The organism is Polaromonas potterensis, from assembly GCF_033446725.1.
GTDB lineage: Bacteria > Pseudomonadota > Gammaproteobacteria > Burkholderiales > Burkholderiaceae_C > Polaromonas.
Window position 1 is genome coordinate 1 of sequence record NZ_JAWQLX010000004.1, and the last position, 54,311, is coordinate 54,311.

Annotated in this window: 59 protein-coding genes and 4 tRNA genes; 26 read left to right on the top strand and 37 right to left on the bottom strand. The window is 60.5% G+C overall.

Translation table 11 applies throughout. The annotated features are described in order from the left end of the window. Positions 1–270 precede the first annotated feature (270 nt). The 7 genes from pth to R6254_RS08795 all read right to left on the bottom strand — a co-directional run bounded on the left by pth (position 271) and on the right by R6254_RS08795 (position 6,435). On the bottom strand, positions 271–900 hold the full coding sequence (gene pth / locus R6254_RS08765) for an aminoacyl-tRNA hydrolase (RefSeq protein WP_318406099.1): 630 nt from the start codon (positions 898–900) through the stop codon (positions 271–273). 158 nt (positions 901–1,058) lie between these two features. Continuing rightward, complete coding sequence (locus R6254_RS08770) at positions 1,059–1,739, bottom strand: 50S ribosomal protein L25/general stress protein Ctc (protein ID WP_318406100.1); 681 nt, start codon at positions 1,737–1,739, stop codon at positions 1,059–1,061. A gap of 88 nt (positions 1,740–1,827) precedes the next feature. After that, entirely contained in the window at positions 1,828–2,805 is a 978-nt protein-coding gene (locus R6254_RS08775) for a ribose-phosphate pyrophosphokinase (protein ID WP_318406101.1), read from the bottom strand. Between the two features lie 256 nt (positions 2,806–3,061). Further along, positions 3,062–3,138: transfer RNA gene (locus R6254_RS08780), tRNA-Gln, on the bottom strand. Positions 3,139–3,247: 109 nt separating this feature from the next. Continuing rightward, positions 3,248–4,102 carry a 4-(cytidine 5'-diphospho)-2-C-methyl-D-erythritol kinase gene (gene ispE, locus R6254_RS08785; RefSeq protein WP_318406666.1) on the bottom strand — a complete coding sequence of 285 codons (855 nt, stop codon included), beginning with the start codon at positions 4,100–4,102 and terminating at the stop codon, positions 3,248–3,250. Between the two features lie 35 nt (positions 4,103–4,137). Next, positions 4,138–4,656, bottom strand: a complete 519-nt coding sequence (locus tag R6254_RS08790; protein WP_318406102.1) for a lipoprotein insertase outer membrane protein LolB — start codon at positions 4,654–4,656, stop codon at positions 4,138–4,140. A 6-nt stretch (positions 4,657–4,662) separates the two neighbouring features. Further along, the gene (locus R6254_RS08795) at positions 4,663–6,435 is read right to left on the bottom strand and encodes a tetratricopeptide repeat protein (RefSeq protein ID WP_318406103.1); all 1,773 of its coding nucleotides are present in this window, start codon (positions 6,433–6,435) and stop codon (positions 4,663–4,665) included. Between the two features lie 61 nt (positions 6,436–6,496). Here R6254_RS08795 and mutM point away from each other — a divergent pair, with 61 nt between their 5' ends. The 3 genes from mutM to mutY all read left to right on the top strand — a co-directional run bounded on the left by mutM (position 6,497) and on the right by mutY (position 10,501). Continuing rightward, positions 6,497–7,312 (top strand): bifunctional DNA-formamidopyrimidine glycosylase/DNA-(apurinic or apyrimidinic site) lyase, encoded by an 816-nt coding sequence (gene mutM / locus R6254_RS08800; RefSeq protein ID WP_318406105.1) that lies wholly within the window; start codon positions 6,497–6,499, stop codon positions 7,310–7,312. 74 nt (positions 7,313–7,386) lie between these two features. Continuing rightward, the gene (locus R6254_RS08805) at positions 7,387–9,366 is read left to right on the top strand and encodes a dynamin family protein (RefSeq protein WP_318406107.1); all 1,980 of its coding nucleotides are present in this window, start codon (positions 7,387–7,389) and stop codon (positions 9,364–9,366) included. 7 nt (positions 9,367–9,373) lie between these two features. After that, a complete protein-coding gene (gene mutY, locus R6254_RS08810) occupies positions 9,374–10,501 on the top strand; it encodes an A/G-specific adenine glycosylase (protein WP_412103140.1) in 1,128 nt (375 codons plus the stop codon). Positions 10,502–10,581: 80 nt separating this feature from the next. Here mutY and rapZ read toward each other — a convergent pair whose 3' ends face one another. From rapZ to R6254_RS08825, 3 genes are read right to left on the bottom strand one after another with little or no spacing between them, the layout of a single operon-like run. Beyond that, positions 10,582–11,508 carry an RNase adapter RapZ gene (gene rapZ / locus R6254_RS08815; protein ID WP_318406109.1) on the bottom strand — a complete coding sequence of 309 codons (927 nt, stop codon included), beginning with the start codon at positions 11,506–11,508 and terminating at the stop codon, positions 10,582–10,584. Next, positions 11,505–13,148, bottom strand: a complete 1,644-nt coding sequence (gene recN, locus R6254_RS08820) for a DNA repair protein RecN (protein WP_318406111.1) — start codon at positions 13,146–13,148, stop codon at positions 11,505–11,507. The genes rapZ and recN overlap by 4 nt, the downstream gene beginning before the upstream one ends. Then, positions 13,145–14,020: an NAD kinase gene (locus R6254_RS08825; RefSeq protein ID WP_318406112.1), complete on the bottom strand. Its 876-nt coding sequence runs from the start codon at positions 14,018–14,020 to the stop codon at positions 13,145–13,147. Before R6254_RS08825 ends, recN begins: the two co-directional genes overlap by 4 nt. Before the next feature lie 48 nt (positions 14,021–14,068). On the opposite strand from R6254_RS08825, the gene hrcA reads away from it, so the two are divergent. Both hrcA and R6254_RS08835 read left to right on the top strand, forming a co-directional pair. Next, positions 14,069–15,088, top strand: a complete 1,020-nt coding sequence (hrcA, locus tag R6254_RS08830; RefSeq protein WP_318406114.1) for a heat-inducible transcriptional repressor HrcA — start codon at positions 14,069–14,071, stop codon at positions 15,086–15,088. A gap of 26 nt (positions 15,089–15,114) precedes the next feature. Beyond that, positions 15,115–15,191, top strand: a tRNA-Ile gene (locus R6254_RS08835). A 70-nt stretch (positions 15,192–15,261) separates the two neighbouring features. Here R6254_RS08835 and R6254_RS08840 read toward each other — a convergent pair. Further along, positions 15,262–15,486 (bottom strand): hypothetical protein, encoded by a 225-nt coding sequence (locus R6254_RS08840; protein WP_318406116.1) that lies wholly within the window; start codon positions 15,484–15,486, stop codon positions 15,262–15,264. A 46-nt stretch (positions 15,487–15,532) separates the two neighbouring features. Beyond that, positions 15,533–16,228: a FadR/GntR family transcriptional regulator gene (locus R6254_RS08845; protein ID WP_318406118.1), complete on the bottom strand. Its 696-nt coding sequence runs from the start codon at positions 16,226–16,228 to the stop codon at positions 15,533–15,535. Between the two features lie 212 nt (positions 16,229–16,440). Here R6254_RS08845 and R6254_RS08850 point away from each other — a divergent pair, with 212 nt between their 5' ends. Together R6254_RS08850 and R6254_RS08855 are read left to right on the top strand one after the other, a co-directional pair. After that, the gene (locus R6254_RS08850; RefSeq protein ID WP_318406120.1) at positions 16,441–17,322 is read left to right on the top strand and encodes a fumarylacetoacetate hydrolase family protein; all 882 of its coding nucleotides are present in this window, start codon (positions 16,441–16,443) and stop codon (positions 17,320–17,322) included. An 86-nt stretch (positions 17,323–17,408) separates the two neighbouring features. Beyond that, positions 17,409–18,392 carry a Bug family tripartite tricarboxylate transporter substrate binding protein gene (locus R6254_RS08855; RefSeq protein WP_318406121.1) on the top strand — a complete coding sequence of 328 codons (984 nt, stop codon included), beginning with the start codon at positions 17,409–17,411 and terminating at the stop codon, positions 18,390–18,392. A 429-nt stretch (positions 18,393–18,821) separates the two neighbouring features. On the opposite strand, the gene R6254_RS08860 is transcribed toward R6254_RS08855, so the two are convergent. Further along, on the bottom strand, positions 18,822–19,055 hold the full coding sequence (locus tag R6254_RS08860) for a M20/M25/M40 family metallo-hydrolase (RefSeq protein WP_318406122.1): 234 nt from the start codon (positions 19,053–19,055) through the stop codon (positions 18,822–18,824). 239 nt (positions 19,056–19,294) lie between these two features. Here R6254_RS08860 and R6254_RS08865 point away from each other — a divergent pair. Both R6254_RS08865 and greB read left to right on the top strand, forming a co-directional pair. Then, positions 19,295–19,371: transfer RNA gene (locus tag R6254_RS08865), tRNA-Arg, on the top strand. A gap of 74 nt (positions 19,372–19,445) precedes the next feature. Then, complete coding sequence (gene greB, locus R6254_RS08870) at positions 19,446–20,003, top strand: transcription elongation factor GreB (protein ID WP_318406124.1); 558 nt, start codon at positions 19,446–19,448, stop codon at positions 20,001–20,003. 91 nt (positions 20,004–20,094) lie between these two features. Here greB and R6254_RS08875 read toward each other — a convergent pair whose 3' ends face one another. The 4 genes from R6254_RS08875 to R6254_RS08890 form a co-directional block, all read right to left on the bottom strand. Then, complete coding sequence (locus R6254_RS08875) at positions 20,095–22,335, bottom strand: RelA/SpoT family protein (protein WP_318406126.1); 2,241 nt, start codon at positions 22,333–22,335, stop codon at positions 20,095–20,097. Positions 22,336–22,445: 110 nt separating this feature from the next. Beyond that, complete coding sequence (rpoZ, locus tag R6254_RS08880) at positions 22,446–22,649, bottom strand: DNA-directed RNA polymerase subunit omega (RefSeq protein WP_318406128.1); 204 nt, start codon at positions 22,647–22,649, stop codon at positions 22,446–22,448. A gap of 42 nt (positions 22,650–22,691) precedes the next feature. After that, positions 22,692–23,312, bottom strand: coding sequence for a guanylate kinase (gene gmk, locus R6254_RS08885; RefSeq protein WP_318406130.1), 621 nt, complete (start codon positions 23,310–23,312; stop codon positions 22,692–22,694). 45 nt (positions 23,313–23,357) lie between these two features. After that, complete coding sequence (locus R6254_RS08890) at positions 23,358–24,275, bottom strand: YicC/YloC family endoribonuclease (protein ID WP_318406132.1); 918 nt, start codon at positions 24,273–24,275, stop codon at positions 23,358–23,360. 68 nt (positions 24,276–24,343) lie between these two features. Here R6254_RS08890 and R6254_RS08895 point away from each other — a divergent pair, with 68 nt between their 5' ends. The 5 genes from R6254_RS08895 (at position 24,344) to hemW (ending at position 28,974) form a co-directional block, all read left to right on the top strand. Continuing rightward, positions 24,344–25,351: a serine/threonine protein kinase gene (locus tag R6254_RS08895; protein WP_318406134.1), complete on the top strand. Its 1,008-nt coding sequence runs from the start codon at positions 24,344–24,346 to the stop codon at positions 25,349–25,351. Continuing rightward, positions 25,348–26,250 carry a PP2C family protein-serine/threonine phosphatase gene (locus R6254_RS08900; RefSeq protein ID WP_318406135.1) on the top strand — a complete coding sequence of 301 codons (903 nt, stop codon included), beginning with the start codon at positions 25,348–25,350 and terminating at the stop codon, positions 26,248–26,250. Before R6254_RS08895 ends, R6254_RS08900 begins: the two co-directional genes overlap by 4 nt. Before the next feature lie 100 nt (positions 26,251–26,350). Continuing rightward, a complete protein-coding gene (gene rph / locus R6254_RS08905; protein WP_318406137.1) occupies positions 26,351–27,079 on the top strand; it encodes a ribonuclease PH in 729 nt (242 codons plus the stop codon). 46 nt (positions 27,080–27,125) lie between these two features. Continuing rightward, positions 27,126–27,725, top strand: coding sequence for an RdgB/HAM1 family non-canonical purine NTP pyrophosphatase (gene rdgB, locus R6254_RS08910; RefSeq protein WP_318406139.1), 600 nt, complete (start codon positions 27,126–27,128; stop codon positions 27,723–27,725). A gap of 7 nt (positions 27,726–27,732) precedes the next feature. Beyond that, positions 27,733–28,974 carry a radical SAM family heme chaperone HemW gene (hemW, locus tag R6254_RS08915; RefSeq protein ID WP_318406140.1) on the top strand — a complete coding sequence of 414 codons (1,242 nt, stop codon included), beginning with the start codon at positions 27,733–27,735 and terminating at the stop codon, positions 28,972–28,974. A gap of 16 nt (positions 28,975–28,990) precedes the next feature. Here the strand turns inward: hemW and R6254_RS08920 are convergent, their stop codons facing one another. Further along, positions 28,991–29,473 (bottom strand): tetratricopeptide repeat protein, encoded by a 483-nt coding sequence (locus tag R6254_RS08920; RefSeq protein WP_318406142.1) that lies wholly within the window; start codon positions 29,471–29,473, stop codon positions 28,991–28,993. A gap of 111 nt (positions 29,474–29,584) precedes the next feature. Then, a complete protein-coding gene (locus R6254_RS08925) occupies positions 29,585–29,956 on the bottom strand; it encodes a hypothetical protein (RefSeq protein ID WP_318406144.1) in 372 nt (123 codons plus the stop codon). A gap of 182 nt (positions 29,957–30,138) precedes the next feature. On the opposite strand from R6254_RS08925, the gene R6254_RS08930 reads away from it, so the two are divergent. Next, a tRNA-Ser gene (locus R6254_RS08930) sits at positions 30,139–30,226 on the top strand. Positions 30,227–30,265: 39 nt separating this feature from the next. Then, positions 30,266–30,787 carry a hypothetical protein gene (locus R6254_RS08935; RefSeq protein WP_318406146.1) on the top strand — a complete coding sequence of 174 codons (522 nt, stop codon included), beginning with the start codon at positions 30,266–30,268 and terminating at the stop codon, positions 30,785–30,787. Here R6254_RS08935 and ureG read toward each other — a convergent pair. The 8 genes from ureG to R6254_RS08980 form a co-directional block, all read right to left on the bottom strand. Further along, positions 30,784–31,452, bottom strand: a complete 669-nt coding sequence (gene ureG / locus R6254_RS08940; RefSeq protein WP_318406147.1) for an urease accessory protein UreG — start codon at positions 31,450–31,452, stop codon at positions 30,784–30,786. The two genes, R6254_RS08935 and ureG, sit on opposite strands and share 4 nt — an antisense overlap. Before the next feature lie 82 nt (positions 31,453–31,534). Further along, positions 31,535–32,233, bottom strand: coding sequence for an urease accessory protein UreF (locus R6254_RS08945; RefSeq protein ID WP_318406148.1), 699 nt, complete (start codon positions 32,231–32,233; stop codon positions 31,535–31,537). Then, entirely contained in the window at positions 32,230–32,832 is a 603-nt protein-coding gene (gene ureE / locus R6254_RS08950; RefSeq protein WP_318406150.1) for an urease accessory protein UreE, read from the bottom strand. The genes R6254_RS08945 and ureE overlap by 4 nt, the downstream gene beginning before the upstream one ends. Then, complete coding sequence (locus R6254_RS22000) at positions 32,826–33,380, bottom strand: hypothetical protein (protein ID WP_489685528.1); 555 nt, start codon at positions 33,378–33,380, stop codon at positions 32,826–32,828. The genes ureE and R6254_RS22000 overlap by 7 nt, the downstream gene beginning before the upstream one ends. Positions 33,381–33,391: 11 nt before the next feature. Then, complete coding sequence (gene ureC, locus R6254_RS08965) at positions 33,392–35,110, bottom strand: urease subunit alpha (protein WP_318406154.1); 1,719 nt, start codon at positions 35,108–35,110, stop codon at positions 33,392–33,394. Between the two features lie 85 nt (positions 35,111–35,195). Further along, a complete protein-coding gene (locus R6254_RS08970) occupies positions 35,196–35,501 on the bottom strand; it encodes an urease subunit beta (protein ID WP_318406156.1) in 306 nt (101 codons plus the stop codon). 245 nt (positions 35,502–35,746) lie between these two features. Continuing rightward, positions 35,747–36,367, bottom strand: a complete 621-nt coding sequence (locus R6254_RS08975) for a HupE/UreJ family protein (protein ID WP_318406158.1) — start codon at positions 36,365–36,367, stop codon at positions 35,747–35,749. Positions 36,368–36,387: 20 nt separating this feature from the next. Then, the gene (locus tag R6254_RS08980; protein ID WP_305562254.1) at positions 36,388–36,690 is read right to left on the bottom strand and encodes an urease subunit gamma; all 303 of its coding nucleotides are present in this window, start codon (positions 36,688–36,690) and stop codon (positions 36,388–36,390) included. Positions 36,691–36,877: 187 nt separating this feature from the next. On the opposite strand from R6254_RS08980, the gene R6254_RS08985 reads away from it, so the two are divergent. Then, a complete protein-coding gene (locus tag R6254_RS08985) occupies positions 36,878–40,348 on the top strand; it encodes a hybrid sensor histidine kinase/response regulator (protein ID WP_318406669.1) in 3,471 nt (1,156 codons plus the stop codon). Continuing rightward, on the top strand, positions 40,345–41,325 hold the full coding sequence (locus tag R6254_RS08990; protein ID WP_318406160.1) for a response regulator transcription factor: 981 nt from the start codon (positions 40,345–40,347) through the stop codon (positions 41,323–41,325). The genes R6254_RS08985 and R6254_RS08990 overlap by 4 nt, the downstream gene beginning before the upstream one ends. A 65-nt stretch (positions 41,326–41,390) precedes the next feature. Here R6254_RS08990 and R6254_RS08995 read toward each other — a convergent pair whose 3' ends face one another. Next, on the bottom strand, positions 41,391–41,768 hold the full coding sequence (locus R6254_RS08995) for an HPF/RaiA family ribosome-associated protein (protein WP_318406162.1): 378 nt from the start codon (positions 41,766–41,768) through the stop codon (positions 41,391–41,393). A gap of 500 nt (positions 41,769–42,268) precedes the next feature. Between R6254_RS08995 and R6254_RS09000 the strand changes: the two genes are divergently transcribed. Both R6254_RS09000 and infA read left to right on the top strand, forming a co-directional pair. Further along, entirely contained in the window at positions 42,269–42,511 is a 243-nt protein-coding gene (locus R6254_RS09000) for a hypothetical protein (RefSeq protein ID WP_318406164.1), read from the top strand. A 53-nt stretch (positions 42,512–42,564) separates the two neighbouring features. Next, positions 42,565–42,819: a translation initiation factor IF-1 gene (infA, locus tag R6254_RS09005; protein ID WP_296923772.1), complete on the top strand. Its 255-nt coding sequence runs from the start codon at positions 42,565–42,567 to the stop codon at positions 42,817–42,819. A 15-nt stretch (positions 42,820–42,834) separates the two neighbouring features. Here the strand turns inward: infA and R6254_RS09010 are convergent, their stop codons facing one another. Both R6254_RS09010 and R6254_RS09015 read right to left on the bottom strand, forming a co-directional pair. After that, positions 42,835–43,404, bottom strand: a complete 570-nt coding sequence (locus R6254_RS09010; protein WP_318406166.1) for a glutathione S-transferase family protein — start codon at positions 43,402–43,404, stop codon at positions 42,835–42,837. A 27-nt stretch (positions 43,405–43,431) separates the two neighbouring features. Continuing rightward, positions 43,432–44,055 carry a DUF502 domain-containing protein gene (locus R6254_RS09015; protein ID WP_318406168.1) on the bottom strand — a complete coding sequence of 208 codons (624 nt, stop codon included), beginning with the start codon at positions 44,053–44,055 and terminating at the stop codon, positions 43,432–43,434. Between the two features lie 298 nt (positions 44,056–44,353). Between R6254_RS09015 and R6254_RS09020 the strand changes: the two genes are divergently transcribed. Further along, on the top strand, positions 44,354–44,512 hold the full coding sequence (locus tag R6254_RS09020; RefSeq protein WP_318406169.1) for a hypothetical protein: 159 nt from the start codon (positions 44,354–44,356) through the stop codon (positions 44,510–44,512). An 18-nt stretch (positions 44,513–44,530) separates the two neighbouring features. Here the strand turns inward: R6254_RS09020 and R6254_RS09025 are convergent, their stop codons facing one another. Together R6254_RS09025 and R6254_RS09030 are read right to left on the bottom strand one after the other, a co-directional pair. Beyond that, positions 44,531–44,731, bottom strand: coding sequence for a hypothetical protein (locus R6254_RS09025; RefSeq protein WP_318406171.1), 201 nt, complete (start codon positions 44,729–44,731; stop codon positions 44,531–44,533). A 29-nt stretch (positions 44,732–44,760) separates the two neighbouring features. Then, positions 44,761–45,198, bottom strand: a complete 438-nt coding sequence (locus tag R6254_RS09030; RefSeq protein WP_318406173.1) for a hypothetical protein — start codon at positions 45,196–45,198, stop codon at positions 44,761–44,763. 297 nt (positions 45,199–45,495) lie between these two features. Between R6254_RS09030 and R6254_RS09035 the strand changes: the two genes are divergently transcribed. Together R6254_RS09035 and R6254_RS09040 are read left to right on the top strand one after the other, a co-directional pair. Further along, complete coding sequence (locus R6254_RS09035) at positions 45,496–45,705, top strand: hypothetical protein (protein WP_318406175.1); 210 nt, start codon at positions 45,496–45,498, stop codon at positions 45,703–45,705. 74 nt (positions 45,706–45,779) lie between these two features. Then, entirely contained in the window at positions 45,780–46,253 is a 474-nt protein-coding gene (locus R6254_RS09040) for a CreA family protein (protein ID WP_318406177.1), read from the top strand. Positions 46,254–46,386: 133 nt separating this feature from the next. Here R6254_RS09040 and R6254_RS09045 read toward each other — a convergent pair whose 3' ends face one another. The 3 genes from R6254_RS09045 to R6254_RS09055 form a co-directional block, all read right to left on the bottom strand. Next, positions 46,387–46,836, bottom strand: coding sequence for a VOC family protein (locus R6254_RS09045; protein WP_318406178.1), 450 nt, complete (start codon positions 46,834–46,836; stop codon positions 46,387–46,389). Positions 46,837–46,935: 99 nt separating this feature from the next. Continuing rightward, positions 46,936–47,790 carry a DUF6597 domain-containing transcriptional factor gene (locus R6254_RS09050; RefSeq protein WP_318406180.1) on the bottom strand — a complete coding sequence of 285 codons (855 nt, stop codon included), beginning with the start codon at positions 47,788–47,790 and terminating at the stop codon, positions 46,936–46,938. 52 nt (positions 47,791–47,842) lie between these two features. Beyond that, positions 47,843–48,349 (bottom strand): hypothetical protein, encoded by a 507-nt coding sequence (locus tag R6254_RS09055; RefSeq protein WP_318406182.1) that lies wholly within the window; start codon positions 48,347–48,349, stop codon positions 47,843–47,845. Between the two features lie 184 nt (positions 48,350–48,533). On the opposite strand from R6254_RS09055, the gene R6254_RS09060 reads away from it, so the two are divergent. After that, complete coding sequence (locus tag R6254_RS09060; protein ID WP_318406184.1) at positions 48,534–48,998, top strand: ArsR/SmtB family transcription factor; 465 nt, start codon at positions 48,534–48,536, stop codon at positions 48,996–48,998. Positions 48,999–49,274: 276 nt separating this feature from the next. Here R6254_RS09060 and R6254_RS09065 read toward each other — a convergent pair whose 3' ends face one another. Continuing rightward, on the bottom strand, positions 49,275–49,664 hold the full coding sequence (locus tag R6254_RS09065) for an EF-hand domain-containing protein (protein ID WP_318406185.1): 390 nt from the start codon (positions 49,662–49,664) through the stop codon (positions 49,275–49,277). Between the two features lie 374 nt (positions 49,665–50,038). Between R6254_RS09065 and R6254_RS09070 the strand changes: the two genes are divergently transcribed. Then, positions 50,039–51,478, top strand: coding sequence for a DHA2 family efflux MFS transporter permease subunit (locus R6254_RS09070; RefSeq protein ID WP_318406187.1), 1,440 nt, complete (start codon positions 50,039–50,041; stop codon positions 51,476–51,478). Between the two features lie 50 nt (positions 51,479–51,528). Here the strand turns inward: R6254_RS09070 and R6254_RS09075 are convergent, their stop codons facing one another. Then, the gene (locus R6254_RS09075) at positions 51,529–52,353 is read right to left on the bottom strand and encodes an alpha/beta hydrolase (protein WP_318406189.1); all 825 of its coding nucleotides are present in this window, start codon (positions 52,351–52,353) and stop codon (positions 51,529–51,531) included. 414 nt (positions 52,354–52,767) lie between these two features. On the opposite strand from R6254_RS09075, the gene R6254_RS09080 reads away from it, so the two are divergent. Further along, a complete protein-coding gene (locus R6254_RS09080; protein WP_318406191.1) occupies positions 52,768–53,862 on the top strand; it encodes an AI-2E family transporter in 1,095 nt (364 codons plus the stop codon). Positions 53,863–54,311: the final 449 nt, after the last annotated feature.

Here is a 54,311-nt window from a genome sequence, read left to right on the forward strand (position 1 = left end):
ACGGGAACGGAATGGGGCCCTGCCGAGCGGTTCGTATCTGGGGTCGCATTGAACAAGCAATGCATCAAGCCCGTCTGTAGATGTGCAGTCTGTTCCCGTTGCCTCGCACCATCAATTTCACGATAAAGCAAGAAAACCGTCACCAAGGAAAACTTATCACGAACAATGCTTGACTACGTGGGAAGTCCCTGTAAGGGGTTAGGGGTGGGAGTGGGGAGTTCGTCCTACTGTTTCACGCAAGCCACAGGCGCAGCGTGACGCCTCTAGCCTTTAATCGTTCTCGGCAGCACTCGGCACATCTGGCTTGCGCGGTGGCTTGGGCCGCGGCGGTGCACTGGTATGGATCAGCATTGTGGCTTTTTCCATTTCGCCGGCCAGCAACGCCGGCACGGCCTTGAGCGATCGGGCGATGCTGTCTTCAATCGCCACGCGGTGTTCTTGCGAGGGTTTTTTCAGCACCCAGTTGATCACCTCGGACTTCACGCCCGGATGGCCCACGCCGATGCGCAGCCGCCAGTAGTCGCCGGTGCCGAGCTGGGCATGGATGTCGCGCAGGCCGTTGTGGCCGGCGTGGCTGCCGCCGAACTTGAGTTTGGCCTGGCCGGGAATGATGTCGAGTTCGTCGTGGGCGACCAGGATTTCGTTGGGCGCGATCTTGAAAAAACGCGCCAGGGCGGCGACGGATTTGCCCGACACATTCATGAAGGTCAGAGGCTCGAGCAGCCAGATGGTTTGGCCGTTGATCGTTGTACGGGCCACACGGCCATGGTAATTTTTATCCAGCGCGGGCGACACCTTGAGTTCGCGTGCGAGGGCGTCTGTCCACCAGAAACCGGCGTTGTGGCGGGTGGCTTCGTATTCGGGGCCCGGGTTGCCCAAGCCAACAAAGAGTTTGATCATGCGGTGTGGTGAGAAAGGAGTGCGGGGCTGGCGTTGTGCGCCCCGCCACCGGGATTATCGGTGCAGCAGATGGCCGGCCTCAAGAAAAACGGCCCTTGGCCTCCGGGGAGGACAAGGGCCGCTGACCTTTTCAGGCCAATGCCACAGGGTATGTGGAATTATTTCTTGGCAGCAGGCTTGGCGGCGGCCGCTTTTTCCTTGCCTGCGGCAGCCTTGGCGGCCTTGGGATCCACAGGTGCTGCGGCTGCAGCAGCTGCGGCCGCATCGGCTTCGGCTTCGGCCGAGACGGCAGAAACAGACACCAGCACGGGGTTTTCCTGGCCCTTGGCCACGAACTTCACGCCCTTGGGCAATGTGATGTCCTTGACGTGCAGCGAGCTACCCTTTTTCAGGCCGGTCAAATCAACGGCGATGAATTCAGGGATGTCTTTCGGCAGGCAGGAGATGTTCAGCTCGGTCACCACGTGGTTGACCAGGCAGCCTTCGGCCTTGACGGCTGGGGACTCTTCTTCACCGCTGAAGTGCAGTGGCACTTTCATGGTCAGACGGGTCTTGGCATCAACACGCTGGAAGTCGATGTGCAGAATCAGTTGGCGGAACGGGTGCATTTGCAGATCACGCAGCAACACTTTTTCAGTCTTGCCACCGAGTTCCATATCGAGGATGGAAGCGTGGAACGCTTCTTTCTTGATGGCGTGCCAGAGTGCGTTGTGATCGATTTCGATCAGCGTCGGCTCAGCGGTGCCACCATAAACGATACCGGGCGTGCGGCCCGTGATGCGGAGACGGCGGCTCGCACCCGTGCCCAGCTTTGCGCGCTCAAAAGCGACGAAGTTCATACTATTTCTCCAAAAGAGGTGGGCCGCGACCAGCTCACCCCGACATTAAAAGGCCGCATCAAGATGCAGCCGGCTTTTTTGTTTCAGATCAGAACAGGTTGTCCTGGTCCGAGAACAAACTCATGACCGACTCACCGCTGGCAATACGCTGGATTGTTTCGGCAATCAGCGGGGCCACGGAGAGTTGGCGAATTTTTTTGCATTCTTGAGCGCTCTGGCTCAGCGGAATGGTGTTGGTGATCACAACTTCGTCGAGGGCGTCGCCCTGGGCGATACGTTCGATCGCCGGACCCGAAAAAATCGGGTGTGTGCAATAGGCGTAAACTTTTTTGGCGCCGCGCTCTTTCAGCACTTCAGCGGCTTTGACCAGCGTGCCGGCGGTGTCGATCATGTCGTCCATGATCACGCAGTTGCGGCCGTCGATGTCGCCAATGACGTGCATCACTTCAGACACATTGGCCTTGGGCCGGCGCTTGTCGATGATGGCCATGTCGCAGCCCAGCTGCTTGGCCAGTGCACGGGCGCGCACCACACCGCCAACGTCGGGCGAAACCACCATCAGGTCGTTGTAGTTCTTCTGGCGCAGATCGCCCAGCAGCACCGGCGAGGCGTAAATATTGTCCACGGGGATGTCGAAAAAGCCCTGGATCTGGTCGGCGTGCAAGTCCATGGTCAGGACACGCGAAACACCCACGGCTTGCAGCATGTTGGCCACAACCTTGGCGCTGATGGGCACACGGGCCGAGCGCGGGCGGCGGTCCTGGCGGGCATAACCGAAATAGGGGATCACGGCGGAGATGCGTTCGGCGGAAGCACGTTTGAGTGCGTCCACCATGATCAGCAGCTCCATCAGGTTTTCGTTGGTGGGCGCGCAGGTGGACTGCACCACAAACACATCGCGCGCACGCACGTTTTGCTGAATCTCGACCGTGACTTCGCCGTCGGAAAAACGGCCTACATGGGCTGCACCCAGCGAAATGCCCAGATGTTGGGCAATTTCAGAAGCCATGCCGGGATTGGCATTGCCGGTGAACAGCATGAAGTCGGGGTGGTGCGTCGTTTGCATGTGGGGCCCAGCGGATGTCTAGGAGGGGATCGTGGCTGAAGAAAGTAGGAAGGCAAAAACCGCATCGAACACAGGCGCTTTGTACCCATTCCATGTCGACGCGGCTTGAAGCGCGGGTTTCGGGTGACACATCCATTGTGTGTGGATGGTACGAAAACCCGAAGCCGTTAGCTGAAGTCAATCAACAGTGCAGCGAGCACGGACCCTTTGTATCAGGGCCTAAAAGCACGGCCTCCCCACGGGAGACCGAAAATTTTGGCAGGGGTGGAAGGAGTCGAACCTGCGAATGCCGGAATCAAAATCCGGTGCCTTAACCAACTTGGCGACACCCCTACACAGGTCAGTTGTCAATATTTGCTGATGGTCATAAATGACAATCAGCAGCTACCAACAACCAACCCTTTAATCGTTGTTTCTGAAAACAAATTCAATGACCGTTATTTTACCAAGCGGCCAGAGGATGTGCCTCCAGGTTGTTGCATTTCCTGATCTTCCAGTCGCTTGGAGCAACTGCAAGTTCCACGTCGTGCAACATATGCGCAAAAACAGCACTTCCTGAGCCTGTCATGCGACCTTGTAAATTCTGCATGGAGAGCCAATCAAGTGATTGACCAACCTGCGGACACAAGGTCTGCGCGACTGACTGCAAGTCGTTGCGGCCGAATCCGTAAATCGAGCCATTTGAGTGTGCAGCAAAGCCTACGATTGTAGCAGTAACTGAATCGCGTTTTAAGCTCGGCGAACGAAAAATCGCATCGGTGGCTAAACCGGCAGGTGGTTTGACCACGACAAAACGTGCGGGAGGCAGTAGCAGCGGTGTGATTTTTTCGCCCACACCTTCGACCCAGGCGTTGCCACCACTGAGGAAAAACGGCACGTCGGCGCCCAGGCTGAGGGCGATGGCTTGCAGTTGTGCTGGAGGCAGTTTCACGCCCCACAAACGTTGCAGGGCCAGCAGGCAACTCGCGGCGTCAGAGGAGCCGCCGCCCATGCCGGCCTGCGAAGGAATACGTTTTTCAAGCCCGATGTGGACGCCCAGCGGGGTGCTGCAGGCTTTTTGCAGCGCGCGGGCGGCGCGTACTACCAAGTCTTCGGCGGGTAGAACTTCGCTGGCCTCGGTGCCCAGATCGGCGCGGCTGATCTGGCCGTCGCTGCGCAGCTCGAAATGCAGGGTGTCGCACCAGTCGATCAGCATGAACACCGACTGCAGCAAGTGGTAGCCATCGTCGCGGCGACCGTTGATGTGCAAAAACAGATTGAGTTTGGCCGGCGCGGCAACGTCGTAAATCGCCTTCAGCGGTGCGGCGCGCAAGATTTCGGTCAGCTTCATGGTCACTGTGCCAGCACGATGCGCAGGTCGGTGCGCGGTTGTGGCTGGGTCCGGCTGGCTGAAATTTTTCCCTCGGGCTGTTGCGACAGGTCGGCGCTCCAGCCGTTCAGAGCGGTGTTTTTGCCGCCCAGCCAGTCAAACAGCGCCTGCAACGGCACTGCCGCACCGGTGGCTTTTTCAATCAGTTCATCGACCGAGGCAAAACGCTGGACTTGGCCGCCGGAATGCAGCACGGCTTCCCCTGGCGACCAGCGCAGCACGGCCAGGCTGGTGCCCAGCGGACTGTTGAGCATCAGCTCGCCCTGTACGGGGGTGCCGCGGAGTTCAAAGCCGGCAAAAAAAGCTTGCGGCGGTTCGCTTTGCACCTGCAGGCTGATACGTCCTGTCCAGCTTGAGGCATCTGCATCATTTTGGCTTGTAGCCCCTGTAGGGTGGGCGCAACCAGCTATAAAAATAGTAGCAAAGAGAAGCGGTGCAATCAGGGCGAAAAAACGTCGCAAAAAAATCGTCAAGGCAGCCACTCCGGATTACAGCTTGACGCGCAGGCGTTTAATAGTTGCGCGCAGCGTTTCGTTGCCCGGATCCATCAGCTGGCCTTCTTTCCAGATCGCCACGGCCTTGTCGTGTTGACCCATGCTCCACAAAACCTCGCCAAAATGTGCGGCGATTTCCGGGTCGGGTTTTGTTTTGTAGGCAGCTTGAAAAATTTTCAAGGATTCAGCCTTGTTGCCCAGCCGGAATTCGACCCAGCCCAGGCTGTCCTGGATGAAGGGATCGGCTGGCGCATATTCCAGCGCTTTCTGTATCAGTTGTTTGGCTTCGGGCAGGCGAATATTGCGTTCGGCCAGCGAGTAGCCCAGCGCGTTGTAAGCATGGTGGTAGTCGGGCTTGCGCTGGATCAGCTGGCGCAGCAGGCGCTCCATGTCGGTCAGGGCGCCGAGTTTTTCGGCCATCATGGCCTGGTCGTAAAGCAGCTCGGGCTCCTCGGGGAACTGGGTGACGGCCTGCGCGAGCAGGTCGTAAGCACCCTGGTAGGCCTTTTGCTCGCGCAGCAGGCCTGCTTCCGCCATTAGTTTGATACGTGCGTCCTCGGGCTTGCGCTCGGGCAGTTGCCGGATCAACTGGCGGGCTTCGGCCAGCTTGCCCTGTTTGGCCAACAGCGAGGCGCGCCGCGTTTGCGCCTGGACCAGATCCTGGGAATTGGAGATTTTGCTCAACCAGGTTTCCGCCCCGGCATAGTCCTGGCGTTTTTCCGCCAGTTGCGCCAGCGACAAATAGGCCTGGGACAGGCCGCGGCTGGTTTGTTCAGCAGTTTCGGTGGGTTGCGCCAGTTCGACATAACGCAGCAGGGAGGTTTGCGCCACATCAAGCTTGTTGTCCTGCAACTGCAGCGAGCCCAGGACCAGCCAGGCTTCGGGGTGGTCGGGTTTGTCGCGGGTGACCACTTGCAATTGCGCTGTGGCTTCGGCGTAACGCTGGTCATCGATCAGTTCGCGTGCGTAGCCCATGCGAATTTCCGGCAGGACTTTGGGATTGCCCTCCATGTATTTTTGAACCAGAATTTCAGCGCGCGGCATCTTGGGGTCCATCAGCTCCAGCCCCAACTGGGCCGGGCCTTCGGAGGCCGGGTCCATGGCCTGCGCACGTTCAGCGGCGGCCAGCGCACCTGTAGGGTCATCGGCCAGCAGCCGCATGCGGCCTACGCTGGTCCAGGCGACAGCGCCGGTGGCGGGGGCGGCCAGCTGCTCGGCCAGGGCTTGTTCAAGCACGCCGGCGGCCAGTTTTTTGTCGGAGGCCCGGGCGAACAGTCGGGGCAGGGTGGCAATGGCCTGGGAACGTTCGTCCAGCGGCGACAGTTGCAACTCTGTTTTTATCGGCTCCACGGTTTCGGTGATGCGGTTCAGCGCCACCAGGATTTGCAGCAGATAACGATTGGCCTCCCGCGACGCCGGCAGCGCCTGGCGCCAGGCCTGCACCGCCTGCAGCGCGGCGTCGCCGGAGCGTGATTGCAAGGCGACGTCGGCCGCACGCTGGTATAGCTGGGCGTCGCCGGTTTTTCGCGCGGCGTCCAGGATCAGCGCATAACCGGTGGCCGGTTGATCTTCACGTACATTGATTTCACCAAGCAGCAATTCATAGAACAAGGCGCCATCCAGGCGGGACGGCGGCGGTGGGGGGAGGGCTTGTTCCTCGGTGGGGGCTTGCGGTCGGGCGGCGTCCGGCGCGGCGGGGGCCGGCTGGGCCAACACGGCTGGCAGGGCCAGGCAAAGCGTACCGAAAACAAAGAGAAGCTGTTTCATCGAACCATGATAATTCAAGCACCCTGCCTCTGCGGAGCGTCTTTACCAATTGCCCAGAACCATGCCTGAATTACCTGAAGTTGAAGTGACCCGCCTGAGTTTTGCCGACCGCATCGCCGGGGCCAAAATCATCGCCCTGCACATGGGCAAGCCGCTGCGCTGGCCCTTGGGTTGCGACAGCGCGCAACTGGTGGGGCATACCGTGCTGCAGGTGCGCCGGCGTGGCAAATACCTGTTGCTAGACACCACGGGCGGCCTGTTGCTGATTCATCTGGGCATGTCCGGCAGCCTGGGTTTTGGCGAGGCCTTGCCGCCCCTGGGCAAACATGACCATTTTGAGATGTTAACCACGGTGGGCAGCCTGCGTCTGCACGACCCGCGCCGGTTTGGCGCGGTGGTGTATGCGCCTGATGAAGACGATGCCGTGGCCCGCAAGCTGCTTGGGCGCCTGGGGGTGGAGCCGCTGACGGACGACTTTGAGGCGCTGGCTTTTCACCAGGCCTTGCAGCGCAGGCAAACCGCGATCAAACAGGTGTTGATGGCCGGCGAGATTGTGGTTGGTGTCGGCAATATCTACGCCTCCGAGGCCTTGTTCATGGCCGGGATCCGGCCCACGGTGCGGGCCGCGCGCCTGAGCAAGCCGCGCGCCGCCAGACTGCACGCGGCGATTCGCGAGGTGTTGTCACAAGCGCTTACAAAAGGCGGCAGCACCTTGAAGGATTTTTCCAATGCCCAGGGTGAAAGCGGGCACTTCCAGCTGGACGCCATGGTTTACGACCGCGCCGGCTTGCCCTGCAAGGTCTGTGCTGCGCCTATCCGGCTCATGCGGCAAGGGCAGCGCTCCACTTTTTTCTGTGTCAACTGCCAGAAACCCTGAAAAACGCCCCCAGCCCTTGATGGCCGGTTCGGGGGCGCGATGCTATATTGATTGACCTATGTCTACAGTCCACCATGTCTTTTAACGAACAATTTGACCAGCACGGCACCTGGCGGCGTGAATTCGCCTTGCGCCTCAAGTTGTTGTCCGAATGGCTGAAAGACCATGACCTGCTCAACGCCGCCGTTGAAGAGCGTTTGCTCCGGCTGGAGTCGCAGGTGCGTTCGGACAAGGTCATGGTGGCTTTTGTCGCCGAATTTTCCCGCGGCAAATCCGAACTCATCAACGCCATCTTTTTCGCCGGTTACGGCAGGCGCATCATGCCGGCCAGCGCCGGCCGCACCACCATGTGTCCGACCGAACTTGGTTATGACGCAGAGGTGCCGCCTTGCCTGCGTTTGCTGCCCATCGAGACCCGGCTGAAAAGCCAGGCGCTGATGGAATGGCGCATGGTCCCGGAAAAATGGACTCGCGTCGACCTGGATGTGAACGACCCGGTGCAACTCGCACAGGCCCTGGAAAAAGTCGCCGAGGTCCGCCACGTGACCCGCGAAGAAGCCATTGCCCTGGGTTTCTGGCACGACGACACCCCGGACGACAACCCGAGGGTGGGTGCGGACGGCTTGATAGAAGTCCCCAAATGGCGTCATGCACTGATCAATATTGCGCACCCGCTGCTCAAACAAGGCCTGGTTATCCTCGACACGCCGGGGCTGAACGCGATTGGCGCCGAGCCGGAACTGACGGTCAGCCTGATTCCGCAAGCCCATGCGGTGGTGTTTATCCTGGCGGCCGATACCGGCGTGACCAAGTCTGACCTCGCGATCTGGCGTGAACACCTGATCACCGACGACAATGATGCGCGCCTGGTGGTGCTCAACAAAATCGACACCTTGTGGGACGCGTTGAGCACGCCCGAACAAATCCAGGCCCAGATAGACCGGCAGCGGGCGACCTCTGCCGACATTCTCGGACTGCCTATGGCGCAGGTGATTCCGGTGTCGGCCCAAAAAGGCCTGGTGGCCAAAGTCACCGGCGACGACAAGCTGCTGCAGGCCAGCTGCCTGCCCGGGCTGGAACTGGCGCTGGCACAAGGTGTCATGGGCCAGCGGCAGAAAATTTTGCGCTCGGCGGTGGCCGGCGGCATGGTCGAGTTGCGTGCCGAGGCCGGCCGCGTGCTCCATATCCGGCGCCGCGACCTGGCCGAACAGATGATTGAGCTGCGTGGCCTGCGCGGCAAAAACACCTCGGTGATCAAACACATGCGCTCGCGCATCGAGCAGGAGCAGGCCGAGTTCAACACCAGCGGCGCCAAGATACAGGCGGTACGCTCCATTCACCTGAAACTGCTCCGGGAAGTTTTCAATCTGCTGGGCACGCCTACGCTCAAAACCGAGCTGGTCCAGCTGACCGCGATGCTCAAACAGCCAGGCATCAAGCTGGGTGTGAAAAAGGCCTATGGCCAGACTTTTGCGCGGCTGCAGGAAAGTTTGCAAAAAGCCCAAAACACCAGCGCGGAAATCCAGCACATGTTGGCCGGATCGTTCAAGCAACTCAACGCCGAATTCGGTTTTTCCCTGCAGGCGCCCAAAGAGCCCGAGATGGGCCGTTTCCTGCAGGATCTGGCGCAGATCGAGCGCAGCCATTTGCAATACCTGGGTGTGGCCAACATCCTCAAGCTGGCCCAGCCTGATTTTTCCGAACGCCTGGTGCGCGCGTTGGCCACCCGGCTGCGTGTGGTTTACGAATCGGCGCTGGGCGAGGTTGAACTCTGGAACAAGTCGGCCGCCTCGCAGTTAGATGCCCAACTGAAAGAGCGCAGGCGCAACTTCGGCCGCCGCCTGGAGGCGATTGAGCGTATCCAGCAAGCCGCCACCGGCCTGGATGAACGCATTGACGAAATTGATCGCCACGAACGTGCGATCAATGCGCTGGACGGCAAACTCGGTGAATTGACGGCCCAACTGACCGGCGCCCCGGCAGACGAGCAGGTCACGCTGGTCCGGCCTGCGGCTGCTGCCGCCGAGGTCACCGCCATCACCCTGGCCGCCTGAGCGCGGTATGGTGTTGACACTCACGTCAGGCGCGGACCTGTCCTTGTTATCTCCCGATCTGGCGGAGGCCGAGTCGGCCGCCGTGATCGCGGCGCTGAGCCCGGCTTTTGCCACCCAGGTTGTGCGTTGGCAAAAAAGCCATGGCCGCAACAGCCTGCCCTGGCAAAACACACGTGATCCCTACCGTGTCTGGTTGTCGGAAATCATGCTGCAGCAAACCCAGGTGGTGACGGTGCTGGACTATTACACCCGCTTCCTGCAGCGTTTCCCGACGGTGGCGGATCTGGCCGCGGCGCCCGCCGACGATGTGCTGGGTTTGTGGAGCGGCCTGGGTTATTACAGCCGGGCCAGAAACCTGCACCGCTGTGCACAAGACGTGGTGCGTCTGCACGGCGGCCAGTTTCCGCAAACCGCCGAACTGCTGCAAACCCTCCCCGGCATCGGGCCGTCGACGGCGGCGGCGGTGGCCTCTTTTTGTTACTCCGAACGCGTGGCGATTCTGGACGGCAACGTCAAACGTGTGTTGACACGCGTGACCGGTTTTGCGGGCGACCTCGCCTCCAGCGCCCAGGAGCGTGCCTTGTGGGCCATGGCCACGGCGCTGCTGCCGCGCCGCAACCTGGCCGAGGCCATGCCGCGTTACACCCAGGGTGTCATGGACCTGGGCGCCACGATTTGCACGACACGCCAGCCCTCGTGTCTGCTGTGCCCGGTGCAATCCCTGTGCCGGGGCCTGGCCGGTGGCACGCCTGAACGTTTCCCGGTCAAAACGCGCAAACTCAAACGCAGTGCGCAATCGCTGAGCCTGTTGTGGGCGCAGCGCGCCGATGGCGCAATCTGGCTGGAACGCCGGCCGGTGTCCGGCATCTGGGGCGGGCTGTATTGTTTTCCGGTGTTTCACAGCGAAGATGACTTGCTGGCGACCTTGCCGACCGCGCAGCAGGTGCGACTGGAAGCGATCAAACCTTTTGTGCATGTGTTGACACACAAGGACTTGCGCCTTTCACCCATGTTGCTGGTGCTTTCGGCGCGTGAGGCCAAAGCCGCCCGTTTGCCGGGTGAGGGCGCTTGGTTCACGCACGAGGCCTGGACCGGTCTGGGCTTGCCCGCACCGATTCGAAAACTGCTGGATTAGGTTGTAGCCGGCTGGAGTGACCTTTTCTTAAGAGAAATATGCCTCTAGCCCTTATGTAGCGGGCGCAAGCAGCTATTGAATCAGGAGCGTTTCCCCGCTGACTCGGGTGCGGACGGTACGGCGTCCAGCTCGCGGTGGCGCTTGAGGGTGACCCAATGCGCGCTAAAGGCCTGGGCCAACCGCTCGACCAGGTAGACCGAGCGGTGCTGGCCGCCGGTGCAGCCAATGGCCACGGTCACGTAGCTGCGGTGGTCGCGCAGCAAGACCTTCAGCCAGTGGCTGATGAATTGTTCGATGTGATTAAACATGTCATCGACCTCGGCATGGCCCTGCAGGTAGGCGGCCACGGCGGCATCCTTGCCGGTCAGTTGGCGCAGGCCTGACTCGTAATGCGGATTCGGCAACATACGCACGTCAAACACATAGTCGGCGTCGACAGGCACGCCGCGTTTGAAGGCAAACGATTCAAACACCAGGGTCAACTGGGTAGCCGGCGAAGAGATCAGCGCTTTCACATAAGCCTGCAGCTGCGAGGAGCGGATCATGCTGCTGTCGATGACATGGGCGTTTTCGCGCAGCTCGCCCAGCAGCTCGCGTTCTTCGTTGATCGCATCCACCAGGGCACGCTGCTGGTCCGATGCATCACGGCGCGACAGCGGGTGCAAGCGCCGGGTTTCGGAAAAGCGTCGCACCAGGGTGTCGGTGCTGGCATCGAGAAAAATCGACTGCACGGTCACGCCTTGCGCCCGCATTTGCTTGAGATACTGCGGGACCTGCGGCAGTGCGGTGGCGCTGCGCACGTCCATCGCGATCGCCACCTTGCGTGAGGCGTGCGTTTTTTCCAGCGCGACAAAGGCCAGCAGCAGCTCGGGCGGCAGGTTGTCCACGCAGTAATAGCCTGTGTCTTCCAGCGCATGTAAGGCGACCGATTTTCCGGAGCCCGACATGCCGGTGATCAGCACCATGTCCAGGGTCGGTGCCGGGGCGGGAGGGGTGACGGTTTTCATTGCCCCAGCATCTCCTTGGCATGGGCCAGCGTGGTGCCCGAGAGTTTTTCGCCGCCCAGCATACGCGCCACCTCGGCGACACGTTGTTCGCTGTGCACCGGCTCGACGGTGCTGGCGGTCTGGCCCTTGTCGGTGCGTTTGGCCACCATCAGGTGCTGGTCGGCGCAGGCCGCGACTTGGGGCAGGTGGGTGACGGCCATGACCTGGCGGTCCTTGCCCAGCTGTTTCATCAGACGGCCCACGGTTTCTGCGACGGCCCCGCCCACGCCGGAATCGACCTCGTCAAAAATCAGGGTCTGCGCCTGGCCGAGTTGGCTGGTGGTCACCGCGATGGCCAGTGCAATGCGCGACAACTCGCCGCCCGAAGCGACCTTGCCCACCGGGCGTGGTGTGCTGCCGCTGTGGCCGGCAACCAGGAATTCGGCTTGTTCCAGGCCATGTTGCGCCGGTTGATCGAGTGTGGCCAGCGCCACTTCAAATTTGCCGCCCTGCATGCCCAGGCCTTGCATGGCCTGGGTGATGGCCTTGGCCAGCAAGGGTGCGGCTTTGCTGCGCGCCTTGGAGACGATACGCGCTTCATCCATATAAGCCGCCTTGGCGGACTGCTCGGTTTTTTCCAGGCCCAGCAGGTCGGCTGCCGCATCGAGTTTTTGCAACTCGCTGCGCCAGGACGCCAGCAACTCGGGCAACTCGGCCGGTGTGCGTTTGTAGCGGCGCGCCAGGCTGACCCAAAGCGCCAGGCGTCCATCCAGCTCGGCCAGGCGCTGCGGCTCCAGCTCGGCATGGCGCGCGTAACCATGTAAGGAATGCACAGCGTCTTCGACTTGCGCCAGGGCGCTGCTCAACACCTCGGTCAGCCCTTTGAATTCAGGCTCGATATGCGCCTGGTTTTGTAGCGAGCTGAGGGCGCGACCTATCAGGGCGGTCGCGTTGTCATCGGACTCCTGCAGGGCATCGACCGCGGTTTGTACGGCGTCGCGCAGGGCCTGCACATTGGACAGGCGGCTGTGTTGGGTGTTGAGTTCGTCCCACTCGTCGTTGCCGGGCGCCAGCTTGTCGAGCTCGCCGATTTGCCAGGCCAGGCGTTCACGCTCACGCTGCAGGCTGTCCTGTGCTTCACGCGCCTCGGTCAGCGCCTTGTACGCGTTGCGCCAGCTTTGCCATTGCAAAAGTATGGCCTGGGTCGAGAGGCCGGCGTAGGCGTCGAGCAAACCCCGCACCGCATCGGGCCGGGTCAGGCTTTGCCAGGCATGTTGTCCGTGGATGTCGACCAGCAGGTCGGCGATCTCGCGTAATTGTGTCGCGGTGGCCGGGCTGCCATTGATCCAGGCCCGGCTTTTGCCCTGAATGTCGACGGTGCGGCGCAGCAGCAACTCCTCATCGGCCGCAAAACCGGCCAGGTCCAGCCAGGGGGCCAGTGTGGCGGGTGTATCAAAGGTGGCGCTGATCTCGCAGCGCTGTGCGCCCTCGCGCACCACGCCGGCATCGGCACGTGCGCCCAGCGCCAGTTGCAGCGCATCTATCAGTATCGATTTGCCGGCGCCGGTTTCGCCGGTGAGGACGGTGAAACCGTCTTCCAGGTCCAGCGCAAGTTCGTGGACGATGACAAAGTCGCGCAGGGAGATGTTTTTCAGGCTCATGCCACCCCTTCATTCCAGTGGAGTTTTTTACGCAGGGTATCGAAGTAGCTCCAGCCCTTGGGATGCAAAAAGCACATCTGGAACTCCGAACGCCTGACGGTGATGCGGTCGCCATGCAGCAAGGTGGCCAGCGACTGCATGTCGAAATTGGCACTGGCATCGCGGCCGGCGACGATTTCGACCGTGATCTCGCCGGCGTCGGACAAGACGATGGGCCGGTTCGACAAGGTATGCGGCGCAATCGGCACCAGCACCCAGCCGGCAATCGACGGGTGTATCAAGGGGCCGCCGGCCGACAAGGCATACGCGGTGGAGCCGGTTGGCGACGCAATGATCAGGCCGTCGGCGCGCTGGTTGGCGACAAAACGGCCATCGACCTCGACCCGCAGCTCCACCATGCCGGCGGTGGCACCACGGTTGACGACCACATCGTTCATGGCCGTGGCGTTGAAGACGCAGCGGCCGTCACGCATGACCTGGGCCTGCATCATCCAGCGCCTGTCTTCCTCGAACTCGCCGCGCAGCATGGGGCCTAGCGCCGCCTGAAAATCTTCAAAAGCAATATCGGTGATAAAACCCAGCCGCCCCTGGTTGATGCCCACCATGGGCACGCCAAACTGTGCCAGTTGCCGGCCTATGCCCAGCATGGTGCCGTCGCCGCCGACCACCAGCGCGAGGTCGCAATGTTTGCCCACACCGGCCACATTGAGCACCGGGTACTGCGTCAGGCCGGTGTTGCTGGCGGTTTCCTCTTCCAGGGCCACCTCGCAGCCCTGCGTGTGCAAAAAGCTGGCAATTTCTTCCAGCGCGGAGCGTGAACCCTGCGCGTGGTACTTCCCAATGAGAGCGACGTGGCGAAATTGCGATTTCATCTTCAAATTACATCACAACATGCGACCCAAGCTTCGTAGAATGTCCCCATGCTTGATGAACGTGCCCGCCTGTTGTTAAAAGCGCTTGTGGAGCGCTACATCGCCGACGGCCAGCCGGTCGGCTCGCGCACCCTGTCCAGGGCCTCCGGCATGGACCTGTCGCCGGCCACCATACGCAACGTCATGAGCGATCTGGAAGAGCTGGGTCTGATCGTCAGCCCGCATACCTCGGCCGGCCGGATACCGACGGCTCGTGGTTACCGCCTCTTTGTCGACACCATGCTGACGATGCAGCGGGACCAGTTTTCGGTCGGCGGGCCGCTGGCCGCGCCGCGCCTGGCGCCGGACCAGCCGCAAAAAGTGTTCAGCAACGCCGCCAACATCCTGTCCAGCCTGTCGCAGTTTGTCGGTGTTGTGATGGCCCCGCGCCGTACCTCGGTGTTTCGCCACATCGAATTTTTACGCCTGTCTGAAAAGCGTTTTCTGGTCATCATCGTGTCGCCCGATGGCGATGTGCAAAACCGTGTCATCTTCACCGAGACCGATTACACCCAGACCCAACTCGTCGAAGCGTCCAATTTTCTCAACTCGCATTACGCGGGCATGGCCATCGAGGAAGTCCGCGAGCGCCTGCAGCACGAAGTCGAAGCCCTACGCGGCGAAATCGCCAGCCTGATGCAGGCGGCTGTGCAGGTCAGCTCTGAAGCCATTGAATCGCGCGACGAGGTGGTGGTGTCGGGGGAACGCAATCTGCTGGCTGTCAGCGATTTTTCGGGCGATATGGGTAATCTACGCAAATTGTTTGACCTGTTCGAGCAAAAAGCCCAGTTGATGCGCCTGCTTGATGTCTCCAGCCGCGCCGAAGGCGTGCGTATCTATATCGGCGGCGAAAGCCAGGTTGTGCCTTATCAGGAACTGTCGGTGGTGACCGCGCCTTACGAGGTGGACGGCCAGGTGGTAGGTACCTTGGGCGTCATTGGCCCCATGCGTATGCCTTATGAAAAAATGATTCAAATCGTCGACATTACAGCCAAGATGGTGAGCAGCGCGCTGAGTCACAGCAAGTAGCACCGTACAATCTGTTTTGGCGACGTGGGGCGTTAGCTCAGTTGGTTAGAGCAGAGGACTCATAATCCTTTGGTCCACGGTTCAAGTCCGTGACGCCCTACCACCTTGATGGTGTGCAAAATCAAGGACTTACGAGAGTAAGTCCTTTTTTTGTTTCTGGGTTTTGGTGCAATTTATGCCAAATTTATGCCAATTCCCGTGCAAGCGAGTGCCTTCGATTGCCTCTTGGACATTAGCGCGAGCAGTAATTCCAGCCCCACCAACAAGGCTGCTTTGTTGGTCTCGTCTTTGCGCGCAGGAACATCGACGCCGTTGGTCTCAAGTTGCTTGGCCAGATCGTCTGCGTCCTTGATGATTTTTTGCGGATCACAGTTGAGTTGAATGGCGATCAGCCTCATCGGCGGCCTCTCCCTGGCGATGCCCAGGTAGCGACCAACAGGAAAGTCAAGAACCCAGCAGATTCCGCCTGACATGCAGCAGGTGGTCCCTGGTGCAGGTTACAGCACGCACCAGGTCACGGTCTGTCAATGCACTCACCAGTTGGCGATGTTCCGCCTGGTATGACAGACGCCGTTCCGGCGTCAGGCTGTGGCGTTTGAGTGCGCCCCAGTCGTCCTGATCTCGGGCCCGATTGATCAATTGAAAGACATGGGTGACGAGGGAGTTGTGAGCGGCCAGCGCAATGGTCTCGTGAAGTTTTCCGTCCCAAACTTCGAACTCCTCCATGCTTTCGGCCGCCTCGGCCTTGTCGCAGCAAAGTGCCATTTTTGCAAAGTCGCTCTGGGAGGCGTTGCGAATGATCATCTCCACGATGCTCGGCTCAATGGCAAACCTGAATTCCATCAGCTCGGCGGGACTCACGCTGCCCGGGATGCTTACCAGTGCCGCGGTGACACCGGCCGCAGGATCAGGCGTCAAAGCTTGCGCTTGAAATTCCCTGCTGACATAGGTGCCGCTTCCCACGGTTTGGGTGATGAATCCGGCCACTTTCAGCTGCGCCAGGACCCGACGCACCGTTGATCTGCCGATGTTGAAGGACTCGCTGAGATGTCGCTCCGTATCGATTCGATGCCCCGGACCCCATTCGCCTGAGTTGAGCTTGCCCAGGATTGCGTCCTTCAGTACCGCCGCGTTGTCCATTGTTGTTCCCTTGAATCCCAAATCATAACAAAGGGATCAACTTGGCGGTCACCAATAAGCCCAATTTGAACCAATGTATTTGGAGGTGTGTGCGATTTTTAGGGGAGAGTTACAAGAAAAATCGTTAAAAACATTAAATAATGCCTTTATTGGTTCTAGAATTAACCCAATCAAGACATATTGGGTTGTTTTGATGAACCAATTGGAGTGTTATGAAAATCGGACGTGTTTCTTATCAGGGTCGTGTGCGCATGGTATTGGTCGATGAGGCCAGCAGCAAGGTCACCATTATTGGCGGCAGCTTTGCCCAGCATCTGAACCCGGTGCAAGCCGTGATCGAGCGCCGCATCACCGCGGCAGAATTGAACCTGCTCAAGGAAGGCGAAGCCGGCTTCGCCGACGTCACCTTCCTGTCGCCCATCTCGGTGCCCGTGCGCAACATCTTCGCTGTTGGCAAGAACTACACCGAGCACGCAGCTGAATTTGACAAGAGCGGTTTCAACGCTACCAGCGGTGCAGCTGCCGTGCCCGCGTTTCCGCAAATCTTCACCAAGGCCACGACCTCGCTGGCCGGCCCGACAGACGACATCCGTTTCGACCCTGCGCACACCACATCCGTTGACTATGAGGGCGAGATTGGTGTTGTGATCGGTGCCGAATGCCGGAATGTTTCGCCAGCCGACGCGCTCGGCAAGGTGTTCGGCTTTGTCGCGATCAACGACGTGACGGCACGCGACCTGCAGAAGAACCATGCGCAGTGGTTCCTCGGCAAGTCGCTGGACACCTTCTGTCCGGTTGGCCCCTGGATATCGACCTCGGACGAGTCGACCATCGATTCGCTCAAGGTTCAGACCTGGGTTAACGGCGAGCTGCGCCAGACCGGCGTGCTGAGCGACCTGATCTTCAACGTGCCAACCCTGATCGCGACCCTGTCGAAGGCGATGACGCTGCTCCCCGGCGACATCATCGCGACCGGCACGCCAGTAGGCGTCGGCATCGGCTTCACACCGCCGAAGTTCCTGAAGGACGGCGATCTGGTTCGCGTCGCGGTGACTGGCCTCGGCGAGTTGAACAACCGCGTCCGCGCCGTGTGATGACACTGGCACGCCGCATGGCGTGCCTTGCGCAGCACTTGCGTTCTGCGCCTTCAAGCAAATGATTGAATAACGGGGACAACTTTATGAACTACTCAAGCAAGACCTGGGTGCTGGTCGGCGTTGCCGTGAATGCGCTTTTCACAGCGTTGCCGGGTATGGCGCAAGAGGCTTACCCCAACAAGGCCATCACCATGGTCGTGCCCTTCCCACCGGGGGGTGCCGCCGACATCGTCGCGCGGCCCATCGCAGAGGCCATGAGTCGTTACCTGAAGCAACCCGTGGTGATCGAGAACAAGGCCGGTGCCGGCGGTGGCATTGGCATGTCGCAGGTCGCCAAGGCCAAGCCCGATGGCTACAGCGTGTTGATGGCCTTGTCGTCCATCGTGGTGTTGCCCGAAGCCGATGTCGTGCTCAAGCGCCCGCCTATGTTCACCTTGTCGCAGCTGAAGCCCATCGCGCGCTTCACGGCCGATCCGGTCGTGCTGGTGGTGAATGCCAGCAGCCCCTGGAAGGACTTCAAGCAGTTCAGCGCGGCCGCCAAGGCCAAGCCCGGCAACTACACCTTCGGCTCCTCGGGAAACTACGGGACCATGCACGTGCCCGTCGAACAAATGAAGGCGGCCACCAATACCTCCGTGTTGCACATTCCGTACACGGGCGCAGGGCCGGCTGTGGTCGCACTTCTGGGTGGTCAAGTCGATCTCCTCGCCACGGGCCCTTCTACGGTCGCCAGTCATATCCAGGCGGGAAAACTGAGAGCCTTGGCGCAATGGGGTGAGGGACGTCTTCCGACGCTTCCGGGCGTTCCCAGCCTGAAGGAACTCGGCATTCCCGTGACCTACTCCCAGTGGACAGGGCTTTTTGTGCCGGCTTCGACACCCGATGCCGTGGTGGCCAAGCTCCGGGAAGCCGCAAAATTTGCAGCCAGCGATGCACGTGCTGTGCAATCTTTGCAAACCGCCGGAACCTATGTGCAGTACCAGGACACCCCAGAATTCGCAAAATTCGTGACCCAGGACGCGGCCGTCATGGCGAAGGTGGTTCAGCGAATTGGCAAGGTCGAGTAGTCCTCTCTGTTGTAGCGGCGCCGCCCGTGTCTCGGTGCAGGTAGCCTGGAGAAACGGGGTGCCGCCGGGCTCCCTGTCTGGCGCTACGCTGCGTTAGTGGGTTTTAGTCAGCGCCTCGCGGAATCCTTTTGCGCGCTCGTCCACCGTTTAGGACAAGGTGCCGAATCCTTCGACGAGGAATACCCGGTGATCATCAAGTAAACGGAGGCGCTGGCGCGGCGTCCCCATGGCGGCAGCCGCAACATGACGGGGCGGACTCGGGCGCCCATGCGCTTCACGTTGGTTCACGCGCTGCGCATGTCTAGATCAAGAACTGCTCGGCTACGCGACTCCAGAAAGCCGCGCCCACCGTGAGATTCGCGTCATCAAAGTCATAGCTCGGGTTGTGCAGCCCTCGGCCACCTTCGGACGGCCCATTGCCGATGCGAATTAACGCGCCGGGCAAGCCTGCAGCATGTAGGCGAAGTCTTCGCTACCCATCATGCGCGGAAATTCGGTTGTCACGTGGTCCTTGCCAACCAGCTCGGTCGCCACGCTTGCCGCCAGCGCCACGGCATCGGCTGCATTCTCGACAACCGGATAACCCTCTACATAGTTGATCTCGGCCTTGGCGCCGAATCCCTGCACTGCCGGGCCTTCACAGCCTACTTTGTATATTTTCATGTGCATAAGTCGCCAAGAGCTGCCTCGGAACAATTGCGGAACACCCATCATGTTTGTCCCATTTACCAAAACTACGCTAAGTTACCGTCAACAAACTACTTTCTGCTTTTATTGGATGCGGTGCCGTTCATCAGCCTGTACTAAGCCTCCACTTTTAGCGGGAGCTCATAATCCTTTGGTCGAGTGTTTGAGCTACTCACGTACTACCACCCATAAAGTAGGCTATAATTCGAGGCTTAGCGGCTGTAGCTCAGTTGGATAGAGTACTTGGCTACGAACCAAGGGGTCGTGGGTTCAATTCCTGCCAGCCGCACCAAACGATACCCCTAGAACAGTGATGTTCTAGGGGTTTTTCGTTACTATGTCCTGATTTACTCTTGCAGGCTCATCATGAGCAAAGCTTTCACCAAAGAAGCCGACGCGGACGAAGATGATGAGCTGGCTCTGCCAGCGCTTCCGACCGGTGGCAAAAACTACATCACGCCTCAGGGTTACGCCCGACTCAAGGCGGAACTCCTCGACCTGATCGACAACGAACGTCCCAAGATGGTGGAAATCGTCCACTGGGCCGCCAGCAATGGCGACCGCTCGGAGAACGGGGATTACCACTATGGCAAAAAACGCCTGCGCGAGATTGATAGGCGCATCCGGTTTTTGACCAAGCGGCTTGAGATTGCGGAAATTTCAGACCCTGCCGTGCACCATGGCCTTGACCAGGTATTTTTTGGCGCCACGGTGACTTATGTTGACGACAGCGGTGTTGAGCAGACCGTGACCATTCTTGGCATCGATGAAGCGGACAGCGGCCTCAACCAGGTCAGCTGGATTTCGCCGATTGCCCGCGCATTGCTCAAGGCACGGGTGGGCGATGAAGTGAAGCTGGCCACCCCGGGCGGGCTCCGGGACATTGAGGTGCTACAGGTCAGTTACCCAGCGCCAAGTGCCTGAGTAATCAATTTCCCACTTGATCGCCCCAGAGGGGAATTAGCCCCCCCCCGGTGGGCAGTGCAATGCGCGAAGCGACAAACGTGAGGCGCTATCAGACCCCGGGTTTCGCGCGCTGGACCCGCAAAACTGATGGCGTTCGCTTAACAACCCGCATGACCGAGGCCAGATGGATGCGGTCGCGCACCGCCACGCCAAAACGCAGGTCGGTGGCATCCTGTGCGGCTTCCTGGGCCATGTCCACCTGGGTGATGTCGGCTTCCGCGCTGGCCAGTGCGGAGGCGACCCGTGCCAGCACCCCCTTGCCGTTGGAGACGGTCACCAGCAAGCCGGTTTCAAAGGTCCGCGTCGGTTCGTCCGACCAGTCGACGGCGATAAAACGCTCGCTGTCGCGGTGTTGCAGTTTTTTGGCGACGGTGCAGTCGTCGGTGTGAACCACCAGGCCTTCGCCGCGGCCCAGATAGCCAACAATCCCGTCGCCCGGAATCGGTCGGCAGCAGGTGGCGAATTTCACCGACGCGCCTTCGCTGCCGTCGAGTACCAGCGCGCCTTGCGAAATCGATTCGTGCGCGGTGTAACGCTCGCGGCTCATCAGCAAGGGGTCGGGTTTTTCGCCGGTTTCGGCCAACAGGCTGACGATGCGTTTGGCCACCATGCTGGCGATGCGTTTGCCCAGCCCGATATCGGTGAGCAGGTCCGCGCGGGAGCGGTTGCCGGAAAAACGCAGTATTTTTTCCCAGAGGCCGTGGTTGGCTTCGTCGTCATGGGGCAGGCGTTCTATGCCTTCGGCCCGCAAGGCTTGCGCCAGCATTTTTTCACCCAGATCCTGCGATTCGGTCAGCGCCATGGTTTTGAGGTGATGGCGAATTTTCGAGCGTGCTTTGCCGGTGCGTACAAAACCCAGCCAGGCCGGGTTGGGGCTGGAGACCGATGCGGTGATGATCTCGATCACGTCGCCGTTGCGCAACTCGGAGCGCAGCGGCACCTGCTCGCCGTTGACCTTGGCCGCGACGGCGCGGTGCCCCACGTCGCTGTGAATGGCATAGGCAAAATCGACAATGGTTGCGCCGCGCGGCATGGCCATGATCTGGCTTTTCGGCGTGAACACATACACGGCGTCGGGAAAGAGGTCGATCTTGACATGGTCCCAGAACTCGGCGGCGTCGCGTGTCTCGTGCTGGATGTCCAGCAGGGACTGCAACCATTGGGTGCCCAGCCGCTGCGACGCATCGCTTTCCGGATCGGTGGCCTTGTACAACCAATGCGCGGCGACACCGGACTCCGCCACGATGTGCATGGCTTCGGTCCGTATCTGAAACTCGATGCTGGTGCCAAAAGGGCCTACCAGCGTGGTGTGCAGCGACTGATAGCCGTTGATCTTGGGGATCGCAATGTAGTCCTTGAATTTTCCGGGCAGTGGCTTGTACAACTGGTGCAAGACCCCCAGCGCTGTGTAACACCCGGTGACGCCGCCGACGATGATGCGAAAGCCGTAAATATCGGTTACCTGGGCAAAAGACAGGTGTTTTTCGTCCATCTTTCGATAGATCGAATACAGGGCTTTTTCGCGGCCATAGATGTGCACCTGAATGTTTGCGCCCGCAAAGGCCGCTTCGACCTCGGACTGGACGCGTTTGATGACATCGCGCCGGCGGCCGCGGGCCCGTGTCAGGGCCTTGGTCAGCGTGGCATAACGCCAGGGGTACAAATGCTGGAAGGCCAGGTCTTGCAGTTCGCGATAGGTGGAGTTCAGGCCCAGGCGGTGGGCAATCGGCGCGTAGATGTCCAGTGTCTCGCGCGAAATGCGAGTCCACTTGCTGCGGGGCACATCGCTGAGCGTGCGCATGTTGTGGCTGCGGTCCGCCAGCTTGATAAGTATGACGCGCACATCGCGCGCCATCGCCAGCAGCATCTTGCGGAAAGATTCCGCCTGGTTTTCTTCGCGGGTATTGAACTCCAGCTTTTCCAGCTTGGTGAGGCCATCCACCAGCTCCGCGACCGGGGCGCCAAAACGCTCGATCAGTTCCGGCTTGGTAACGCCACAGTCCTCGATCGCGTCATGCAGCAGCGCGGCCATCAGGGCTTGCGCATCCAACTTCCACTCGGCGCATTGCTGGGCGACGGCAATCGGGTGGGTGATGTAGGGTAGGCCGCCGTTGCGCATCTGGCCCAGATGCGCTTCATCGGCAAAACGGTAGGCGCGCCGGACGTTGTCGACGTCCTCGGCGCTCATGTAGTCGAGTTTGGCCGTCAGTACAGCAAAACTTGCCGCAGCCGCGTTGACGGCAGCCGGGGTCGATTTGGTGTTTACAGCAGGGGAAACCAGGGCGCTCATGCCTTAAATGTATCGTGGCGCCGAGAAAACATGCAAAACACGGGTTTTAGGCTTGTTGGCAGAAACAAAAAAGCACCGTCAAGCGGTGCTTTTTAGTGCGTCGGGAATGATCAGTTCGGGACTTTTTTCAGCATTTCCAGGCCGATTTTGCCTTCGGCGATTTCGCGCAAGGCAGTCACGCCAGGCTTGTTTTTGCTTTCGATTTTGGGTGCATGACCCTGGCTAAGCATGCGGGCGCGGTAGGTGGCAGCCAGAACCAGCTGAAAGCGGTTGGGGATTTTTTCCAGGCAGTCTTCAACAGTAATGCGGGCCATGAGAATCTCCGGGTTAAATGGGAATAGCGGGATAGCGGAAAGCTAGGCGATGTGCAGGGCTTTGAAGGTCTCGGCACGGGCACGTCGTTGTGCCGCAAACTTGAGCCGCTGAGCATGAACAATGGTTTTCATGTCAAAAACCGCTCGTTCAAATAACTCGTTGATTATAACGAAGTCGAATTCATGGGTTTGAGCCATCTCGATGGCCGCGTTTTTCAGGCGCAGTTCAATCACCTCGGGCGCGTCTTCACCGCGGCGCTCCAACCGTGCGCGCAACTCTTCCCAGCTGGGCGGCAGGATGAAGATCAGGACCGCGTTGCTGAAGATACGTTTGATGTTGATGGCGCCCTGGAAGTCGATTTCCAGGATCACATCGGCGCCTGTCGCCACGCGCTCCTCAATGGTTTGCCGCGAAGTGCCATAACGCTGGCCGTGCACATGGGCCCATTCGAGGAAGGAATCGCGCAGCACCATGCCGTCAAATTCTTCAGCCGAGATAAAGAAGTACTCGCGGCCGTGTTTTTCCTGCCCGCGGGGTGCACGGGTGGTGTGCGAGACCGCGGGCTGCACTTGCGAGTCCAGCTCCATCAGTGCCTTGACCAGGCTGGATTTTCCAGCGCCGCTGGGTGCGGCGACAACAAACAGGTTTCCGGGGTAGTCCATAACAATGGGTTGTGAGGGTTGTAAATTTAATGCCTGGGGCAAACGTTATTCGATGTTCTGGACCTGCTCGCGGATCTGTTCGATCAGCACTTTCATGTCCACCGAGACATGGGTGAGTTCCAGCGAGCCCGACTTGGAGCCCAAGGTATTGGCCTCGCGGTGCAATTCCTGGATCAGGAAATCCAGGCGTTTGCCCATTTCACCGCCGCCGGCCAGCAGACGGTCGATTTCGTCCAGGTGGGATGACAGCCGCGTGATTTCTTCCGCGACGTCGATGCGTATCGCAAACGAGGTGGCTTCCGTCAGGGCCCGATCTTGCGCCGCTTCCGGCAGGGTGCTGCCATCACTCAGCGCCATGGCTTCTTTCCAGCGTGCCATGAAGCGGGTTTTTTGTTGCTCGACCAGTTTGGGGACCATGGGTACTGCCGAGGCCGCCAGCACGCGCAACTGGGCCGTATGGCCTAGCAGCATCTGCGCCAGTCGGCCACCTTCACGTTCCCGGGCGGCCAACAGCTCCTTGAGGGCTTTTTTGGCCAGCTTGAGCAGCTCTTCGCTGAAATCGTGTGTGGTTTTGTCCTCACCGCCCGCGAGCCGCAAAATATCGGCGACGCTCAGGGCTCGGGCGTTGGGCAGCCAGGACTTCACCGTGTCTTCCAGGGAGCCCAAGCGCTGCAGCGTGGCCGCCGCCGGGGCGCGCAGATTGCTTCCGGTATTGCTCTCCAGGGATACGCGCATTTCGACTTTGCCGCGCTTGAGCTTGCCGGTCAGCAGCTCGCGCAGCGCCGGCTCGGCCTGCCGCAGTTCGTCGGGCAGGCGAAAGGCCAGGTCCAGAAACCGGCTGTTGACCGAACGTATTTCGACCCCGAGGCGCGCGTTGCTGTCTGAGCTGGCGTCTGTCTCCGCGGCCGTTCGTGCTGGACTGGATTGGACGGCTGCATAGCCTGTCATGCTGTAAACTGACATTTAGTAATACGCTTTTCGTAGAGTAAACAGGACTTGGTGATCCCGTCACCTTGCTTCAATCCCGAATTATGTCAAAGGTCAAGCCCGCGCCACTCCCACCCGATACCGTCATTGGCGGCTATCGCGTTGTGCGCAAGCTGTCGGCCGGCGGGTTTGGTGTAGTTTACTTGGCCGTGGACAACGAAGGCCAGCAGGTGGCCATCAAGGAGTACTTGCCGTCTTCCCTGGCCAGCCGCCAGCCCGGCGAATTGTTGCCCCAGGTACAGCCAGAAAAGCTCTCTTTGTACCGCCTGGGCCTGAAAAGCTTCTTTGAAGAAGGCCGCTCACTGGCGCAAATTTCGCATGCGTCGGTGGTAAGCGTGCTCAATTTCTTCCGCGAAAACGAAACCGTTTACATGGTGATGAACTACCTGGAGGGGGGTACCCTGCAGGATTTCATCATCACGGCGCGCGAACTCAAAAAGCAGAAAGTGTTCCGCGAATCGACCATTCGCTCGCTGTTTGATGAGATTCTGCGCGGTTTACGCATCGTGCACCAGCACAAAATGCTGCACCTGGACATCAAACCGGCCAATATCTTCATCACCGACGACAACAAGGCCGTGATGATCGATTTTGGCGCCGCGCGCGAGGTTTTGAGCAAGGAAGGCAACTTCATCCGGCCCATGTACACGCCCGGTTTCGCCGCGCCCGAGATGTACCGCCGCGACTCCTCCATGGGCCCGTGGACCGATATTTACGCCATTGGCGCCTGCATTTACGCCACCATGCAGGGTTATCCGCCCAACGACGCGCCGCAGCGCCTGGAAAAAGACCGGCTCTCGCTGGCGCTGTCGCGCCTGCGTGGTGTGTATTCCGATAACCTGATCGAGGTCGTGGAATGGTGTATGTCGCTGGACCCGTTGTCTCGGCCGCAATCGGTTTTTGCCTTGCAAAAAGAACTCAGCCGCGAGGGGGAGCGGCGTTACACCAAACTCACGGTCGGCGAAAAAATGCGCCTGCAGTTTGACAACATGGTGTCGGACACCAAGAAAAGCGCGCGCAAGGCCACCGGCTTTGCGACGAAATTCAAATGAAATTCTCCGTCTTCCAGGTCAGCCGCAAAGGCGGCCGCGAAAAAAACGAAGACCGCATGGGTTATTGCTACACCCGTGAGTCCGGCCTGTTTGTGCTGGCCGACGGCATGGGCGGGCACCCCGAAGGGGAAGTGGCCGCGCAACTGGCGCTGCAAACCATTTCCGCGCTGTACCAAAAAGAAGCCCGACCGCTGGTCAAGGACGTGACCGAGTTTTTGTCCTCGGCCCTGATGGCCGCGCATCACCAGATCATCCGTTATGCCAGTGAAAAAGGCATGCTGGACACGCCGCGCACCACCATCGTGGCGGCGATCTTGCAGGGCAGCGGTGCCACCTGGGTGCATTGCGGCGACTCGCGGCTCTACGTGGTTCGGGACGGCGAGTTGTTGACCCGCACACGCGACCACTCCTACCTGGAGCAGCAAAACGCCGGCGTGATCAAGTTGGAGCGTATCAACCGCAACATCTTGTTCACCTGCCTGGGCTCGCCGTCCAAGCCGGTGTTTGATATCGCCGGTCCGGTGGTTTTGCAGCAGGGAGATAAGCTGATGCTCTGCTCCGATGGTCTCTGGGGCAGCTTGAGCGACAGCGAAATCGTGCGCCACATGGCGGCCAAAAGCGTGTCCGACGCGGTGCCCGGCATGGTCGAACATGCTTTACGCAATGGCGGCGAACATGGCGACAATGTCACCGTGCTGGCCATGGAGTGGGAAACGCCCGACGCCTTTGAGTCGACGCGCGGGGTCTCGACCGACGACATCATGGACGGTGTGTTTGCCTCGACCATCCAGGCCGGCGTGCTCGACAATAGCGTGGAAGACCTGGACGATGCGGCGATCGAACGCTCCATCGCCGAAATCAACGAGGCCATACGCCGCTCTGCGGCCAAAAGGGTCTGATTCGCCTGCTGCGGCTTGTGCGGCTTGCCGGCGCCTGATTTCCCTCTGCTTTTGCCATCATTTCTACCTTCGGCGTCTTGTCGCCAGAAAGCTATCCCTCATGAGTTCATTTGAAAGAAGCAGCGCCCGTGCTGCCGACCAGTTGCGTCCCGTGCGTATCACCCGCGCCTATACCGCTTATGCCGAAGGTTCGGTCCTGATCGAGTTCGGCAACACCAAGGTCTTGTGCACGGCCTCGGTGGAAGAAAAAGTCCCGGGCCACAAAAAAGGCAGCGGCGAAGGCTGGGTGACAGCCGAATACGGCATGTTGCCGCGCGCCACCCACACTCGCAGCGACCGCGAAGCGGCGCGTGGCAAACAAAGCGGGCGCACGCAGGAAATCCAGCGCTTGATCGGCCGCTCGATGCGGGCGGTGTTCGACCTGAAAAAACTCGGTGAACGAACCATTCACCTCGACTGCGACGTGATCCAGGCCGACGGCGGCACACGCACGGCCAGCATCACCGGCGCGTTTGTTGCGGCGCAGGATGCGGTGAACAAGCTGCTGGCCGACGGCAAACTCAAGGAAACACCCATCCTCGGCCACGTGGCCGCGATTTCCGTGGGCATTGTGCAGGGCACGCCCTTGCTGGACCTGGAATACACCGAAGACGCTGGTTGTGACACCGACATGAACGTGGTGATGACAGGCGCTGGCCATTACGTTGAAGTACAGGGCACGGCCGAAGGCGCTGCGTTCACGCGCAAGGAAATGGATGCTTTGTTGCAGTTGGCTGAAAAAGGCATCAGCGAGCTGGTCGTCCTGCAGCAGCAGTCGCTCCTGAATTGATAGCTGCTTGCGAGCGTCCTCATTGGGCTAGAGCCATATTTTACTTATGAAAATCGTACTCGCATCAAACAACGCCGGCAAACTGGCCGAACTGCAGGCCATGCTGGCGCCCCTGAACATGACGCTGGTTCGGCAGTCCGAGCTGGGGATTTCCGAGGCCGAAGAGCCGTTTCGTACCTTTGTCGAAAACGCCCTGGCCAAGGCGCGCCACGCATCACAGGCCAGCGGCCTGCCGGCGCTGGCCGACGATGCCGGTTTGTGTGTTGATGCCTTTGGTGGCCTGCCGGGGGTAGACACGGCTTATTACGCCACGCAGTTTGGCTATGACAAAGGCGACGACAACAACGTGCGCGCCCTGATAGAGCAGATGGACAGGATTAGTCACCGCCGCGCTGCGCTGGTCAGCACCCTGGTTGCCGTGCGCTCCGTGGATGATCCGGAGCCGCTGATTGCCGTGGGCCGCGTCACGGGTGAGATCGCCCGCGAGCCGGTCGGCAGCAACGGTTTTGGCTTTGACCCGGTAATGTTTATTCCGGCGTTCGGAAAAACCTTTGCCGAATTGCCGGTCGAGGTCAAAAACGCCCACAGCCACCGCGGCATGGCCGCACGCCAGATGATGGAACTGATGCGCGAGCGCTGGTTGTGAGCCCCTCATGATTTTCCCGATACCCGTCGTCAGCGCGTCTCCCGCGGAGGAGACGGGGGCCACCCCCAAGGACATCCAGCACTACATGCGTGACGGCACCTTGCAGTTGGTGGCCTTGCCGCCGCTGTCGCTTTACGTACATTTGCCGTGGTGCCTGAAAAAATGCCCTTATTGCGACTTCAACTCGCACGAGGTTAAAGGCGAGTTGCCCGAGCAGCGTTACCTCGACGCCGTGATGGCCGATCTGGAGGCTTCGTTGCCCCTGATCTGGGGTCGCACGGTGCACAGCATTTTTATAGGCGGCGGCACACCCAGCCTGTTTTCGCCGCAATCCATAGATCGTCTGCTGGGCGATATCCGCGCCCGGCTGCGGCTAGAGCCGGACTGCGAAATCACGCTGGAAGCCAACCCCGGCACCTTTGAAAAAGACCGCTTCAAGGCCTTTCGCAGCGCCGGTGTCACGCGGCTGTCTATCGGTGTGCAAAGTTTTGACGACAGGCACCTCAAGGCGCTGGGCCGCGTGCATGACCGCGCCCAGGCGATCGCCGCGGTGGAAGAAGCCGCGCAGGCCTTTGACACCTTCAACCTCGACATCATGTACGCACTGCCGGGGCAGACTCTGGACAACCTGGAACAGGACATGCGCCAGGCCCTGGCCTTGCAGCCGCCGCATATTTCGATTTACCACCTGACGGTCGAGCCCAACACCTATTTCGCCAAATACCCGCCGGCACTGCCCGAAGACGACGACGCCTATGCCATGCTGGACCGCATCACGGAGATGACCGGTGCGACGGGCATGGATCGCTACGAAATATCGGCCTACGCCAAGCCCGGCCATCGCTGCTGGCACAACCTGAACTACTGGAAGTTTGGCGACTACCTGGGCTTAGGCGCCGGCGCGCACAGCAAGCTCAGTTTCGCGCACCGCGTGGTGCGCCAGGTGCGGTTTCGCGAGCCCAAACTCTACATGGACAAAGCCCTGGCCGGCAACGCCGTGGCGCAGGACAACGAGGTCAGCCGTGCTGAGTTGCCGTTTGAATTCATGCTCAATGCCTTGCGTCTGCGCGAAGGTTTCAAGCTGCAGGACTTCACGGAAAAAACCGGCCTGCCGATGACGGCAATTCAGGCCGGGCTGGAAGAAGCCGAGCGCAAGGGCCTGATTGAGCGCGACTTTATTCGTGTCAAACCGACCGAACGCGGCTTTGACTTTTTGAACGATTTGCAGGCCTTGTTCCTGGCCGACTGACGCGCGGGGACGCCGGTCAGGGCTTGTGGCTGGCTTCGTAGGACGCCACGGCTTTTTTCAGGTCGCTGTATTCCTCACACGGAAGAAAACACAGTTTGTTGAGTGCGTCCAGATGTTGTTTGGCCTTGGGCAGGTCGCTCACCATCAGGTAGGCCTCACCGACATATTCGTGCGCCGCGCGGTGTTTGGGGTTGATCCTCAGAGCATCCTCGTAATGCGCGAACACCAGGGCCATGTTGGGATTGGAGCCCATGCGGAGCGAATAAGCGTACAGGTTGTGGTAATCGGCGTTTTGCGGATTGGCTGCCAGCGCTTGCTGCAAGCCGTTTTGGGCACCGGTCCAGTCCTTCTGGGCAATAGCCGCCTGAGCCGTAGCCACCACCGGGTCTGCAGGTGCACGGGTGTTTGCTGAGACATCGCCTCCGCCGCCACCGGCTGCAAAAGCCGAAACCGAGCCATACAACAGGGTTATCGCCGAAATTTTTGCGCAGTATGTCATCGCTGAAACTCCTTTGAAGCTTGAACCCGGAAGGGTTGAAAGCAAGGGCTTGTCATATTACTGCGCTGGCCCATTTCAGGAAGCCATAAGGCCAGGACTGGGCCACTGGCCTTATGGTTTTTCGTGTTCGCGATCGAATCGTTTTTCCGCGTCCAGGAGGTGATGAATCAGGACGTGCGACACCACGTTGATGCCGATACCGGCCAGCACTGCGGGCAGCAAATAAAGGGCTATCGACAGCTCGGACGCGAATAATGTGTCGTCCAAACCAGGTGGCGTGAGTTTGACCAATGCCGACAACATTTGCAGAAGGGCAATATCAATGCCCGCAAGGACGATCAGCGCGACGCCGAACCAAAGAACGGTTTTTCGGGAGATGGCTTTTTTAAGCGACAGGATGGCCAGCAAAATGCCGGGCGCCACGATGGAAAAAGCCACGAGAAGAAAAAACTCCAACTCGAAAAATACGCTGCTGTGATACATCGGTTTCAGACTGGTCGAGGGCGCAAAAGTTTCGGCACTTTACAAACGGAAAAAAGGCAGACAAGCCCACATCGACCTTATCAGGTGTGGCTGGATGCAGGGGGCAAATCCATCCTCGGCAAGTCCTCCTAAGCAGGCTGTATTGAAATCATCGCCTCGTTACCGGTTAAACTACGGCTCCTGGAAGCGTGGCAGAGTGGTCGATTGCACCGGTCTTGAAAACCGGCAAACCGAAAGGTTTCGTGAGTTCGAATCTCACCGCTTCCGCCAAAGGGCCAAGGATTGTTCCGAGGCCATTCAAACACCCCCATGATATTTTCCGCTCGTTCATGGCATGTCCTTGCCGGATGGTTGCTGGCAGGGGTGTCTTGTGCCGCATCGGCCCAGGCGTTGATGCCGCCGGGTGTACATCTGGGCATGAGTGTTGCCGAGTTGCGGGAGGCCGTACCGGGACTCCATGCTGTGCGGCGACCGCAAACCGTGTCCGGCACCGTTGGCAGCTGGCGTGTTTCGGGTGTGCAGCAGGGTGGCTACGTTCTCGAAGAAACCTTTTTCTTCGCACAGCAAAGCTTGCAGCGCGTGGAATTGTTACTGCAACCCGACATCAACCCCCCTCCGGACGATGCCTTCGCGAAGCTGGTGGTCTCTCTGCGTGCCGAATACGGACCTGAATTGCCTTTGTACGGTGGCCTGTCGGGCGCAGTCGCAGGAAGCGCCTCCTGGGTGCATGAGGGCATGGACATTCTGGCCATGTCCTCGGGGCCGCCGGGACAGGCCAAAACACGCTTGATCTACAAGACGCGCATCCTCAAGGACGCCAGCGAGCTTTAACTCTGGGTGCCACCTGTGCCCAGCATGCCCTGGGTTTCGATAAACGCGACCACCTCGGCCAGACCGGTGTTCGTTTTCAGGTTGGTCATGACAAAAGGTTTCAGGCCTTTGGCCGTGGTACGCATGCGTATGGTGTCGGCCTCCATCACCCCCAGGTCGGCGCCCACATAAGGGGCCAGGTCGGTCTTGTTGATGACAAACAAATCGCTTTTGGTGATGCCGGGGCCACCCTTGCGCGGTATTTTTTCACCGGCCGCCACGTCGATCACGTAAATCGTCAGGTCGCTGAGTTCGGGGCTGAAGGTGGCTGCCAGGTTGTCGCCGCCACTCTCCACAAACACCACGTCGGCATCCGGAAAATCCACCAGCATGCGGTCGATGGCTTCGAGGTTGATGGAGGCGTCTTCACGGATGGCGGTGTGCGGACAGCCGCCGGTTTCCACGCCCATGATGCGTTCGGCATCCAGCGCGCCGCTGACGGTCAGGATGCGCTGGTCTTCCTTGGTGTAGATGTCGTTGGTGATTGCCACCAGGTCGTACTTGTCGCGCATGGCCTTGCACAACATCTCCAGCAGCGTGGTTTTGCCGGAGCCGACGGGGCCGCCAATGCCGACGCGCAGCGGTGGAAGTTTCTTCGTGCGGTTGGCGATGTGATGCATGCTCATAATGCCCCCACGTTGGCCGCTGTGGCGGCTGCACTGCCCCCCGAGGGGGCCTGATCTTGTTTGAAGCGGTTCTGCACTGCGATCATGATCTGAACAATCTGGAATATTGAGTTTCGTGTTGCGAAGAAAGAATGGCCAGCATGGGTGAAAAAGCCTGGCGTTCATCGTCGGCCAGTTCTGTCGCCTGGGCGATGGCCGCCGGAATTTCTGCGGCCAGCCGTGCCAGTATGCGCTGGCCGGCGCTTTGCCCCAAGGGGACCGATTTGAGTGCCGCCTGCACCATGTTTTCGGCCCAGCCAAAGGCATAAGCCAGCAGGCAATCGGACACCCCTGCCGCTAAAGGTGAAGCGGCCAGCGCAAAGGTGAGGGGGTAGGTGGGCGGCAATTGTGCGCAGGTGTCGATCTGGGCCGCACTGACGCTGTGGTGGTTGCGCAGCCATTCGAGCAGCGAGCGCCCCATTTGTTCGGCCTGCAGTCGCAGTTCGCTGGTTTCGCGGGTTTGCAGCACCCAGTCATTGAGCGCTTTCACGGCGTCAAGATCATCGTTGCGCCAGGCTGGAATGGCCTTGGCTAACACGGCCAGGTCGCCGCGCGCCAGGCTGATGTGCAGTTGATCGCTGAGCCAGTCGGCCGCTACGTTTTCAGTAGCTACATCCGCCCTGTCCACGGCGGCTTCCAGCCCTTCGGAGTAGGAAAATCCGCCTACAGGCAAGGCCGGGGAGGCCAGCCAGATCAATTGCAGCAGGCTGGCGGCCGGCAAGGACGTGGGTGTTGGGCTCAATGGCTGTGCGGCTTGTGTTTGTGAATCTGGATCGCCACCGGCTTCGCTTCAGGGTGGGAGTGACCGTGTTCATGCCCGTGGTTGCAGTCCGGACCGTGGACATGGGGGGCCGCAACTGTTGTTACTGGCGCATGGGCATGTCCGCCTGCGCTGTAGGCCCCGCCTTCCGGTTCAAACGTTTCGCTGACTTCGTTGACGATCAGGTGCATGGACCGCAGCAGGTCGGCCAGCACATGGTCGGGCTCTATCTTCAGGTGGTCGGGCTTGAGTTCGATGGGCACATGCCGGTTGCCCAGGTGGTAGGCCGCACGTGCCAGGTCAAACGGGCTGCCATGGGTTGGGCAGGCGGTGATACGCAGCACGACTTGCGGTGCCGCAATCACTTTCACCATAGCGCCATTTTCGGCAAGCAGCACGTCACCGCCGCGTACCAAGGTGCCACGCGGCAAAAAGACGCCGAGCTGGCGACCCAGCGAGTCGGTCGCTTCGAAGCGGCTTTTCTGGCGCACGTCCCAGTCGAGTTCGACGGTGGCGGCGCGTTTGAGCAGCACGGGGGCGAGGCCTTGGCCTTGGGGGATGAGTTTGGATACGGTCAGCATTCTGGTGTCGATTTTTGCAAGGTGGCTATTGTCGTGCCCAGGTTGGGGAGTGCAGTCATGGTGGGCCTAAAGCTGCAAGGTGAAAAAAGTGCTGTAGGGGTCATCCCAGTAGTCTGCAAACGGCGGACAAGGCTGAAACCCATGGCGCTGGTAGAGGCGCCGTGCTGGAGCGAAAAAATCTTGCGGCCCGGTTTCCAAACTGAGTCGCTGCAGTCCCCGGGTGCGGGCAACTTGGATGAGGTGATGCAACATGAGCCCGGCCAGCCCTTGCCCTCGGCGCTGTGTATGGGTGCGCATGGATTTGATTTCTCATGGCCGTCATCCAGCAGCTTGAGCGCGCCGGTTCCCAACAGCTTGGTTTGTGGGCTGAGGATGGTTTGATCCCAGGCACTGAAGAAAAGAATCGAGGGCTGGCGCAATTGCGCCAAGTCCAGGGCATGGACGCTTTCAGGCGGGGACACGCGGCGCATATCGGCCAGATGTTCTTCCAGAAAGACAGCGACTCGCGGGTCGCTGAGATCGTCAGCTCGAATATGAAAAGCGGTCATCGTCTCGGTGCTCAGAACAAGAAGTACCGCTGCGTCATGGGCAGGCTGCGTGCCGGCTCGCAGGTGAGCAACTGGCCGTCGGCCCGCACGGCGTAGGTTTGCGCGTCGACTTCCATCCTGGGCGCGTAGTTGTTGTGGACCATGTGGCGCTTTTGCACGCCGCGTATGTTTTTGACGGCGGCGATTGTTTTGGCCAGGCCGAAACGTTCTTTCACGCCCGCGGCCAGGCCCGCCTGCGACACAAACGTCAGTGAGCCTTTGGCCATGGCACCGCCATAGGCGCCGAACATGGGTCGGTAGTGCACCGGTTGTGGCGTCGGGATGGAGGCGTTCGGGTCGCCCATGGCGGCCATGGCGATGAAGCCACCTTTGAGGATCAGCGCCGGTTTGATGCCGAAAAAGGCCGGCTTCCAGACCACCAGGTCGGCCCACTTGCCAACTTCGATGGAGCCGACTTCGTGCGCGATGCCATGGGCGATCGCCGGGTTGATGGTGTATTTGCTGATGTAACGTTTGGCGCGGAAGTTGTCGTGACGGTCCGTGTCGCCGGGCAGTTTGCCGAGTTGGCCCTTCATCTTGTGCGCTGTTTGCCAGCAACGAATGATCACCTCACCGACGCGGCCCATGGCCTGGCTGTCCGAGCTGAACATGCTGATCGCACCCAGATCGTGCAAGACGTCTTCGGCCGCAATCGTTTCCTTGCGAATTCGGCTTTCGGCAAAAGCCAGGTCCTCGGCAATCGCCGGATTCAGGTGGTGGCAAACCATCAACATGTCTACATGTTCGTCCAGCGTGTTGACGGTGTAAGGCATGGTCGGGTTGGTGGACGAAGGCAGAAAGTTCTGCTCACCGACCACCCGCAAAATATCGGGCGCGTGGCCACCGCCCGCACCTTCGGTGTGAAAGGCACACAGGCTGCGGCCCTTGGTGGCGGCAATGGTGTTTTCGACAAAGCCACTCTCGTTGAGCGTGTCGCTGTGGATAGCCACCTGCGTGTCGGTTTCTTCGGCCACGTCCAGGCAGTTGCTGATGGCGGCCGGTGTTGTGCCCCAGTCTTCGTGCAGCTTGAGCCCGATCACCCCCGCGTTGATTTGTTCGTGCAGCGCGGCCGGCAGGCTGGCATTGCCTTTGCCGAGAAAACCCAGGTTCATGGGGAAGGCGTCTGCCGCTTGCAACATGCGTTCGATGTTCCACGGGCCGGGTGTGCAGGTGGTGGCAAAGGTGCCGGTGGCTGGCCCGGTGCCGCCGCCCAGCATGGTGGTGATGCCTGCGGCCAGGGCCTCTTCAATCTGCTGTGGGCAGATGAAATGAATGTGTGAATCAATGCCGCCGGCGGTGACGATTTTTCCTTCACAACTGATGATCTCGGTGCCGGGGCCAATGATCATGTCCACACCCGGCTGGGTGTCGGGGTTGCCGGCCTTGCCGATGGCGGCGATACGTCCGCCCTTGAGGCCGATGTCGGCCTTGACGATGCCCCAGTGGTCGATGATGAGCGCGTTGGTCATCACGCAGTCCATGGCCCCTTCGGCACGTGTGTGCTGCGATTGCGCCATGCCGTCGCGTATGGTTTTGCCGCCGCCGAACTTGACCTCTTCGCCATAGCTGCCGGCGCGCAAGGTGTAGTCGGCCTCGACTTCGATGAGGATCTCGGTGTCGGCCAGCCGCACGCGGTCACCCACGGTGGGGCCGAATATCTCGGCGTAAGCCTGTCTGCCAATCGTTGCCATTACCGGACTTCCTTGGGGCCGCCCCAAGAGAGGCGGACGCCCCCTAGTGGGGCAGTGAATACACAAAGTGATGAAGGTGGGGGCATCAAATAGCTCCCTGAACCAAACCGCGAAATCCAAACACCTTGCGCTCGCCCGCATAGTCCACCAGCTCCACCGTGCGCTGCTGGCCCGGCTCAAAACGCACCGCTGTGCCCGACGCAATGTTCAGCCGCATGCCACGTGCCGCCGCACGGTCAAAAGCCAGCGCGCCATTGGTTTCGGCAAAGTGGTAATGCGAGCCGACCTGGATGGGTCGGTCCGCGGTGTTTTGCACGACCACGGTCAGGGTGCGGCGCCCGGTGTTGAGTGCATGGTCGGGACCGTCGGTCAGCAGTTCGCCTGGGATCATGGTGGATAACCTAGAAACTGCAGTTGGACGCGCCTGAGTGGGCTGTCATGGGATGGGCGGGCAAGGCGCGACGACGCGGCGGGCTGATGCCCGCAAGGAGGAGCAACGCCGCCAGCGCGCGCCAGGGCGGCTCAATCGGGTGCGTAGCGCTGTCAGCCAACAGGCGAACTCGTGCGTGAGCGAAGAGGTTTGTGTTCATGCAAAGTGTCGAGAGGGAGATAAGCGGCCAACTGCAGTTTCTAGGTTTATGAGGCCAAGCGGCCCAGCAAGGTCAGGCCAAAAATCGCCACGCCGGCACCGGCCAGGCGTGGCACCCAGACGCTGGCATGGCGAAGCGCCCAGCCAGCCGCCAAACCCATGCCGTGCAGCAACAAGGTGGCGGCCAGCATGCCGGCCACGGTGGGCAGGGCGTGGGCATCACCGGCCAGTTCATGCCCGTGGGCCAGGCCATGGAAAACGGCGAACACGCCGACCAGGGCCGCCGCCACCACGCCCGGCACCTGCCAGCGTGTCAACACCAGCAGGCCGATGACCAGCAGCGAGGCGGCAATCATGGGTTCCACCGCCGGCAATTGAACACCTTGCAAACCCAGCAGGGCGCCGACCAGCAACATGGCGGCAAAACCCAGCGGTGCCCACAACAGGTCGGGCCAGGCGCGGCGTGCGGCCAGCGCGCTCCACAGGCCGACGGCGACCATGGCTGCCAGGTGGTCCAAGCCGGTCAGCGGGTGCATGAAACCCGTCAGCAAGCCGCTGCCGTGGCTGTGGCCGGCCGCGCCGGTATCAGCGCCAATATGGGCCATGGCCCCCGCGGAAAGGGCGCAGGCAGCTATAAAAAGAAGAGCGAATTTGAGTTGTTTTTTCATTAGGTGTCTCGGGCTGAGGCTTAAACAATCGGCTGGTGCACGGTGACCAGCTTGGTGCCGTCGGGAAAGGTGGCCTCGACCTGGATGTCGGGGATCAATTCGGCGATGCCGTCCATCACGTCGGCACGGCTCAAAATGGTCCGACCTTCACTCATCAGCTGCGCCACGGTTTTGCCGTCGCGCGCGCCTTCCATCACGGCGGCGCTGATCAGCGCGACGGCTTCGGGGTAGTTGAGTTTCAGGCCTCTGGCCTGACGTCGTTCGGCCAGCAGGGCGGCCGTAAAAATAAGCAGCTTGTCTTTTTCTCTGGGGGTCAATTCCATGGTCTCTCCGGGGCGGCGACTGCGGTCATGAAGGTGTCAGGGTGCAAGAATGGTGCCACAGGCAGGGCGGCGCTGGCGCTGGTTTTCCCTCTGTGGCATGGAACCTGCACTTGTGCTGGCCTGCTTCTTGGGACGTATTGACAGATCAGTCATGGATAGCCCGGCCACACCACCACTGCCATTGCCGATGCCGGCGGTGCCCCCCTGGGCGCCCGCATCTCCCGTGGGTGATAGGCCGGAGGCGCCGGTGCAGCGCATCATCAAGGTCAGGCGCGACTACAACAGCTGGGTGGCTAGCGAGACCATGGAAGACTATGCGTTGCGTTTTACGCCGCAGCGTTTTCGCCGTTGGTCCGAGTGGCGGGTCGCCAACACGGCTTTTGGCGCGGCGTCTTTCCTGATCCTGGAGGCCGTGGGCGCCACCTTGTTGGTGAAGTACGGTTTTACCAATGCTTTCTGGGCGATTGTGGCCACCGGCCTGATCATTTTCATGGCCGGCCTGCCCATCAGTATTTACGCCGCGCGTTACGGCGTGGACATGGACTTGCTGACGCGCGGCGCCGGTTTTGGCTACATCGGCTCGACCTTGACCTCGCTGATCTACGCCTCCTTCACCTTCATCTTTTTTGCGCTGGAAGCCGCGGTCATGGCTTACGCGCTGGAGCTGGCGCTGGGTATTCCACCGAGCTGGGGTTATTTGATCTGTGCGCTGGTGGTGATCCCCCTGGTCACGCATGGTGTGTCGGTCATCAGCCGCCTGCAGATCTGGACACAACCCCTGTGGCTGGTGATGCTGGTGGTGCCGTTTATCTATGTTTTGGTGCGCGACCCCGGCGCTTTTGCCGGCATAACGCACTACAAAGGTGAAAAAGGGACAAGTTCCGGCTTTGATTTGCACTTGTTTGGTGCTGCCTTGACCGTGGGGATTGCGCTCATCACACAAATGGGCGAACAGGTGGACTACCTGCGTTTTATGCCCGCGCAAACAGCCACCAACCGGCGGCGCTGGTGGGCCGGTGTGCTGGCCGGAGGACCGGGCTGGGTTGTGCTCGGTGTGTTCAAGATGTTGGGCGGCGCCTTCCTCGCTTACCTGGCGATCCAGCACATGGTGCCGCTGGAGCGTGCGGTCGACCCCAACCAGATGTATTTGGCGGCGTATGAATACGTGTTTCCGCACTACGGTTGGGCCGTGGCCGCGACAGCGCTGTTTGTTGTGATTTCGCAGCTCAAGATCAACGTGACCAATGCCTACGCCGGCTCACTGGCCTGGTCCAACTTTTTCTCGCGCCTGACCCATAGCCACCCGGGGCGTGTGGTCTGGGTGGTGTTCAACACCTTGATCGCCTTCATGCTGATGGAGATGAACGTGTTCCAGGCGCTGGGGGATGTGTTGGGTCTGTACTCCAACATCGCCATCGCCTGGATGATGACGGTGGTGGCTGACCTGGTCATCAACAAACCGTTAGGCCTGTCGCCCAAAGGCATAGAGTTCAAACGCGCCCATCTTTACGACATCAACCCGGTTGGCGTGGGTGCGATGGCTTTGGCGTCGGTGTTGTCGGTGGCCGCCCACCTGGGCCTGTTCGGTCCGCTGGCGCAGGCTTTCTCGGCGTTGATAGCGCTGGGCACGGCCTTTGTCGCGACGCCGCTGATTGCCTGGGCCACCCAGGGGAGGTATTACATCGCCCGGAAGGCCGAGGACGCGGGCAGCGACCAAGCTCATGCCCTGCAGCGCTGCGTGATCTGCGAGCGCGACTACGAAGGCCCGGACATGGCCCATTGCCCGGCCTACCAGGGCGCCATTTGTTCGCTGTGTTGCACGCTGGACGCGCGTTGTGGCGATTTGTGCAAACCGCAGGCCAGCCTATCGGCCCAGTGGTCGGCGACCTTGCGCTGGTTGCTGCCGCGCCGCGCCTGGCCCTACCTGGACACCGGGCTGGGTCATTTTCTGCTTCTGATGCTGGTGGTCGTGCCTTTGCTGGCCTCTGTATTTGGCCTGCTCTATCAGCAGGAAATGCGTGTGCTGCTCGATTTGCAAACCGTCTCCGGCGCGGCGCTGCGTTCCGGTTTTTTGAAGGCCTATATGGCGCTGCTGGTGATGGCCGGGCTGGTTGCCTGGTGGCTGGTGCTGGCCCACAAAAGCCGGCAGGTGGCGCAGGAAGAATCCAATCGGCAAACCCATTTGCTGATGAAAGAAATCGAGTCGCACCGCCAGACCGACGAGGCGCTGCAGCAGGCCAAACTGACCGCCGAGCACGCCAAGCATGCGGCCGACCTGGCCAACCAGGCCAAGAGCCGTTACATCAGCGCTATCAGCCACGAGCTGCGCACGCCGCTCAACAGCATCCTGGGTTATGCCCAGTTGATGGGCGAAGACCCCTCGATCCCAGCGCACCGCCAGCAGGCGGTGGGTGTGATCAAACGTGGCGGCGAACATTTGTTGTCGCTGATCGAAGGCACCCTGGACATTGCCCGCATCGAAAGCGGCAAACTCACGCTCAACGTCAAACCCATGCATTTTTCCGATTTTGTGCAGGAAATTGTCGGCATGTTCGAGCTGGAAGCGCAGGCCAAGGGACTGGCTTTTCATTTCGAGTCGGAGGGTGTGCTGCCGCTGGTGGTCCGGGCCGACGAAAAACGTGTGCGCCAGATCCTGATCAACCTGCTGGGCAACGCCGTCAAGTTCACGGCCACCGGCCATGTCCGCCTGCGCCTGAAGCACGCGCGCGAGATGGCTTGTATCGAGATTGAAGACACCGGGCCTGGGCTGTCGCCCCAGGAGATAGAGCGGATTTTCGAGCCCTTCACACGTGCCGCCACACCCGGGCCGGCCGCGCCGGGCGCCGGGCTGGGCCTGACGATTGCCAAGATGTTGACCGACCTGATGGGCGGCGAGTTGACGGTGCTCAGCACCCCCGAGGTCGGCTCGGTGTTTCGCGTCAAACTGTTTTTACCCGAGGTACGCCTGGCGCCCGGTGCGGCGCTGCCGGGCGCATCTTCCCGTGCCCACAAAGCCAGGTACGGTTATGCCGGGCCGCGCCGGCGCGTGCTGGTCGTGGACAACGAAGAGGCGGATCGTGAATTGCTGGTCCAGGTCTTGCAGCCGCTGGGTTTTGAATTGCGCACAGCGGCCAGCGGCCACGATGGCCTGGACTTGCTGGCCGCCGGTTACCAGCCCGACGTGATCCTGATGGACCTGGCCATGCCCGGCATCGACGGTTGGGAAACCCTACGCCGGCTACGTGCCTTGGGCCACACGGAAGCTCACGTGGCTATCGTGTCGGCGAATGCCTTTGACAAAGGCTTGGACAACGATGTCGGTATCCGCCCCGAAGATTTCATCCTCAAGCCGGTGCGCCACAGTGAACTGCTGGATTGGCTGGAACGTCGTTTGGCGCTGGTCTGGCTGAACGCGCCGGCCCCGGTGCCGGCCGCGCCCGCCGGGCCGGTGCTGCCGCGTGTCTACCCGCCTGCGGCGCAGTTGGATGCGCTGCGCGAGGTCGTCAACCTCGGTTATTTCCGCGGCATCATGAACACGCTGGACGAGATGGACAAGGCGCAGCCGCAAAGCACGGTTTTTACCGCCGAGATGCGAAGCCTGGCGCGCCAGTTCCAGTTTGAAACCATGAGCCAGCAGCTCAGCAAGGCGCCGCCATGAACAACAACCTTGCCCAGACGCTGGACCGCGCCAACAGCGACGTGGTGCTGATTGTTGACGACGTGCCAGACAACCTGTCGGTCCTGCACGACGCGCTGGATGAGTCTGGCTACTCCGTGCTGATCGCCACCCACGGCGAAGCGGCGCTGCAGCGCGCCGCGCAGGCGCTACCCGACATCGTGCTGCTCGACGCCATGATGCCCGGCATGGACGGTTTTGAGGTCGCCAAACGCCTGAAAGCCAACGCCCAGACCGCGCACATTCCCATCATTTTCATGACCGGGCTGACCGAGACCGAATACCTGGTCGCGGCGTTGGCTTCGGGCGGGGTCGACTATGTGACCAAACCGATCAAGCCCAAGGAAGTGCTGGCGCGTATTGCCGTGCATCTGCAGGGCGCGCGCGAAAAACGCCAGGCGCGCAATGCGCTGGACGCTTTTGGCTACGCCACCATCACGGTGCGGGTCAGCGACGGCAAGCTGATGTGGCAAACCCCGCTGGCGCGTGAGCTGTTGCAGCAGTATTACGGCACCAGCGCGCCGCAGACCCCTGAGCAAGTGCTGGTCTGGCTACGCCGCCACCTGTTTGACGCCGAGCGCCAGATTGAGCCGCCGCGCCTGACTTGCGCCAGCGCGGCGCCTGGCGCCAGGCGGCTGACTTTCCGTTTGCACCAGCAGACCGGCGATAGCGAAGGAGGAGGCGACTGGCTGATCATCATGCGTGAGGAGTCCGACGAAACCGTGATCCAGGCCATGAGCCTGAGTTTCCGGCTCACGGCGCGTGAAGCCGAGGTTTTGTACTGGGTGGTCAAGGGCAAGATCAACCGGGATATCGGCGACATCCTGGGCACCAGCCCCATGACCGTGAAAAAACACCTGGAACACGTGTTTGCCAAGCTGGGCGTGGAAACCCGTACCGCGGCGGCCGGCATGGCCATGAGCCGCATCAAGCAACTCCATCCGCAGTTTGAGGGCTGAATTCGGGTTTCCCCGAAAATTTAAGCGTTTTATGCCTCCAGCCCATACGGGACGGACGCAAGAAGCTATGTATTTGGTAGCGTTTGACTGGCATCCAGTGTTACATCGCGGCGTATCGAGTCGCGGTCGCGGTGGTCTTTTTGCCGGCCCAGGGTGCTGTCCAGCACGCGTTTGAGCTTGTCCTCGGCGCCGCGGAAGGCTTCGTCCATGCCGCCCGCATGGTGGGTCACGGCCACCGGCGGGTGGTTGGCCAGCCGGGCTTCCATCAGGCAGCGTTTGTCGCTGGTGCCATTTTTTCCGCTGACTTCGTCGCTCAAATGCACTTCCACGCGGGTGACTTCGTGGTTGAAACGGTTCAAGGCTTGGCTCAACTCGGTCTGCGCCCAGCGCTCCAGCGCCTCGCGGCCTTCGATGCTGTGGTTGGTATTGACTTGAACTTGCATGGCGCTTCCTCTTCGATAGCGGCCAGCGGGATGCAGTGCCGGCCCCTCAGGTGAAACCGTCTGCGAACGGCGGTGAGCTTTCAGTGTGAACGCCAGCGCGGCGTCTGGCTGTAGGCGCAGGCCTATAGACGGGTAGGGGCGATGGTCTTTGGCCGCAGGGGAGGCGGTCCATGCGTGTTAGGGGCATAAGGGTTACAATAGGAGCTTCGGTAACGCATCAGCTTTTTACATCGAAGCCGCTGACCCATTGGCTTCCTTCTCAAAATGCGGCGCTTCTCAGAGCCCGGATTCACAGTGTTTTCAGCGCCCCACACGCCCTGAACCCTCTCCACACTGTTCTATTTCCTAGCGAGCACTTCTCCCAACGGTGCCCACTCAAGGCTCACCCGCCCAGCCCTTCCCGGGGTTTGGCAGGCAGAACCGAACACCCGTTGGCTTGCTCGCAAGCCTTTTACGTTTCGATTGAACAAGCCGGGATACATACCCGGCAAAGGCTTTTTATGAAGATAGATCACACCAGGATAGAGGTGGGCAAATACCTTGTCTCCCCACTCGCCAAGCCCCAGGGCGAAGGTCGTTTCGCCGCATCGGTTTCCATCCGCTCCGGCCAGGGCAGCGGCACGCATGATCGCGTGTTGCGTTTTAACGGATTTTTTGACAGCGCGGCGTCCGCCGTGCATTACGCTACTGAACATGCGATGCGCTGGATTCACGAGCGCTCATTGCCGCCGGCTTGCGCTTGAAGCGCTAAGCGGCCTGTACAGACATTTTTTTCGAATTCCCAAGGAGTTACATCATGGCCAAAGAAGAACTGATTGAAATGCACGGGCTGGTCAACGAAGTGTTGCCAGATTCACGTTTCCGCGTGACGTTGGACAACGGCCACAAGCTGGTGGCTTACACCTCCGGCAAGATGCGCAAAAACCACATTCGTATTCTGGCCGGCGACCAAGTGTCGCTGGAGCTCTCGCCTTATGACCTGAGCAAGGGCCGCATCACTTTCCGGCATATCGCCGGTCGTGGCCCAGGCCCATCGCGCCAGGCGCATTGAGTTAACAGCAACCGTTTACAAGGCCATCGCGGCAGGGCGCGCGATCAGCCGGTCCACATAGGCTTCCAGCCTGGGCCGGCCGGTGTGGGTGCCCCACAGCCGTTGCCAGATGAACATCGAGCCGATCATGATGTCGGCCAAGGTGAACTGTTCGCCGAACAGCCAGGGGCCATCGGCCAGTTCGCTTTCCACCGCGTCCTTGGCCGCCTCGAAGTTGTTCCAGCCGCGTTGCGACGGGGTTTCCAGCTTCATCAGGCTGTCGCCCATGGCCGGCTCCAGTTGTGAGGTGGCAAACACCATCAGCGACAAAAACCGCCCGCGCTCCGGGCTGTCGGCCTTGGGCGCCAGCCCGGCTTCGGGAAACTTCTCGACCAGGTACAAACCAATCGCGGCATTTTCAAACAGCCTGGCCTCGCCATCGACCAGCGCCGGCAGTTTGCCCGCCGGGTTGATCTTCAGAAAGGCCGGCGTCTTGTGTTCGCGCTTTTCAAAATCAATCGGCATGATCTCGTAAGCGGCGCCGCATTCGTCCAACATCCATTTGGCTATCGTGGCCCGGCTTTTCGGGTTGAAATAAAGCTGCATCTGAACATCTCCGGTTAAACCCATTCGTCACGGGGCGGGTGGTTCGTCGCCGTGCCCTGTGGTCCCGCCCGCTGGCCGCGCCATCCAGGCGATCAGCGAGGAACGCATGGCTTCCTCGACCGACATGGCAATCGGCTGCACCCAGTCCACGGGCACAAACACCGTGTAGCCACCAATCATGTAACCCATGGGCAAATACACGGCCACCCGTTCACCCGGCAAAAAGCCGGCCGGCAAATCCGCAAAGTTGCGGCGCGTGATCAGCCCGACAATTTCCATGGCGTGGCCCGGCATGCGCAGGATCACCACACTTTGTTCGCCCTGTTTGCCGGCCGGCGAAAAGTAGTCGGCAAAACTTTTCAGCGAGTTGTAAATACTTTTGACCACCGGCAGGTTGGTGAACGGCAGCTCGGCAAAAGACAGCAGCTTGCGCACGCCGGGTTTGGACACCAGGTAACCGATCAGCAGGATGATCAAGACGCCAAACACCAGGCCCAGGCCCGGCACATAAAAGCTGCCGATTAACGGGCGCAAGACCCACAAGGTCAGGGTTTCCGTCCAGGCCAGAAAGATATACAGCAGGTACAGGGTCAGGGCCACCGGCAAGACGGTGATCAGCCCGCGGAAGAAATAGCGATAGAGGTTTTTCATGCTGTCCTGGGTGGAGTGCGGTGCCGCCCGCTCACCGGGCTGCTTGCCGCTTCAGGCCCCCAATATACCCAAGCTTTGTGGCGGGCCGGTATTTCAAGCGCAGCGTGTTGGCCGGGTGTAGGTCAGGCCCTACCTGTCCTGGGGCTGACCTCCCGCAAGCTGCGGCGGGCGACGCACTTAACCTTGAGTTAATTCATTCAAGGAACAAAACATATGCCCATCATTGCCTGGTTACTCGGTGTCCCCATCAGCGTCATCATCATCCTGATGTTGTTCGGCGTTTTTTAAGGGAGCCACCATGTTACGCAAACTGATTGTCCTGGCCATCACCTCAGGGCTCGCGGCTGGCTTGTATCGCAAATATCTCAACCAGCGCGAGCAGGATGCTGCCGTAGCGTCCAGTGCGCCCGTTGCCACACGGCGCAGGCGCGCCGGCACGCAGGGCGACCCCGCCTAGGGCAGCGCCCCAGCGGTCTCAGGCGCCCGGTGGCGTGCGCCCGGCGCGGCCGCTGAGGTAGAGCACCACGATGCCAGCCGCGCAGCACAGGGCGCCATACACCGCCCACTGGATTTGCCCCGTCATGAAGCTGCCCGGCAGAATATTGATGCCTTGCAAAATCCAGATGGTGCCCAGCAGCACCATCAGCAAACCCACGATTTTTCCGAGCATTTTCATGCGACGTCCTCCAGCCAAATAAAACTCGCTCAGGGAACCCGCTTCAAAGGCCCAAAACAGGACTTGAGTGTTGCGGCCTCGCAGACCAGCAACTGGTCCTGCTTCGGGCTGAACTGGATGAAGCGGGTGGTTTTTTCACCCGGCCCGTCCAGCATGGCGCCTGAGCAATCTTTTTTGTCGTTCTGCCGAACCACGGTTTCCACGAGTTTGTAAAAACCCTGGGCATCCGGCGCGGCGGTTATGTCGTAACGGTTTTCAAAAACTTCCTGCCCGCTGGTGCCCAGCACGGTTTTGTTCGCGCGGTATTGCAAGGTTTCGGTGCAGGCGCCGCCGAACAAGGCCCAGGTCCAGGTGCCCACGATGGGGTGGCTGGGCGCGGCAGTAGTTTTTTCGCCGGCCGCATGTATCAGCAGCGGCGCACCAGCGAGCAGGCCGGCAACAAGAATCAGGGTAGGCAAGCGGTTCATGTCGAATCTGGAAGTGTGGGGAGTGTGTCCTGCGTGAATGCTACTCCCCTTGCGCGTCGCTCAGTGCGGTCGGGCGCGGACGGTCAGGGGTTCCGGATGTTTTAGGCCTCCAGCCCATGATGGACGGACGCAAGCAGCTATGGATTCAATAGCGTTTGATGCGCAAAGGATTTTCCGACGAACATCTCATTACCAGCTTCACGCTTGGTGACGGGTAACAACACCTGGCAGACACCCAAAGGCGTTGCAATGGGCTTGGCAGTCCGCAGAGGCTGCGTCACTACCCAGGAGAGAGTCATGAGAAAAATTGCCCTTTTGCTTGTTGTTGCCGCGGCCAGTCTGGCGGGCTGCGTGGCCGTGCCTTATGACAACGGCCGTCCCAACCGTCCCCACAGCAGCCCCGACCGTGATCGCGATGGTGTTCCCAACCGGGCCGACCGTGACCGGGATGGGGATGGTGTGCCCAACCGCAACGACAGGCGGCCCGACGATCCGCGCCGGTACTAACCAAGGCCAGCGCAGGCGAGCCGGCTTGCGCTGCGTCGTTATAGTGGGGGCGTCCCAACTCGCAAAGAAGCCCCATGAAAAAGCCAGTCCTCCTGTTGTTGCTGCTGTGCGGCGTGTTGGCCCAGGTGCAGGCGCAAACCATTGGTGAGGTGGACACGGTGTTCAAGTTCATCGGGCCGGATCACAAGATCGTGGTCGATGCGCACGACGACCCCAAGGTCAAGGGCATCACCTGTTATGTCTCGCGCGCCAAAACCGGCGGCATCAAGGGGGCGGTGGGGCTGGCCGAAGACAAGTCGGAGGCTTCGATCGATTGCCGGCAGGTCGGCCCGATTTCGTTCGGCAAACCGTTGCCGGTGCAGGAAGAAGTGTTCAGCGAGCGGATTTCGCTGGTCTTCAAAAAGATACGCATCGTGCGCATGGTGGACGTCGCCCGCAACACCCTGGTCTACCTGACCTATTCGGACCGGGTGATCGAAGGCTCGCCGCAAAACAGCGTGGCCGCCGTGCCGATTGATCGTGCCCTCAAAATCCCGCTGCAGCCCTGATGGGGGTCGTCGCAGGCGAGCGGGCTTGCTCTGCGACGACGTGCGCATCCTGGCGCAGGGGTGATGCCCTATGGAAAATAGGGCTAAAGCCCAATAAACACGGGCGAAAATAGCTCCTGTTTTTGTAGCAAGCTCATGACGCGGATGTGTTCATCATCGCGGTGTAGCGGCGCTGCATCTCCTCAGGCGTCACGTCTTCGATGGTGTGGCCCACATTCCAGCGGTGGCCAAACGGGTCGCGAAAATTGCCTGAACGTTCGCCGTAAAAATGATCCTGCGCAGCCATCTCCAGTGTGGCGCCAGCCTGCAGTGCCCGCGCAATCACCTCGTCGCAGTTGTCCACATGCAGGTGTAACGTCACCGTTGACGCTGCACCGGCCTGCGGCGCCTGCACGCCGAGCTCCGGGTATTCGTCAGAAAGCATCAGCGTTGCGCCATTGAAGTCCAGCTCCGCATGGCCGATGCGCCCGCCGGGCTCTACCAGGCGAAACTTCTCTGTCACGCCAAAAACGGTTTTGTAGAACTCGATCGCCGCGTCGGTGTTTTTGACGTGGATGTAAGCAAACAACTCGTGAATAGCCATGAAGCCTCCAGAAAAAATACAGGTCAGACCGGTACGATCTGGCACCTTGAATCTGGAGTCTAGAGCGCCAGTCCACAGCTGTCTTGAAGAAAATTGACATCAGCGCTGGCGGGGGTGGTCGGCTTTGGCTGGAACTGGCACGTGATTGGGCGAAACAGGCTGGGCTGCGCGGTATTGCTCGGGCGTGAGGCCTGAAAATTCAAGGAATTCGCGGTTGAAATGCGGCTGGTCGCTGTAACCGGCACCCAGCGCCACTTCGGTGAAGGCGGGCTGGCGCGCAGGGATGTCTCCACGCATCAGTTCCAGCGCCTTCTGGAAACGCTGCACCCGACAGTAGAGCTTGGGCGGCAGGCCCACAGATGGTGAAAACAAACGGATGAATTGCCTGTGGCTATAGCCGCTTTGCGTGACTGCTTCCTCCACGCTGCTGCCGGTCCGGAATTGCTGCAGTGCCAGCGTCACCATGGGGGGCGTGGCGGATGTTGGCGTGGCCTCCAACCTGCGGTGCAGCAGCATTTCAAGGCAGCGAAGTTTTTCGTCAGGCGAAGGCGCAGCCAGCAACTGCTCGCGCATCAGGCCAGCGCCGCTGCTCCAGATATCCTCCAGCCGCACATGCTGCCCGGCCAGTTCGTCGGCAGGCATGCCCAGCAAAGCCTGCGCCGCGCCAGGCAAGAGCTGCACGCCAATGGCGCCCGAAGGTGCCGAGACATCCTTGGCGTAGAACCGCGCACGCGGTCCGTTGACCACGGCGTGTCCCATGTCGCTGCCCGCGTCATCGCCGGGGCCGTTATAGATGCAGATGGACGGCCCGGACAGACGAAACACCAGATGCATCTCTCCGGTCGGCATCATCTGTTCGCGTACCGGCGCTGTAACCTGCCGGCCTGGTGCCGGTGCGCTGAGCCAGACCAGCCGGATGAAACGGCGGAGCGAAGGGTGCGGCGCGCGCTGCATGGGCGCTTGAAGGTTCAGGGCATCGTCATTTGCGGCTCGGGCCGGTCTGGGCTCAGATTCTGCCCAGGTCCTGGATGGCGTCCACAATCATGCTGGTGCCAACAGCGATCAGCAAAATGTCGCCGGCGACGCGCACATATTTATGCCCTGCAGGCGGAACGCCCAGCCGAATGACCACCGATTGCGGCACCGGGTAAAACACCACGTCGCGAGGCAGGGGCTGACCCACGGCCCATTTTTTGGCTTGGCCCGGAGGCATGCAGCCATTGTTCATTTTCGCCAGGCCGGGCGGGCAGCGACCGGCGCGGTATTGCTGGCCGTAATACTCCTGGATCACCACACGTTGTTGATCACCGAAGTAGCCGCCTACCTTGACTTCCGGCTGGGCCTGCCGGTCCTGCTTGTTCTTCTTGCCGCCATCGTGTTCTTTTTGTTCGTGTTTGCCGCCTTTGCCCTGACCGGCCCATTCGGGTTTTTCGGCCAATGCCGTGCCTGCCGCCAAGGACGCCAGCAGGAGGGCGGGGAGAATACGCAGACGTAAAATTTTGCTCAGATGCATCGTGTGGACCTCGTGGTGGGTTGTAAAGCACCAGCGTCAGCCGGGCTGTTCTTCTTTGACCTCTTTATAACGCCGCGCATGGCATTCGGTTGGCCTTTTCAGTGAACGGCGAGGGTTTTAGAGGTGCTGTCCTACAGGATGCCCGCGCTTGACAAGGCCATGGTCTGGCTTGATACTAATCTATATGGTTAAGTATAAAAACGATGATGTGTTGAGTGCGGTGTTCGGCGCGCTGGCCGACCCGACGCGTCGCCAGGTGTTGCAGGCGCTGGAGCAGGGCAGCCTGTCGGTGACCGAGCTGGCCCAGCCACACGGCATGTCGCTGCCCGGTTTCATGAAACACTTGCGCGTGCTGGAAGACGCCGGCCTGGTGGCACGTGCCAAGGACGGGCGCGTGGTCAGCTGTGAACTTTCGGCGCAACCCCTGCAGGAAGCCGCGGTGTGGTTGTCGCGGTATGAAAAATTCTGGTCTGCGCGGCTGGATGCGCTGGCCCGTTTCCTTTGCCAGGAACAGGAGGTCCACCCGTCATGGAAAGAAACGTCCAAAGCCGCAGCGCTCAAAAAGAGCGCCTCTCGCTCAGCCACACCGGCCCCGAAAAAACGCGTCGCGAAAAAACCGGCTACGTCCGGGCTCGCCCGCAAGCGCTGAGCAGGCCAGCAGGCGCCGGGCCTGTGTCAAGGTGATTGCCTATTTCTTCGTATCTCGCCAGCGTGCCGATCCGGCTGGCGCAGATGGACCGGTGTCACCCGTGTACCAGACCTTGGGCGGGAGCGATCCCAAGGGTTTTTCGGTGTTTTCCCATCCGCCACCGGCCAACGAACATTCACCTGGACAGGGCCAAGATCAACAGCCTCAGCGATGACATGGCCCCGATGGGCTCGGGCGATAGACGCTACTGATTGGGTAGCGCCTGAGCGGCGATGCTCAGTGGCTTTTTCCCCGATTCAAGGCATTTCCAAATTCATCGCGTGACAAGAAGCCGTCCTTGTTCAGGTCGGCTTCATCAAAGTGTTTGGCCACACCACGAAAACCGGCCGCTTCTTCGCGGCTGATCTTGCCGTCCCGGTTGGCGTCGATAAAACCAAAGGCGCGCTCCACGTCCTTGGCCGCGTATTTGGGCTCAGCCGCCACCACCGGCACGGCGGGCGTTGCGGCTTGGGCTTGCGACGCCGCCTGTGCGGGCTGCTCGGCCTGTGGCTGGGCGTGGACGTTCATGGCCAGCACGAAGACGGTCAGGGCCAGCAACAGGCCGCCTAGCGCGCGGTAAGGCTTGGTCAAGCGGGAAGGGGAAAGATGGGCAACAGTCAAAGTCATGGGTTTCTTGATCAGGGAGTCGGTCATCAACACATTGAATGCCGGTATGGGTCAAAAGGCCAGCACACTTGCACGGTGTTTCGCCGCTTTACATACCGGGTGGTGGTGGACACATTTCTTTGCGTAGTACCCATGATTCAGATGGGGCCGCCGCCGATTTTTTCAAGCTTCTGCCATTGAAGTCCAGCTCCGCAGGGCCCACACGCCCGTCAGAAGGCGATGACAACTCCTCAGGTGAAGACGGAGGCAAAAAACGCAGTCTGGCGCGGTGGATGCCGGGCTTGACAGGCACTTTTGTTTTTCTGATGCTAATCCATATGGTTTAGTATATGCAAGAAAAAACCAATGCTGAAAAACCAGAGAAGGACAGCCGAATGACACAGCACAGCGACAACCGTAAACGCTGGTGGGCACTGATGGTGCTTTGCCTGGGTGTGTTGATGATTGTGCTCGACACCACCATCGTCAACGTGGCCCTGCCATCTATCAAAACCGATCTGGGCTTCACCGAGACCTCGCTGGTCTGGGTGGTCAACGCCTACATGCTCACCTTTGGCGGTTTTCTGCTGCTGGGCGGCCGGCTCGGGGATTTGTATGGCCAGCGCCGTTTGTTCCTGGCGGGGCTCACGCTATTTACCATCGCCTCGCTGGCCTGTGGCCTTGCCAGTTCGCAAGCCATGCTGATCGTGGCCCGGGCCGTGCAGGGGCTGGGCGGCGCCGTGGTGTCGGCGATTTCGCTGTCACTGATCATGAATCTGTTCACCGAGCCGGCCGAACGTGCCAAGGCCATGGGGGTCTACGGTTTTGTCTGCGCCGGTGGCGGCAGCATCGGTGTGTTGCTGGGTGGCTTGCTCACCGATGCATTCAACTGGCACTGGATTTTTCTGGTCAACCTGCCGATAGGCGCGCTGGTGTTTGCGCTGTGCCTGATGCTGCTGCCCGGTGGCCGCGGGCAGGCCAGGGGTGCGCGGCTGGATGTGTGGGGCGCCATCACCGTGACCAGCGCGCTGATGCTGGCGGTGTACGCCGTGGTCAACGGCAACGAAGCCGGCTGGACCTCGGCGCCAACCCTGGGCCTGCTGGCCGCGGCGGCGGTGTTGCTGGCCGGTTTTCTGCTCATTGAATCCAGGGTGAGCACGCCGCTGGTGCCGCTGGCCCTGTTTCGTTTGCGCAATGTCGCCACAGCCAACATCGTCGGTGTGTTGTGGGCCGCCGCCATGTTTGCCTGGTTTTTTATCTCGGCGCTGTACATGCAACTGGTGCTGGGTTACAGCGCCATGCAGGTCGGCCTGGGTTTCTTGCCGGCCAACCTGATCATGGCGGCCTTTTCGCTGGGCCTATCGGCCAAAATCGTCATGCGTTTTGGCATACGTATGCCGCTGGCAGTGGGTTTGCTGATGGCCGCCGTGGGCCTGGCGCTGTTTGCACGCGCACCGGTGGGCGGCAGTTTTGTTGCCGATGTTTTGCCCGGCATGTTGTTGCTGGGCCTGGGCGCCGGCATGGCTTTCAACCCGGTGTTGCTGGCCGCCATGAGCGACGTGGCGCCCAGCGAGTCCGGCATCGCTTCCGGTGTGGTCAACACCGCCTTCATGATGGGCGGCGCGTTAGGCCTGGCGGTGCTCGCCAGCCTGGCCGCCGCGCGCAGCAACCGCCAACTGGCGGCCGGCGCGCAGGCGCTGGTGGCGCTGAATGGCGGCTACCAGATGGCTTTTGTGGTGGGAGCGGTGTTTGCGGCCATTGCGGCGCTGCTGGGGGCGGTGTTGTTGCGGCCCGGGGCGATGGCAGGCGCTGATACGCAGCTTGCGGCGGAATAAGTGTCAAATCGGCCTCCAGCCCTTATTTCACGGGCGCAAGCCGCTACCAATTAGGTAGCGAACGATTGCTCGCGTTGCCAGGCGTCGTCAGGGCTGAGTTGCGCCTCGGCCCAGTCCAGCGCCCTGGCAGCGACCACTTCCCAGCCCGGTTCGGCAATCAGCCAGTGGCTTTTGCCGGGAAAGATGACGAGGTCGGTGCGGGCCGGTGAGGGGCGGTGTTTTCGGTATTGGCGATATGTGGCCTTGACCATGGACAGGGTGACGGTCCGGTCTTCTGCGCCCGCGATCAGCAGCAGGGGGGCACGTTGCGGGTTGGCAAAATTCACAGCATTGCCTATGCCCAGCGCCGCCTGAAAATAAATACGCCCCGGTGCCGGCACAATGTGGGCGTCGTAAGCCGCTTGCCGCTCCGACGGTTTCAAGGCATTCGCAAACGTGCTTGAAAAGCCGGCAAAGGGCATGGTCAAGATACGACGCCAGCCGAACCAGGACAGCAACACCGGCAGCGCCGACCACAGCGCGGTCGGGCTGGGCAACACACCGCGCGGCGGCCCGGAGTCTATGGCGACGCCGGCGGCGCCCAGGCCGCGGTCCAGCAACATCTGCACAATCAGGCCGCCAAAGGAATGGCCAATCAGAATAGGCGGCTCGGGCAGGGCGCGTATCTGCTGCTCAAAATAATCCACCAGTTGTCCGATCGTCAACCCGGCCAGTTGCGGGTTAGGACTCTCCCGCAACTGCGCCGCCGGCCGGTCCACAAAAGGCCAGGCAGGTGCCACGCAGTGATAGCCCCGCTCTTCGTAATAGCTGCGAAAGTGAGCCCAGCTCTCACGCGTGACCCAGGCGCCGTGGATCAGCAGAATGGTTTTTGTCATGCGTGCGCTCCTGAGGGAATGAGAACTCGTTCTGGACCTCCACCAAGCCATGATGGATGACCGAGACCCGGAATGTCGCCCGGAACCCTGTCGCGGTCAATGGTGTGTTGCCGCGGCCTTGTCTGCCAGGACTGGAACTTCAAGCCAAAAAGGCCTGTAGCCCTGATGTGATGGTCGCAAGCAGCTACGTATTCGATAGCGAGCGAGACGGAAAAGCGGCTTCCGCTACGTGTTGCGCGATCGCCGCATGCGGCGTCTTCCTACCCGCCGCATGGCCGGACGGCCTCACAATGGGCTTATCGATCTAGCAACAGGGGGAGCCATGCAGCGTTTCAGTGACAAGGTGGCCAGCAGGCCATTCGGTGCTTTCCATATGCCCGGCGGTAGGCGCCACATCCTGCTGAAAGGCACAGCATGAAACTTTTCGTCATTGCCCAATCCGCGGCTCTGGAGACCCGCTTCTTTCTGATTTTGCTGGTGGCTGTTTCCCTGGCTTTCTTCTGGGTGCTCTTGCCTTTTTATGGCGCTGTGTTCTGGGGCATGATTCTGGCGCTGCTGTTCAAGCCGCTTTTTCTGCGCCTGCTCAAGAGCATGCGGGGTCGACGCACCTGGGCCGCGCTGGCCACGGTGGCCATCATTCTGGTCTTGGTCATCCTGCCGCTGACCCTGGTCGTCGCCATGCTGGTGCAGGAAGCCGCCGCCCTGTTCCAGCGCATGCAGTCGGGTGAGCTGAATTTCAACGCCTATGTGCAGCAGGTGTATGGCGCCTTGCCCGCCTGGGCCAGCAGCGCGCTGGATCGTTTTGGCCTGCGCGACACCGGTCTGATCATGGAGCGGCTGGCGGCCAGCATGTCCAAGGCCAGCCAGTTCATCGCCACGCAGGCCTTGAGCATTGGGCAGAACACTTTTGATCTGGTGGTCAGCTTTTTTATCATGTTGTACCTGCTGTTCTTTTTTCTGCGCGATGGCGCCGACCTGTCGCGGCGCATCCGCGAGGCCGTGCCACTGGAAGCCGACATCAAGCGCGACTTGGCCAGCAAGTTCGTCACCGTGATCCGCGCCACCGTCAAAGGCAATGTGGTCGTGGCGCTGATCCAGGGCGCTTTAGGCGGTTTCATTTTCTGGGCGCTGGACATCCACGCCCCCGTGTTGTGGGGCACGCTGATGGCCTTTTTGTCGCTGCTTCCCGCGGTGGGCGCGGCCCTGGTGTGGGGCCCGGTGGCGATTTATTTTTTGGTCACCGGCGACATCTGGCAAGGCGTGGTGCTCACGGCCTTTGGTGTGCTCGTGATAGGTATGGTCGACAACATTCTGCGTCCGGTGCTGGTCGGCAAAGACACCAAGATGCCCGACTACGTGGTGCTGGTGTCCACCCTGGGCGGCATGGCCTTGTTCGGTCTGAACGGCTTCGTGATCGGGCCGGCGGTGGCGGCGATGTTCATGGCGGGCTGGGGTTCGTTTTCCCGGGCGCGGCACGGGGAGGAGTTGGAATTGCCGAAAGCGCCGTGACAAGAAGGGTTCGAGGACGTTAAGAGAAATAGGTCTCTAGCCCTTATCCCACGGGCGCAAGAAGCTATGGATTCAGGAGCGAATTCGTCCGGACTTGCTGGCAACGAAAATTGGCCTCTTGGCTTGGCGCTCTGTCGCCATCGACGAATTTACCCGCGCCCAGTCCGTGTCAAGCATTCTTTTGGCCACTGTGTTAAAATACAGCCTCTCGACGGCAAGCCCGTTGAAACGCCTGGCCAGGCAAAGCCGATTCTCACGGCGGCACGTCGACAAGAGCTTTCACGACGAGAAAAACAAAGATAGCTCCTGCATGTGAATTGCCGTAACGTGGGCCGCGTAAGTGTCCACGTCCAATTTCAAAACAGCCCGCAGCTCGCGGGCTTTTTTACGTCCCGCAGCGGCCGCCTGTGCAACACAAGCGTTCGCATACGCCACCCGGCGTATAGCCC

Bases quoted from the DNA above. Each gene is read 5' to 3' on its own strand.
- R6254_RS08995 (WP_318406162.1), bottom strand. From the start codon at position 41,768: ATGCAAGTTCAAGTCAATACCAACCACAGCATCGAAGGCCGCGAGGCG.
- R6254_RS08840 (WP_318406116.1), bottom strand. From the start codon at position 15,486: ATGAGGCTGATCGCCATTCAACTCAACTGTGATCCGCAAAAAATCATC.
- R6254_RS09065 (WP_318406185.1), bottom strand. From the start codon at position 49,664: ATGACTTTGACTGTTGCCCATCTTTCCCCTTCCCGCTTGACCAAGCCT.
- R6254_RS09000 (WP_318406164.1), top strand. From the start codon at position 42,269: ATGAAGATAGATCACACCAGGATAGAGGTGGGCAAATACCTTGTCTCC.
- R6254_RS08990 (WP_318406160.1), top strand. From the start codon at position 40,345: ATGAACAACAACCTTGCCCAGACGCTGGACCGCGCCAACAGCGACGTG.
- mutM (WP_318406105.1), top strand. From the start codon at position 6,497: ATGCCTGAATTACCTGAAGTTGAAGTGACCCGCCTGAGTTTTGCCGAC.
- mutY (WP_412103140.1), top strand. From the start codon at position 9,374: ATGGTGTTGACACTCACGTCAGGCGCGGACCTGTCCTTGTTATCTCCC.
- R6254_RS09075 (WP_318406189.1), bottom strand. From the start codon at position 52,353: ATGACAAAAACCATTCTGCTGATCCACGGCGCCTGGGTCACGCGTGAG.
- R6254_RS08925 (WP_318406144.1), bottom strand. From the start codon at position 29,956: ATGTATCACAGCAGCGTATTTTTCGAGTTGGAGTTTTTTCTTCTCGTG.
- R6254_RS08770 (WP_318406100.1), bottom strand. From the start codon at position 1,739: ATGAACTTCGTCGCTTTTGAGCGCGCAAAGCTGGGCACGGGTGCGAGC.
- R6254_RS08895 (WP_318406134.1), top strand. From the start codon at position 24,344: ATGTCAAAGGTCAAGCCCGCGCCACTCCCACCCGATACCGTCATTGGC.
- R6254_RS09045 (WP_318406178.1), bottom strand. From the start codon at position 46,836: ATGGCTATTCACGAGTTGTTTGCTTACATCCACGTCAAAAACACCGAC.
- recN (WP_318406111.1), bottom strand. From the start codon at position 13,148: ATGAGCCTGAAAAACATCTCCCTGCGCGACTTTGTCATCGTCCACGAA.
- R6254_RS08795 (WP_318406103.1), bottom strand. From the start codon at position 6,435: ATGAAACAGCTTCTCTTTGTTTTCGGTACGCTTTGCCTGGCCCTGCCA.
- rapZ (WP_318406109.1), bottom strand. From the start codon at position 11,508: ATGAAAACCGTCACCCCTCCCGCCCCGGCACCGACCCTGGACATGGTG.
- R6254_RS09070 (WP_318406187.1), top strand. From the start codon at position 50,039: ATGACACAGCACAGCGACAACCGTAAACGCTGGTGGGCACTGATGGTG.
- R6254_RS08935 (WP_318406146.1), top strand. From the start codon at position 30,266: ATGATATTTTCCGCTCGTTCATGGCATGTCCTTGCCGGATGGTTGCTG.
- R6254_RS09055 (WP_318406182.1), bottom strand. From the start codon at position 48,349: ATGCATCTGAGCAAAATTTTACGTCTGCGTATTCTCCCCGCCCTCCTG.
- rph (WP_318406137.1), top strand. From the start codon at position 26,351: ATGAGTTCATTTGAAAGAAGCAGCGCCCGTGCTGCCGACCAGTTGCGT.
- hemW (WP_318406140.1), top strand. From the start codon at position 27,733: ATGATTTTCCCGATACCCGTCGTCAGCGCGTCTCCCGCGGAGGAGACG.
- R6254_RS09030 (WP_318406173.1), bottom strand. From the start codon at position 45,198: ATGAACCGCTTGCCTACCCTGATTCTTGTTGCCGGCCTGCTCGCTGGT.
- ureG (WP_318406147.1), bottom strand. From the start codon at position 31,452: ATGAGCATGCATCACATCGCCAACCGCACGAAGAAACTTCCACCGCTG.
- R6254_RS08900 (WP_318406135.1), top strand. From the start codon at position 25,348: ATGAAATTCTCCGTCTTCCAGGTCAGCCGCAAAGGCGGCCGCGAAAAA.
- ureC (WP_318406154.1), bottom strand. From the start codon at position 35,110: ATGGCAACGATTGGCAGACAGGCTTACGCCGAGATATTCGGCCCCACC.
- R6254_RS09020 (WP_318406169.1), top strand. From the start codon at position 44,354: ATGTTACGCAAACTGATTGTCCTGGCCATCACCTCAGGGCTCGCGGCT.
- R6254_RS09010 (WP_318406166.1), bottom strand. From the start codon at position 43,404: ATGCAGCTTTATTTCAACCCGAAAAGCCGGGCCACGATAGCCAAATGG.
- R6254_RS08875 (WP_318406126.1), bottom strand. From the start codon at position 22,335: ATGAGCGCCCTGGTTTCCCCTGCTGTAAACACCAAATCGACCCCGGCT.
- R6254_RS08775 (WP_318406101.1), bottom strand. From the start codon at position 2,805: ATGCAAACGACGCACCACCCCGACTTCATGCTGTTCACCGGCAATGCC.
- R6254_RS08860 (WP_318406122.1), bottom strand. From the start codon at position 19,055: ATGAAAATATACAAAGTAGGCTGTGAAGGCCCGGCAGTGCAGGGATTC.
- R6254_RS09060 (WP_318406184.1), top strand. From the start codon at position 48,534: ATGGTTAAGTATAAAAACGATGATGTGTTGAGTGCGGTGTTCGGCGCG.
- R6254_RS08920 (WP_318406142.1), bottom strand. From the start codon at position 29,473: ATGACATACTGCGCAAAAATTTCGGCGATAACCCTGTTGTATGGCTCG.
- R6254_RS08970 (WP_318406156.1), bottom strand. From the start codon at position 35,501: ATGATCCCAGGCGAACTGCTGACCGACGGTCCCGACCATGCACTCAAC.
- gmk (WP_318406130.1), bottom strand. From the start codon at position 23,312: ATGGACTACCCCGGAAACCTGTTTGTTGTCGCCGCACCCAGCGGCGCT.
- infA (WP_296923772.1), top strand. From the start codon at position 42,565: ATGGCCAAAGAAGAACTGATTGAAATGCACGGGCTGGTCAACGAAGTG.
- R6254_RS08980 (WP_305562254.1), bottom strand. From the start codon at position 36,690: ATGGAATTGACCCCCAGAGAAAAAGACAAGCTGCTTATTTTTACGGCC.
- R6254_RS08850 (WP_318406120.1), top strand. From the start codon at position 16,441: ATGAAAATCGGACGTGTTTCTTATCAGGGTCGTGTGCGCATGGTATTG.
- R6254_RS08825 (WP_318406112.1), bottom strand. From the start codon at position 14,020: ATGAAATCGCAATTTCGCCACGTCGCTCTCATTGGGAAGTACCACGCG.
- R6254_RS08985 (WP_318406669.1), top strand. From the start codon at position 36,878: ATGCCGGCGGTGCCCCCCTGGGCGCCCGCATCTCCCGTGGGTGATAGG.
- R6254_RS09080 (WP_318406191.1), top strand. From the start codon at position 52,768: ATGAAACTTTTCGTCATTGCCCAATCCGCGGCTCTGGAGACCCGCTTC.
- R6254_RS08975 (WP_318406158.1), bottom strand. From the start codon at position 36,367: ATGAAAAAACAACTCAAATTCGCTCTTCTTTTTATAGCTGCCTGCGCC.
- R6254_RS09040 (WP_318406177.1), top strand. From the start codon at position 45,780: ATGAAAAAGCCAGTCCTCCTGTTGTTGCTGCTGTGCGGCGTGTTGGCC.
- R6254_RS09035 (WP_318406175.1), top strand. From the start codon at position 45,496: ATGAGAAAAATTGCCCTTTTGCTTGTTGTTGCCGCGGCCAGTCTGGCG.
- ureE (WP_318406150.1), bottom strand. From the start codon at position 32,832: ATGCTGACCGTATCCAAACTCATCCCCCAAGGCCAAGGCCTCGCCCCC.
- rdgB (WP_318406139.1), top strand. From the start codon at position 27,126: ATGAAAATCGTACTCGCATCAAACAACGCCGGCAAACTGGCCGAACTG.
- pth (WP_318406099.1), bottom strand. From the start codon at position 900: ATGATCAAACTCTTTGTTGGCTTGGGCAACCCGGGCCCCGAATACGAA.
- R6254_RS08855 (WP_318406121.1), top strand. From the start codon at position 17,409: ATGAACTACTCAAGCAAGACCTGGGTGCTGGTCGGCGTTGCCGTGAAT.
- R6254_RS08805 (WP_318406107.1), top strand. From the start codon at position 7,387: ATGTCTTTTAACGAACAATTTGACCAGCACGGCACCTGGCGGCGTGAA.
- R6254_RS09015 (WP_318406168.1), bottom strand. From the start codon at position 44,055: ATGAAAAACCTCTATCGCTATTTCTTCCGCGGGCTGATCACCGTCTTG.
- hrcA (WP_318406114.1), top strand. From the start codon at position 14,069: ATGCTTGATGAACGTGCCCGCCTGTTGTTAAAAGCGCTTGTGGAGCGC.
- R6254_RS08845 (WP_318406118.1), bottom strand. From the start codon at position 16,228: ATGGACAACGCGGCGGTACTGAAGGACGCAATCCTGGGCAAGCTCAAC.
- greB (WP_318406124.1), top strand. From the start codon at position 19,446: ATGAGCAAAGCTTTCACCAAAGAAGCCGACGCGGACGAAGATGATGAG.
- R6254_RS22000 (WP_489685528.1), bottom strand. From the start codon at position 33,380: ATGACCGCTTTTCATATTCGAGCTGACGATCTCAGCGACCCGCGAGTC.
- R6254_RS08890 (WP_318406132.1), bottom strand. From the start codon at position 24,275: ATGTCAGTTTACAGCATGACAGGCTATGCAGCCGTCCAATCCAGTCCA.
- R6254_RS09025 (WP_318406171.1), bottom strand. From the start codon at position 44,731: ATGAAAATGCTCGGAAAAATCGTGGGTTTGCTGATGGTGCTGCTGGGC.
- rpoZ (WP_318406128.1), bottom strand. From the start codon at position 22,649: ATGGCCCGCATTACTGTTGAAGACTGCCTGGAAAAAATCCCCAACCGC.
- R6254_RS09050 (WP_318406180.1), bottom strand. From the start codon at position 47,790: ATGCAGCGCGCGCCGCACCCTTCGCTCCGCCGTTTCATCCGGCTGGTC.